We start from the raw sequence: 57,671 nt of genomic DNA on the forward strand, positions 1-57,671 counted from the left end.
TTCCCATCCCGAACACGGCAGTTAAGCTCTTTTGCGCCGATGGTAGTTGGGGGATCTCCCCCTGTGAGAGTAGGACGCCGCTGGGCACAGAAAGAAAGGTCGTTACCGCGCAAGCGGTAGCGGCCTTTTTTTATTAATAAATGGAAGTTATAAATGTTTATAAAATCATTTCCCTACTATATTACTATAGAAAAACAAATTACGTAGATGCTTCTCAAATGAATGCCGTCCGTAATCGAGGCAGTTCCTGTTAAAAGCAGAATAATGCAGATTCCCCAGTAAACATAAATCTTTGGAAGACCTTTCGCCCTTGCTTTATAGAGCGGTTTCCACTAATATGTAATTTGATTCTTAAGGGAAAATGAAAGGGTGTACAAATTGGACATAAATCCATGGTTGATGATAATCATCATTTTCTCCATCAATATTGTTTATGTATCATTTTTTACTGTAAGGATGATCATGACATTAAAAGGCTACCGCTATTTAGCGGCGTTAGTCAGTATGGTAGAAACAGTAATATATATAGTAGGGCTTGGATTGGTGCTGGACAACTTGGATCAGATCCAAAACCTGGTAGCCTATGCAATCGGATATGGTTCAGGAGTTATTGTCGGTTCTAAAATAGAAGAGAAGATGGCTCTGGGTTATATTACGGTGAACGTTATCACAAGTGAACAAAACCAGCAGTTGCCTAATGCGCTGCGCGAAAAAGGTTATGGTGTTACTGATTGGGCAGCCAATGGCCGGGACGGAGACCGTCAGTCTATGCAGATATTGACGCCGAGAAAAATGGAATTGAAACTATATACCACTATTAAGGAAATTGATCCTAAAGCGTTTATCATTGCTTATGAACCAAAATCGATACATGGAGGTTTCTGGGTTAAGCAGGTTAGGAAAGGGAATCTTTTTAAATGAATAAAAAAACAGTATGGTTTGAAGTGGCTGAGAACGAAACAATGGAAGATTGTTTGAAACGTATGAAAACAGAAGGTTATATGGCTGCCGGCAGAAAAGAAGAACCGTTATTCGAAGAAAAAGATGGTGTACCGGTACCTGTAAGGCAAATAATAAAATTTAAAGGGTTAAAAATAGAAGAATAATTTGTTAAAAGAGTAAAATCCGAACTATAATATATTCTGAAAAATTATTGTTCGGATTTAATTATTGACTAGTAAATAATGAGTTGTTATGATTGATTAGGAAACCCCATATATGCAGAAGAATTGGCTTCTGCGTCTCTACCAAGACACCGGAATGTCTGGACTATGCGGGAAAGCAACTTATGGAAATGACGCGAGGGATGTGCATGTATGCCATCAGTCTCTATTTCGTTGATTTTGAAGTCCTTAAGTAAACTGCTTTTCACGTAAAAGTGAGCAGTTTATTTGAGGGCTTTTTACTTTTTAAAAGGAGAGATACGATGAATCCGAAAATCGGTGTGATTATGGGAAGTTCGAGTGATTGGGAAACGATGAAAAATACCTGTGAGATTCTGGATGAGCTTGATATTGCTTATGAAAAGAAAGTCATTTCCGCTCATCGGACGCCTGAATTGATGTTCAGCTATGCAGAAGATGCCAGAAACAGCGGGCTCAAGGTAATTATTGCCGGCGCAGGTGGGGCGGCGCACCTTCCTGGGATGGTAGCAGCAAAGACCACTTTGCCGGTCATTGGAGTTCCTGTGCAATCCAAAGCGCTGAATGGATTGGATTCATTATTATCGATTGTACAAATGCCTGGAGGAGTGCCGGTAGCTACTGTCGCAATTGGTAAAGCGGGTGCTGTAAATGCCGGTCTTTTGGCTGCCCAAATTCTAAGTACCTCTGATGAACGTGTGGCAGAAGCGCTGCAGAAGCGCAGAGATCATACAAAAGCTGAAGTTTTAAAAAGTACGGAGGATCTAATATGATGAAAAAGATCTTACCGGGTCAAACTATCGGAATCATCGGTGGCGGTCAATTAGGACGCATGATGGCCATGGCAGCGAAAGAGGCTGGTTTTAAAATAGCGGTTTTAGATCCTTCAATGGATTCCCCGACGGGCCAGATTGCTGATATGCAATTGATTGCACCGTATGATGATTTGGAAGCGTTGGAAGAATTGGCTTCGGTCAGTGATGTAATCACTTATGAGTTCGAAAATATTGATGTTGAAGGATTAGCGCATTTAAGTAAAATTGCATATGTTCCACAGGGCTCTGAACTTATCCGCATCACACAAAATCGCGTTTTTGAAAAAGAAGAAATAGCTAAAGCTGGAGTTCCTGTAGCGAAGTATATCGTAGCCGAAAATTTTTCGGATTTATTGGAACAAAAAGCAACTATCGATTATCCGTTTATAGTAAAGACCGCAAAAGGCGGTTATGACGGAAAAGGGCAGCAGACCATTCAATCAGAAAAAGAGTTGGAGCTGGCAAAGCCGCTTTTTGATAACGGAATCTGTGTTGCTGAGGAATTTGTAGGCTTCACGAAAGAAATTTCGGTTATCATCCAACGCAACGGCAACGGCGAAACTGTTTTATTGCCGATAGGGGAAAATATCCATAAAAATCATATTTTGCACGAAACGATTGTTCCAGCCCGAGTGGGTGAGGCGACGATTGCAAAAGCGACCGAGGCCGCCAAAAAAATTGCAGAGCATCTCGGGATGATTGGGACATTGGCGGTTGAAATGTTCGTTTTGGAAAATGGCGATATAATGGTGAATGAACTGGCACCGAGACCACATAATTCGGGGCATTATTCAATTGAAGCGACAAGCAGTTCGCAGTTTCACCAACATATCCGGGCTGTATGCGGATGGCCGCTGCGTCAGTCGGAGTTATGGTCGGATACGGTGATGGTCAATGTATTGGGGCAGCATGTAGCTCCATTGGCCTCGAAAATCGCACAATATCCAAATTGGTCGATTCATCTGTATGGAAAAGAAGAAGCAAAACATGACCGAAAAATGGGGCATGTGACCATACTGACAGACGATTTGGAAGCAACATTAAAAGAAATAGACGAATCTGGCATTTGGTCGGATAAACTGGAGGAAAAATAATGATCGCACGTTACACAAGACCCGAAATGGGCGCAATCTGGACAGAAGAAAATAAATACAATGCTTGGCTTGAAGTGGAAATTCTGGCTTGTGAAGCTTGGGCAGAGATTGGGGATATCCCGAAGGAAGATGTAGCTTTAATCAGAAAAAACGCTTCATTTTCGGTGGATCGCATTCTTGAAATTGAAGAAGAGACGCGCCATGATGTGGTGGCATTCACGCGTGCGGTATCTGAAACGCTTGGAGAAGAGCGTAAATGGGTGCATTACGGCCTGACCTCTACGGATGTTGTGGATACAGCGTTGTCTTACCTATTAAAACAGGCAAACGAGATTATCCACAAAGATTTGACAAATTTTATTGAGATTTTAGCAAATAAAGCCAAAGAGCATAAGATGACTGTCATGATGGGCCGTACGCACGGCGTACATGCTGAGCCGACGACTTTCGGTTTGAAACTCGCTTTATGGCACGAAGAAATGAAACGCAACCTGGAACGTTTTGAAGCAGCGGCTAAATCGATTGAAACCGGCAAAATGTCGGGAGCGGTCGGGACTTATGCCAATATCGATCCGTTTGTTGAAGAGTATGTGTGTAAGGAGCTTGGCCTTGCAGCTTCTCCGATTTCGACACAGACTTTGCAGCGTGACCGCCACGCGCAGTATTTGAGTGTGCTGGCTTTGATCGGCTCATCCATAGAGAAATTTGCGACGGAAATCCGCGGCCTCCAGAAATCGGAAACGCGTGAAGTGGAAGAGTTTTTCGCCAAAGGCCAAAAAGGTTCATCGGCGATGCCGCATAAACGCAATCCGATCGGTTCAGAGAACATGACTGGGCTGGCGCGTTTGATCCGTGGGTATATGCTGACGGCTTACGAGAACGTCTCACTTTGGCATGAACGCGATATTTCGCATTCATCTGCAGAGCGTGTGATTCTGCCGGATGCAACGATTGCTTTGAATTATATGCTGAACCGCTTCGGCAATATCGTGAAGAATTTGACGGTATTCCCGGAAAATATGAAGCGCAATATGGATTCGACACTTGGCCTGATTTATTCGCAGCGGGTATTGCTGGCATTGATCGATAAAGGGATGGCCCGTGAAGCGGCGTACGATACGGTGCAGCCATGTGCTATGGAAGCGTGGGAGAACCAGACGCATTTCCGCAAAATTGTGGAAGCGAACGAGACGATCACTTCGCAGCTGACAAAAGAAGAATTGGATGGTTGCTTCGACTACAACCATCACTTGCAGCAAGTGGACATGATTTTCAACCGACTTGGATTAAACTAAACGGAGGTCTCCCTACATGGAAAAAGGTCAGCTATTGTACGAAGGCAAAGCCAAACGCTTATATGCAACGGACGAACAGGATATTTTATGGGTGGAATACAAAGATTCAGCGACAGCTTTCAACGGTGAAAAGAAAGCGGAAATCACCGGAAAAGGCATGTTGAACAATAAGATCACATCATTGATTTTCGAAAAATTGCAGGAAGCGGGGATTGCTTCGCATTTTGTGGAACAATTGTCTGACCATGAACAGCTGGTCCGACAGGTTACAATCATTCCTGTCGAAGTTGTGGTAAGGAATATTGTAGCCGGCAGCATGGCCAAACGCCTTGGTTTGGAAGAAGGAACGGTTTTGAAACAATCGATTGTCGAATTCTATTATAAGGATGATGCACTGGGTGATCCGATCATCACAGAAGATCATATTGAGATGCTGGAACTGGCATCGACAGAAGAGATTAAACAGCTGCGCACGAAGGCACTCGAAGTCAATGAAGTTCTATTCGGCTTTTTCAAGGAAGTTGGCGTAGATCTTGTCGACTTCAAGATTGAATTTGGCCGTGACAATGACGGTCAGATCTTACTGGCGGACGAAATTTCGCCGGATACGTGCCGTCTTTGGGATGCAAAAACAAAACAAAAACTCGATAAAGATGTATTTCGTCGGGATCTCGGCAATTTAACGCAAGCATATGAACTCATTTTAGCTAAACTGGGAGGACAACATTCATGAGAAAAGTTAAAATCTACGTCACTTTGCGCGAAAGCGTACTTGATCCACAAGGATCCGCGGTAATGGGTTCACTTCATAAAATGGGTTACGGGGATGTTGAAGATGTACGGATCGGCAAATACCTTGAATTGATGATTTCCGATGACGCAAATGATGTTGATGCACTTGTAAATGAAATGTGCCAGAAGTTATTGACGAATACGGTGATTGAAGATTACCGTTTCGAAATCGAGGAGGCTGTCTCGCAATGAAATTCGCAGTAATCGTATTTCCTGGATCCAATTGTGATTTGGATATGTACCATGCGGTCAAGGATGAACTTGGTGAAGAAGCAGAATATGTTTGGCATGATTCAACTGATTTAAGCGGCTATGACGGAATTTTATTGCCGGGAGGCTTTTCATATGGCGATTACTTGCGCTGCGGTGCGATAGCCCAGTCTTCACCGGTGATGGATGAAGTGAAGAAAGCGGCGGAAGCGGGCAAACCGGTACTTGGCATCTGCAACGGATTCCAGATTCTTACCGAAGCAGGACTACTTCCGGGAATTCTGCTTCGCAATAAAAACCTCAAATTCATGTGCCGTACGGTCGGCTTGAAAGTTGAAAACGCCAATACCTTATTCACGAATGAATACATGGCCGGGCAGGAGATTCAAATTCCAATAGCACACGGTGAAGGAAATTATTACTGCGATGACGCGACTTATGATCAGTTGAAGAACAATAACCAGATCGTGTTCTCTTATGCAGATGACTTTAACGGCAGCCGCAATAATATTGCAGGAATCGTCAATGAACGCGGCAATGTCCTTGGCATGATGCCGCATCCGGAACGTGCCGTTTCCGATTTGATCGGCGGCAGCGATGGACTTTCTTTATTCAAATCAATCGTTAAACAGTGGAGGGAAGCAAATGTCAGTCACGCTTGAGCCAAATACTGAGCAGATCAAAGAACAAAAAGTCTATCAGCAGATGGGATTATCCGATGCAGAGTTCGCCATGGTGGAAAAGATTCTAGGAAGAACGCCGAATTACACGGAAACCGGCTTGTTTTCGGTTATGTGGTCGGAACATTGCTCTTATAAGAATTCAAAACCTGTATTGGCGAAATTCCCGACGAAGGCGCCCCGGGTTCTTCAGGGACCAGGGGAAGGGGCAGGAATTGTCGATATCGGCGACGGCCAGGCAGTGGTATTCAAAATGGAATCGCATAACCATCCTTCAGCAATTGAACCTTACCAAGGAGCAGCGACTGGTGTAGGCGGTATCATCCGTGATGTGTTCTCAATGGGTGCCCGGCCAATCGCGCTTTTGAATTCGCTGCGCTTTGGCGAACTTACTACCCCTCGCGTGAAATATTTATTCGAAGAAGTGGTTGCCGGCATCGCTGGATACGGCAATTGCATCGGCATCCCGACAGTCGGCGGCGAAGTGCAGTTTGATGCTTCGTATGACGGCAATCCACTGGTTAACGCTATGTGCGTCGGTTTGATCGACCATAAAGATATTCAAAAAGGAATCGCTTCCGGTGTCGGCAATCCGGTGATGTATGTCGGAGCCAAAACAGGCCGTGATGGAATACACGGAGCCACTTTCGCTTCGGAAGAATTGACGGAATCCTCGGGCGACAATCGCCCGGCGGTTCAAGTGGGAGATCCATTTATGGAGAAGCTATTGCTTGAGGCCTGCCTTGAACTGGTAAAATCCGACGCGTTGATCGGTATCCAGGATATGGGAGCTGCAGGTCTGACTTCTTCTTCAGCTGAAATGGCGTCAAAAGCCGGTTCAGGAATTGAAATGGACCTGGATCACATCCCGCAGCGTGAAACTGGCATGACAGCTTACGAGATGATGTTGTCGGAATCGCAGGAACGCATGTTGATTGTAGTGAAAAAAGGTCGTGAACCTGAGATCGTCGAGTTATTCGAGAAATACGGGCTGGATGCGGTAACGGTCGGAAAAGTGACGGATGATTCCACTTTGCGTCTCGTCCATAAAGGTGAAATCGTAGCGGAAGTGCCGGTCGATGCACTTGCGGAAGATGCACCGGTCTACCACAAGCCTTCGAGCGTGCCAGCTTATTATAAGGAGTATCAGCAGATGGACAACGTTGAACCGGAAGTTGAAAATTACGGTGAGACGCTGAAGGCTTTATTGCAGCAGCCGACCATCGCTTCGAAAGAATGGGTTTACGATCAATACGATCATCAGGTCCGCACGAGCACTGTGGTCAGTCCTGGATCAGATGCAGCGGTTATCCGTGTTCGCGGTACGAATAAAGGACTGGCGATGACGACGGATTGCAATTCGCGCTATATTTATCTCGATCCTGAAGTGGGCGGGAAAATTGCGGTGGCGGAAGCGGCACGCAATGTCGTGGTATCAGGTGCGAAGCCGCTCGCAATCACGGATTGCCTGAACTTCGGGAATCCTGAAAAACCGGAGATTTTCTGGCAGCTTGAGAAAGCGGCTGATGGCATGTCTGAAGCCTGCACAATCCTTGATGCACCGGTTATTGGCGGAAATGTCTCTCTATACAATGAAACAAACGGAACGGCGATTTATCCGACACCGACAATCGGTTTGGTTGGCCTGGTTGAAGATTTATCGCATGTAACAACACAAGACGCCAAAAATGCCGGCGATGTGGTCTATATGATCGGTGAAAGCTTTACGGAATTCGGCGGCAGCGAACTGCAGAAAATGGTGGAAGGACGCATTTTCGGCAAAGCGCCGTCCATCGATTTAACTGTTGAAGCACAGCGTCAGCAGCAAATTCTTGAAGCCATTCAAAAGGGACTGGTGGCATCCGCCCATGACGTGGCGGAAGGCGGCGTTGCGGTGGCTCTTGCGGAGAAGGCTTTCGGCAACGGCTTAGGAATGGATATCACACTAACAGGTTCACCAACGACAGCTCTTTTCAGTGAATCGCAATCACGGTTCATCGTATCCGTTTCTCCGGAACATGCTTCACAATTCGAACAGATCGTTCAAGATGCCAAGGAAATTGGGACAGTCACAGACTCTGGAGAATTAACGATCAAGAGTGAAGACGGCAGCGTCTGGGTCAACGATTCGGTCGACGCGCTTCGCGCATCTTGGAAAGGGGCAATACCATGCTTGCTGAAATCAGAAGCTTAAACGAAGAATGTGGTGTCTTTGGAATCTGGGGACATGAAAATGCCGCGCAGATCACCTATTATGGGCTTCATGCCTTGCAGCACCGCGGCCAGGAAGGTGCGGGTATCGTAACGACTGATGGCCAAAAGCTGAAACCGGTCAAAGGTGAAGGTTTGGTCAATGAAGTGTTCACTCCTGAAAAACTTGCGAAAATGGCAGGCAATGGAGCTATTGGGCACGTCCGATATGCAACAGCCGGAGGCAGCGGCATCGAAAATGTCCAGCCCCTTCTGTTCAATTCAACGACAGGCGGCCTTGCCATATCGCATAACGGTAATTTGGTGAATGCCAATCATCTGAGAGAACATCTCGAACGGCAGGGCAGTATATTCCAGACTACATCCGATACTGAAGTTTTAGCGCATCTGATTAAACGGAGCGGCTATGAAAGCTTCGAAGAAAAGATAAAAAATGCGTTGTCATTATTGAAAGGCGCATTCGCCTGTGCAATCCTGACAGAAGAAGCGATGTATATCGCGCTTGATCCCCATGGCCTTCGCCCGTTTTCCATCGGCAGACTTGGTGATGCCTGGCTAGTCGCTTCGGAAACTTGCGCCTTTGACATCGTCGGTGCGGAATTCATCCGATCTGTCGAACCCGGAGAATTTATTGTCATAGATAAAGAAGGGATGCGGGCTGAACGCTTTGCTTACCCGAATGAACGCTCGATCTGTACAATGGAATATGTCTATTTTTCACGTCCGGATTCAGACATCGACGGCATCAATGTGCATTCAGCGCGTAAACGCCTAGGCAAGCAACTTGCGAAAGAAATTCAAATCGATGCAGATGTAGTTACAGGCGTACCAGATTCAAGTATATCTGCCGCTATCGGCTATTCAGAAGAAAGCGGAATTCCTTATGAACTGGGGTTGATTAAAAACCGCTATGTTGGGCGAACATTCATCCAGCCATCCCAGGATCTACGGGAACAGGGAGTGAAGATGAAATTGTCTCCTGTTCGCCAGGTTGTTGATGGCAAGCGTGTCATCATGGTCGATGATTCCATCGTCCGCGGCACCACTTCCCGTCGGATCGTCACTTTGTTGAAAGAGGCGGGGGCTACGGAAGTGCATGTGGTCATCAGTTCACCGCCAATTAAAAATCCGTGTTTCTATGGAATCGATACAAGCACTTCAGGTGAATTGATCGCTGCCAACAATACAGTGGAAGAAATGCGCGAACAGATTGGCGCGGATTCACTTACATTTCTGTCAGTGGACGGTATGGTCCAAAATATCGGACGCACCGATCCTGGTTCTAAATGCGGCCATTGCCTGGCTTGTTTTACAGGGGACTACCCTACGGATATATATCCGGATACCGTTTTACCTCATGAAAAAGAAGTCAGCCAATAGGAGGAACCGATTTGTCTAAAGCATATGAACAAGCAGGTGTGAATATCGAAGCCGGCTACGAAGCGGTCAACAGAATGAAATCCCATGTTGAACGAACTGCAAGAAAAGGGTTGATGGGTGCATTCGGCGGCTTTGGCGGCATGTTTGATTTGACTGAATTGGATTTAAAGGAACCGGTCCTTGTATCAGGCACTGATGGTGTCGGCACGAAACTGAAATTGGCTTTTCTCGCCGACAGACATGACACAATCGGCATCGATTGCGTCGCCATGTGTGTCAACGACATCGTTGCTCAAGGAGCGGAACCGCTTTTCTTCCTCGATTACATCGCGGTCGGCAAAGCTGTTCCCGAGAAAATAGAGAGCATCGTGAAAGGTGTGGCGGACGGCTGCGTTGAAGCCGGAGCAGCGCTGATTGGAGGGGAAACGGCGGAAATGCCGGGGCTTTATGAAGAAGATGAGTATGACATTGCAGGATTTGCAGTCGGTGCGGCTGAAAAATCAAAAATTGTCACTGGTGAAAAAATCAGTGCAGGAGACGTATTAATCGGCCTTGCTTCCAGCGGCATCCACTCGAACGGCTATTCGCTGGTGCGCAATATCGTTTTTGAACAGAACCATTTTCAACTTGATCAAATTATTGAAGGCTACGAAGATCTCGGGCCGCTTGGCAATGAACTCCTGACCCCGACGAAAATATATGCAAAAACAGTGGCTGCAATCGCTGAAAAAACTGAAATCCATGGCATGGCGCATATCACTGGCGGCGGATTTATCGAGAACCTGCCACGAATGATGCCTGTTGGATCGGGTGCAGAAATCGAGCTTGGAAGCTGGCCGGTATTGCGGGTTTTTGAAATGCTGAAGGAAAAAGGTTCATTGTCAGACAGGGACTTATTTTCTGTTTTCAACGCCGGCATCGGTTTTGTTCTTGCGGTTGCCGCTGAAGATGTTGAACAGGTATTGGCATCAGCTGAAGCGAGCGGCGAACAGGCCTATGTAATTGGCCGTGTTTCTGAAGTGGAAGGCGTCCAATTCAAAGGTGAACAGGATGGAACACTCAATGAAGAATAAGATTAAAATTGCCGTTTTCGCTTCTGGAAACGGCTCTAATTTTCAGGCGATCGCAAATGCAGTGAAAGCAGGCACTCTGGAAGCGGAAATTGTCCTGGTTGTAACAGACCGTCCGAATGCCTATGTCGTCGAACGGGCTAAACAAGCCGGTATCCCATCTTTCGCTTTTATGCCATCCGACTATGATTCCAAACAATTATATGAAGAGATGCTGAAAGAAAAGCTTGATAGTCTGCAAGTGGAATGGATTGTACTTGCCGGCTTTATGCGATTGATCGGGCCCGTACTTTTAGGGGCTTATGAAAACCGCATCGTCAATATTCATCCGTCAGTGCTGCCGGCTTTTCCGGGGAAAGACGCAATTGGCCAGACAATGGCGGCAGGAGCGGAATCAGCAGGAGTTACCGTACATTTTGTGGATGCTGGAATGGACACGGGCAATATCATTGCCCAGGAGTCTTTCAAAGTGAACGGCCGCAGCCGGGAAGCTGTTGAGAAAGAAATCCATGCAATCGAACATAAACTCTATCCTGCAGCTTTGCAGCGATTATTCAATCTAAATAATATGCATTAAAGAATCAGTATATATATACCGCTTCGGCGCTTTGGACATAGCTCCCACAATAAGCCGAGAAGAACACTCGTCTTATTGCTCCGCTAAGTCCTGTGCCGCGCCGGCGCTAGAGGAATCTCTAGAGATATGGAGCAAAACAACGGAGACTCCCAGAGGAGTAGAAGCGGAGTTGGTTTTCCAACTCCGGTTCGAGCGAAGTGCTGAGATCCACTCGGGCGAAGTGAAACGAGGCCGAGTTAGCTCAGCGCAAGCCCCCAGGAAAGCGGAGTTGTTTTGCGGAATATCGGCTACTATATTTTATTAATACAACTTATATAGAATAAAACATCTGCATTATTCAAAGGAGGATTCGATTTGAAAAAGAGAGCGTTGTTAAGTGTATCGGATAAATCAGGCATATTGGAATTTGCGCAAGAACTGGAAAAAATGGACTATCAAATTCTGTCAACAGGCGGCACTAAGCGTTTTTTGGAAGAAAACGGTGTCGCGATTACCGCGGTTGATGAAATAACGAAATTCCCCGAAATTCTTGGCGGACGCGTAAAAACTCTCCATCCACTGGTCCACGGCGGCCTTTTGGCTAAACATGATGATCCCCAGCACCAAAGTGAAATGGCTGAAAACGGCATTTCTCCTATCGAAATCGTCTGCGTTAATTTGTACCCTTTCCGCGAAACGATTGCAAAGCCGGAAGTGACAGTCGACGACGCTATTGAAAACATCGATATCGGCGGTCCGACGATGCTCCGTTCCGCAGCTAAAAACCACGCCCATGTTACTGTCATCGTCGATTCAGAAGATTACGCAAATGTCCTGGAAGAATTGCATGGCGCTGGAGCAGCGACCAGCCCTGAAACCAGAAGACGTCTGGCGGCGAAAGTATTCCGCCATACAGCGGCTTATGACTCGTATATCTCGAATTATTTGACTGACCTGACGGGAGAAGAATATCCGGAAGCATTGACGCTTACATATGAATTGCAGCAATCACTTCGCTATGGCGAAAATCCGCATCAAAAAGCGGCGTTCTACCGCAGTCCTCTGGGATCCGATTTCTCGATTGCCGCCGCTGAACAACTGCACGGCAAGGAAATGTCGTATAATAATATTCAAGATGCGAATGCCGCTCTCCAGATCATCAAGGAATTCAAAATGCCTGCCGCCGTTGCAGTTAAACATATGAATCCATGTGGAGTGGGTACCGGTGATACTATTGCCGATGCATTCAATAAAGCTTATGAAGCGGACTCAACTTCCATTTTTGGCGGTATTGTTGCGTTGAACCGCGAAGTGGATGTTGAAACTGCAGAAAAATTATCCGGCATATTTCTGGAAATCGTTATAGCACCAAAATTTTCAGCAGATGCGTTGGCAGTTTTGACACAAAAGAAAAACATCCGCTTGCTGACCATTCCTTTTGATGGAACAAAACAGGATAAGTGGAATACAGTCACTGTTGAGGGTGGTTTGCTCGTTCAACAGCCTGATGCTTTCGGCTTTGATGATGCGGATATCCGTGTTGCGACAGAAAGACAGCCGACTGAACAGGAACTGGAAGCGCTGAAACTCGGATGGAGCGTAGTCAAACATGTGAAGTCCAATGCCATCGTCGTCTGTGATTCAGCTATGACGCTCGGTGTCGGAGCCGGCCAGATGAACCGTGTCGGTGCTGCGAAAATTGCATTGGAGCAGGCAGGTGTTCGTGCGGAAGGAGCGGTTCTGGCTTCAGATGCATTTTTCCCGATGTCTGATACAGTTGAAGCAGCGGCCAAGGCCGGAATAAAAGCCATCATCCAACCGGGTGGTTCAAAGAAAGATCAGGATTCCATCGATAAAGCCAACGAATATGGCATTGCTATGGTCTTTACGGGAATTCGTCACTTTAAACATTAATGTGAGAGGGGCAGAAGCATGAAAGTCATGGTTATTGGGAGGGGCGGACGTGAGCATGCAATCGTCCGCCAGTTTGCAAGATCTGCTTCTATAGAAAAAGTATACGCTGCGCCAGGAAATGATGGTATGCGCCTTGAATCAGAGCTTGTGCCGATTGATGAAATGGATTTTGCCGCACTGGCTGATTTTGCAAAAGAGCAACAAATAGACTGTACTTTTGTGGGGCCGGAACAACCGCTGACAGCGGGCATTGTTGATTTCTTCGAAGGTCAGGGACTGAGGGTTTTCGGACCTTCGAAAGCGGCTGCACAAATTGAAGGAAGTAAAACTTTCGCTAAGGAATTGATGGCGAAATATGATATTCCGACTGCTGAATACAAAACATTTTCAGAAATTTCGTCTGCCATCGACTATATCCGCCAGATGGGAGCTCCGATTGTCATCAAAGCGGATGGCTTGGCAGCCGGCAAGGGCGTCGTTGTAGCGAAAACCGAAGAAGATGCAATTGCCGCAGTGCATGATATGCTGGAAGATCAGAAATTCGGTGAATCCGGTTCACGGGTTGTCATCGAAGAGTTTTTGGATGGTGAAGAATTTTCGTTCATGTCATTCGTCTATGATGGCGCGATTTACCCAATGGTGATTTCCCAGGACCATAAACGCACATTTGATGGAGACAGAGGACCGAATACAGGAGGGATGGGCGCCTATTCACCAGTGCCTCAAATTTCTTCTGAAACGGTTGAAACAACCTATAGCACAATTGTCAGACCAGCGGTTGAAGCCATGGCTGCCGAAGGGGCTCCCTTTAACGGCATCTTGTATGCCGGCATTATTTTGACGCCGCAAGGGCCAAAAGTGATTGAGTTCAATGCGCGTTTCGGCGATCCTGAAACCCAGGTGGTGCTGCCGCGGATGAAATCGGACTTCGGTGATTTCATGAATGCTTTGCTTGAAGGCGAACCTTATCAGTTGGAATGGCAGGAACGTTCTGTGCTTGGTGTAGTGATAGCGGCGGAAGGTTATCCTGAAAAACCGGTGAAAGGGCAAACCCTGCCGAATCTCGCAGGCCTCGCCGGAGTCGACATTTTCCATTCCGGGACAAAGGCAACCAGCAAAGGATTTGCGGCAAATGGCGGCAGAGTGCTGTTCATCTCTTCGGAAGGCGATTCCATCAAGGAAGCTCAGGAAAAAGTATATGCACAAGTCAATGCTCTGTCCTGGTCCGGTTTCATGTACAGAACGGACATCGGATGGCGTGCATTAGGCTAAATTACATGGTATAATAATCAATGACACAAATTCGACAAGAACTGTGTCATTTTTTCTTTCGTTTTTCTTATCTGGAATAGAAAGAAAAAGTTGAGGATTTTCAACAGCCCACGTTTACCTCTATTTAAACTCCAGAATCAAGACCCATCGTTACCCCGACAACAAAATCAGCAGGGCATCCAAATTTGAAAGGAGCAATAATTATGAATTGGTATGAAAAATTGAACCAGTATTTCCCGATTGTAGAAATGAAGTCTAAAGAGCACATGGATACGTTATTGAAGGAAAAAGGCAGCGTCTATTATAAGGACGAAGGTCCTTATCATGTATTGATGTATGCGGAATTTCCGAATTTCACTTTTGTGGATTATCTGTTTGTGGCTAAGGAATCCCGCGGTATGGGGATTGGCAGCAAAACGCTTCAAATGCTGAAAGACAAGAAAAAACCGATCATCCTTGAAGTGGAACCGGTGAATTATGAAGATACAGATACAGAAAAACGTCTCCGTTTCTATTCACGAGAAGGCTTTGAACATGCTTCATCAATCGGCTATAACAGACGCTCGATTGCAACCGGCGAGGAGAATTCGATGGAAATCCTTTACTGGGCGCCTAACAACGAAACAGAAGAGGAAATCTTTGAAGGCATGAAGAAAATGTATGAAGATATACACACCTATAAAGATGAACATTTCTACGGTGAGTCATATGAGCCTGTTGAAGATGTTCTGACATTCAAAGAAAATGACAAAAAAGACGTTCTGAAACAATTCAGCAACCCGATCAATAACTAAACGGCTAAAATTGTCAGGTCAGGGAAGAACGAAAGCGCAGCTTTCGTCTTTCCTGGCTTTTTTCATTGCACCGTTAAAAGAGGCAGATATAACTGCTATTGCTCCTATCAGAATGTCACCTTTAATCCCCAGTTGCACTGTATTTAAATGCATTACTATGCTAGTATATAAAGTACTAGTTATGCATCGGAAAGGAGCGGGCTCATGGATAATCCACTTTGGAAAAACATTGAAATACGCAATCAATTGAAAATTATCGGGAAAGAACAGTCACCGGATCTGGTTCTGACCAACGCTTATTATCTGCATGGAATCTATAAAAAATGGATGACCGGAAATATTTGGATCCATGACGACCGTATTGTATATGCCGGGCAGGAAATGCCGAAAATCGGTGATGAGACGGAAGTTGCTGATATGACGGGGAAATTTATCGTACCAGGCTATATCGAACCTCATGTACATCCATTTCAGCTTTACAACCCTCAATCGTTCGCGGATTATTCAGCACAATTGGGAACAACCACATTCATATCCGATAACCTGACCTTATTTTTGTCGATGGAAAACGAGAAAGCGTTTTCAATTCTGGATCAGCTGAATGAATTGCCTTTCACATTCTATTGGTGGACACGTTTCGATTCGCAGACAGAGCTGGCGGCTGAAGACATGCTCTTCACATCCAAATCTGTCGGTGAATGGCTTGATCGCCCGGAAGTATTGCTTGGCGGTGAGCTGACAGGCTGGCCAAAACTGATGGCTGGCGATGATCAGATGCTTTATTGGATTCAAAAAGCGAAAATGACCCGCAAGAAGATAGAAGGGCATTTCCCGGGGGCTTCCGAAAAGACGCTTGCGCGCATGAAATTGCTTGGTGCTGATGGAGATCATGAAGCGATGACAATCGATGAAGTGGAGATGCGCCTGCTGCATGGCTATGGCGTGACGCTCCGGCATTCGTCGATCCGCCCGGATTTGCCGAGTCTCTTGAAAGGCGTCGTGGACCGCGAACTGAATGTCTATGAAAAATTGATGATGACAACTGACGGGTCTACGCCTTCATTCCATAAAGACGGTGTCATGGATCTTTGCATACGGATTGCTCTGGAAGCTGGCGTTCCGGCGATTGAAGCGTATATGATGTCATCCTATAATGTAGCCAGATATTACAATATGACAGCGATGCACGGACTGATAGCAACTGGCCGTTACGCAAACCTCAATATATTGGATTCAATCGACAATCCGGTACCATCAAGTGTCATTTCAAAAGGCAAATGGCTGAAGCGGGATGGTGAAAAAGTGCTGGCGCTTCCTGAAATAAACTGGGATGTGCTGCCGGACCTGAATATGGATTTCGAACTTACTGAAGATGATTTCCAGTTTTCAATGCCGTTCGGGCTTGATATGGTTAACGATGTCATCATTAAACCTTATTCGGTCAATATTGACACACACGACGGGACTTTATCGAAAGACCATGATGAAAGTTTTCTCATGCTCATCGATAAGCACGGTAAATGGCGTGTGAATACACTGATCAAAGGCTTCACCAATGCGGTTGAAGGATTTGCCTCTTCTTACTCGAACACAGGTGATATCATTCTGATCGGCAAAAACCGCAGACAGATGTGGCTCGCTTTTGATAAATTAAAAGAAATGAACGGCGGCATCGTTCTGATGGAAAGTGATGAGATGATCTGCCACATACCGCTTCCTCTTGGAGGCGGCATGTCCGAACTTCCGATGGAACAGATTATGGAACAGGAAACCGTCCTGAAGCAGGCATTGAAAGAGCGGGGCTATAAGCACGGCGACGCTATTTACACCTTGCTGTTCCTGCAGGCGACCCATCTGCCTTATGTGCGTGTGACGCAAAAAGGGATCTATGACGTCATGAATAAAAAAATACTGTTTCCGGCTTTCATGAGATAGTTTTCACGGAATCGGAGGAGTCTAGAGCTAAGTGGTTTATTTGTTAGTAAAGGAAATGCTAAGCTGACAACAGCGAGATTTCCTTTTTCCCGCAATGGACAGCAAGGAAAGGACGGTAAAGCTGAATGCAAGTTGACAAAATCAGAGGTCCACAAACTGATCAATTAATCGATGCAATATTGGCATTGAAAGACCGGGAAGAAGCTTACCGCTTTTTCGATGATCTTGCCACGATCAGTGAAATCCAATCGTTATCCCAGCGCTTTGAAGTCGCGCGCATGCTGCGGCTGAAAAAAACATATGAAAAGATCAAAAATGAAACCGGTGCAAGCACAGCAACGATTTCCCGTGTGCGCCGCTGCCTGAATTACGGCAATGACGGCTACGATGAAATGCTCGGGCGTCTGTATCCGGATGAAAAACCGTTCCAGTTGCCGAAAGAATAAAAGCATGGCGGAGCGGTAAACAGGATGGAATCTCACAAATATCCACAGCGGAATTGAAAGGCTGTCCATTAAGTCAGTAATCGGGCTTAGTGGATAGCCTTTTTGCTTTGTTTGAACTTTATCATTGTTAGGACACGAGCGGCGCTTACGCTTTTCTTTTGTTATAATAAATAGATGAAAATGATATGAAGTCAGGTGAAGCGAAATGGATTATCAATCGTGGCGGCATGTATTCAAATTGGATCCCGCCAAGGAAATTTCCGATGGACATTTGGAACGAATTTGTGAATCCGGGACTGATGCCATCTTGATTGGCGGCAGCGATGATGTCACACTCGAAAATGTACTGGATTTAATGGCGCGGGTGCGCCCTTATTCTATTCCGGCCGTTATGGAAATTTCAACAATTGAATCAGTGGCGCCCGGGTTTGATTTTTATTTCATCCCGACTGTACTGAACAGCCAGGATCCGAAATGGATCAAAGGCCTTCACCATGAAGCGATTCGGGAATACGGCGATCTGATGGACTGGGAAGAGCTGGTTCCGGAAGGCTATTGCATCCTGAATCCGGATTGCAAAGCGGCACGATTAACCGATGCCGACTGTGTGCTTGACGAGGATGATGTTGTGGCATATGCCCGGCTGGCTGAGCATTTTTTCAAATTGCCGATTTTTTACCTGGAATACAGCGGTATTTACGGCGATCCCAAATTAGTTGAAACGGTTAAAAGACATTTATCGGATACCCGCCTGTTTTATGGCGGCGGCATCGATTCGGCGGAAAAAGCGCGGGAAATGGCGCGATTCGCGGATACTGTCGTTGTGGGAAATGTCATTTATACAGATATTGAACAAGCGATTAGAACCGTTGCGGCGGTTGCGGAAACTATAGATCAATCGTTATAATAAGAACAAACGTTCGAGGTGGTGCACAATGGAATTAATAACGAAGAATCTGTTAAAGGGAATGAACCCGGAACAGGAAGAAGCGGTCAAAACGACTGAAGGCCCATTGCTGATCATGGCTGGTGCCGGGTCAGGAAAAACGAGGGTGCTGACACACCGGATTGCGTATCTCGTGCTGGAGAAGCAGGTTTACCCTTCCAACATACTGGCGATTACATTTACGAATAAAGCGGCGCGCGAAATGCGCAACCGGATTGATGAGCTGCTGGGGCACGGCACAGGTGAGCGTATGTGGGTTTCCACATTCCACTCGATGTGCGTCCGTATCCTTCGCCGTGACATCGATAAATTAGGATTTTCAAGAAATTTTTCCATCCTTGATTCGACCGACCAATTGTCGGTTATTAAAAATGTCTTGAAACAGCAGAACCTCGATCCAAAAAAATATGAACCGAGAACGATTTTAAACGCCATTTCTTCGGCAAAAAACGAGTGCATCACAGCCTCGGAATTTTCAGGCAACGCAAATCCGCATAACCCTTACGAGAAGACGATTGCGGATGTTTATGAGGGCTATGAAAAACGCCTTCAAAAAAATCAGTCGCTCGATTTTGATGATCTGATCATGACGACGCTGACTTTATTCAATAAAGAACCGGATGTCCTGGAATTTTACCAGAATAAATTCCAATATATCCATGTGGATGAATATCAGGATACGAATAATGCGCAATATCAGCTGGTCCAGAAACTGGCGAGCAAGTTTAAGAATATTTGTGTGGTCGGAGATTCGGACCAGTCGATTTACCGCTGGCGCGGAGCCGACATCACCAATATCCTGTCATTCGAAAAAGACTATCCGAATGCCAAAGTGATTATGCTTGAACAGAATTACCGGTCAACGAAGCGGATTCTGCAGGCGGCGAATGATGTGATCAAGCGGAATACAAGCCGCTATCCGAAAGAATTGCGCACCGATAATGACGAAGGTCCGGCTATTACATTGCACAAAGCGAGTGATGAGCGGCAGGAAGCGCAATTTGTCGTCCAGACCATCCAAAAGTTGATGGATGAGGAGAATTACAAGACTTCCGATTTTGCAATTCTTTACCGCACCAATGCCCAGTCGCGGATCATGGAGGAAATGTTCGTGAAATCGAATATGAACTACACGATTGTCGGCGGAACGAAGTTCTATGACCGGAAGGAAATCAAGGATCTTCTTGCTTATCTTCGGCTGATCGCCAATAACGATGACGATCTGTCGCTGGCGCGGATCATCAACGAACCGAAGCGCGGCATCGGCGCGACTTCCTTTGAACGGATGGCAGGATTCGCCATTGAACAGGACCGTACCATCATGGATGCTTTGCAGGAAGTCGACTTCATGGGCGTGTCTCCGAAAATTGCCCAGACGGCGCTTGAATTCCGCAATATGATTGCCGGGTTCACCGAAATGCAGGAATACTTGTCAGTAACTGAATTGGTCGAGGAAGTCCTGAAGAAATCCGGTTATCGCCAGATGCTCCAGAATGATAAGACCATCGAAGGCGAAAGCCGGCTTGAGAACTTGAATGAGTTCCTATCGGTTACTCAGGCATTCGAAAAACAAAGCGACGATAAATCACTTGTTGCATTCCTGACCGATCTTGCATTGATTTCCGATATCGATTCTTTGGATGATGAAGAAGAAACAGATGGACCGATTATCCTGATGACGATGCACGCAGCCAAAGGGCTGGAATTTCCGGTCGTCTTCATCATCGGGCTGGAAGAGAATGTGTTCCCGCATTCCCGATCCAATAATGATGAAGAAGAAATGGAAGAAGAACGGCGCCTGGCTTATGTGGGGATTACAAGAGCAGAAAAAAGGTTATATTTAACACATGCGTCTTCCCGTACTTTATTCGGCAAGAGCAATTGGAATATGCCGTCCCGGTTCATCAATGAAATCTCTGAAGAGTTGATCGAGCAGACGCTTGCGCATCATCGCGCCGGCGCGGCGACGAGCTACAAGCAGGCACCGAAACGCGCTGCTGTGACGCGCCCTGCCTATCAGCAATCTGGCGGCGACAAGCTCGGCTGGAAGCCTGGCGATAAAGCGACCCATAAAAAATGGGGCACCGGCACTGTAGTGGGTGTCAAAGGGGACGGGGAACAGACAGAACTGGATATCGCATTCCCGAGCCCCGTCGGCATCAAGCGGCTATTGGCCAAGTTTGCGCCGATTGAAAAAGAATAAGCGGGAGGTATATTATGGACCGTATCAAAGCGGAACAACGGGTGAGTGAATTGAATGAATTGCTCGGCACCTACGGACACGCCTATTATGTGCTGGATAATCCGCAGGTTCCCGACGCTGTTTATGATCAATTGCTCAATGAATTGATCGAGCTGGAAACCTTATATCCGGATCTGGTATTCCCGGATTCACCGACTCAAAGAGTCGGCGGGGCACCGATCTCAAATTTTGAAAAAGTGACGCACGACCGTCCGATGCTGAGCTTATCGAATGTTTTCGGGGAAGATGACCTGCGGGAATTCGATAAGCGCGTCAGAAATGGAGCGGGCGAAAAAATAGAGTATGTCTGTGAGCTGAAGATTGACGGGCTCGCTGTTTCACTTATATATGAAGACGGCAAGTTTGTCCGCGGGGCAACGCGCGGCGACGGCCGTGTCGGAGAAGACATTACAGTCAACCTTCGGACCATCCGTTCAATTCCACTGAAGTTGAAGGAACCGGTATCTCTTGAGGTGCGCGGTGAAGTTTTCATGCCTAAAAAATCCTTCCATCAATTGAATGAGCAGCGCGGCGAAAAAGGTGAAGAAGTTTTTGCCAATCCGCGCAATGCGGCTGCCGGTTCACTTCGGCAGCTTGACCCCAAAATAGCAGCAAACCGCAATTTGGATGTCTTCATTTATGGCATCGGCGGGGATGCCGAAAACTATGGTTTGAATGAACATGATGAGTCGCTGGATTTCCTCCAGAAACTTGGCTTCAAGACGAACGGGGAACGAAAAGTCTGCCACAGCGTCGAAGAAGTGTTGGCATATATCGAAACATGGACAGAAAAGCGCAATAACCTGTCGTATGAAATCGATGGAATCGTCATCAAAGTCAATCGTTTTCTGCAGCAGCAGGAACTCGGATTTACGGCGAAAAGCCCGAAATGGGCGACAGCCTATAAATTCCCCGCTGAAGAAGTGATAACCAGTCTCATCGATATCGAACTAAGCGTCGGCCGTACAGGCGCTGTTACGCCGACCGCCATCCTGGAACCTGTATCAGTGGCAGGCACGACCGTCCAGCGGGCATCTTTGCATAATGAAGATCTGATCAAAGAAAAGGATATACGCATCGGCGATCAAGTGATCATCCGCAAAGCGGGTGACATTATTCCTGAGGTTGTCCGTGCTTTGATTGAACTTCGTTCGGGTGAAGAAGAACCTTTCCATATGCCTGAAAATTGTCCTGCATGTGACGCAGAGCTGGTTCGGATCGAGGGAGAAGTCGTGTTACGATGCGTCAATCCGAAATGCCCGGCTCAAATCACGGAAGGATTGATCCATTTCGTATCACGTAATGCGATGAATATCGACGGACTTGGTGAAAAAGTCATCGAACAGCTTTACCAGGAGCAATTGATCGCGGATATTGCCGATATTTATAAATTGACGAAAGATCAATTGATGGAACTCGACAGGATGGGTGATAAATCGGCATCCAACTTGATTGCAGCAATTGATGCTTCACGCAGCAATTCCATGGAACGTTTGTTGTTCGGCCTTGGTATACGCCATGTCGGCGAAAAAGCCGCGCGCATTCTTTCAGAGCATTTTGGTTCAATGGAAAAATTGATGGATGCCACGCTTGAAGAATTGACAGCCATCCATGAAATCGGCGATAAAATGGCTGATGCCATTGTCACTTATTTCGACAGTGAAGAAGTCCGCGCTTTGGTGGAACGTTTAGCTTCTGAAAACGTCAATTTAAGTTATACGGGTAAACGGGTGCAGGTGGAAGCTGGCGCAAACGCATTTGCCGGCAAGAAAATCGTGCTGACCGGCAAGCTGGAACAGCTGACCCGCTCGGAAGCTACAGAACGCATCGAAGCGATGGGCGGTAAATTATCCGGCAGTGTCAGCAAGAAAACGGATTTGCTGATTGCCGGAGAAGATGCAGGCTCTAAACTCGACAAAGCCTTGGACTTGAAGGTTGAAGTCTGGAATGAGCAGCAATTGATAGAAGAATTGAACAAATGAGGAGATATTTAAAATGAAACGCTTTTGGTGGATCCCTGCCAGCATCTTGCTGCTAACCGCCTGTGTGCCGACACAAACGAATGAAACAGAAGTGGTTGGCACAGAGGAAGTGGAAACGGCAATTATTCCAAGCATGCAATTGGATGATCAGTTTTATCGGACCCTTTTGCCATACAAACAAAGTGCCACCCGAGGAAAAATCGTCAACCGCCTGAATTCCCGCTATGACATAGAAGAAGCGGAAAAAGGGCTGTTGCGCTTGTCACAAAACCAATTTTCCCCTGACGACTATTATTTTCAGGAAGGTCAGAAGATAACGGATGAAGAAGTTTCCGCTTGGCTGCGCCGTTACCATCCGGAAGATAATCCGACAGGGTTGAATGCGGAAGACAAACGCCCGCCTTTATCTGAGGAAGAATTGGCATCTGGCGAGACGCGTGACAATCCGTCACCGGAAATCCTTGCCCATATTATCGAACAGAACTACTTGGTGAAAACCAATGAAGACACGATCCGGCTTGGCGGTGTTTCTGTAGGACTTGCCTTGAATTCAATTTATTACAGTGAAAACGACCAGGGCGTATCTTATGAAGAAACGATTTCGCAGGAACAATTGGAGTCGGAAGGCAAGCGGATGGCAGATGAAATTGTCAACAGACTTCGCCAAAAAGAAGGAATGGCGGATATACCGATCACCGTCGGCCTCTTCAAGCAGAAAAGCCGGAGTACAATCACCGCTGGCACTTATTTCACATATGGAGTCGCTCCGGGTGGTGAAAATTCAGTAGCCAAATGGAATCCGATCAATGAAGAATTCGTGATTTTCCCTTCGAGCAATCCTGAGGAGAAATATCGTGAAGTGGATACGGCATTCAAAAATTTCAAGCAGGATGTCGAAGAGTACTTCTCCAACTTCACCAGTGTCATCGGAACTGGCTTCTATCAAGGGGATTCCATCCGTAAGCTTCAGATTGAAATTCCAATCCAGTTTTACGGTTCCTCTGAAGTCATCGGTTTCACACAATATTTGACGGGTCTGGTCATGAAGCATTTTCCAGAAAATATCCAAGTGGAGATTGATTTGAACTCTGTCAATGGAGCGGAAGCGCTGATATTAAGAAAAGCCAATGAAACTGAACCAATCGTCCATATTTATGAATAAAAAAAGTCTGCCCCTGATTTAAGGGATGGATTAAGGGGCAGCCAGCGCGGCTGTCTCTATTCTTTTGAGTCAAGGAATGGTATGATATAGCGTATGTTTACTGATTTCGGAGGTGTAAGGAAATGGCGAAAATGACGAAAGAAGAAGTGATCGAGGTTGCCCATTTGGCGCGTTTGGCGATTACTGATGAAGAAGCGATCCATTTTGCAGAACAATTGGAAGCCATCACAAATGCGATGGAGCTTTTAAATGAATTGGATACAGACAACGTTGAACCGACAACACACGTATTGCCGATGGTCAATGTATTGCGTGAAGATAAAGCGGAGGCAGGATTGCCGCGCGAAACGGTTTTGAAAAATGTTAAAGAACATGAAGCCGGACAAGTGAAAGTTCCGACCATTCTGGAGTAATAGCGAGGAGGGAAACCATGAAATTCTATGATAAGACAGCTGCTGAATTACAGGAAATGATACATAGTAATGAAGCGACGATTTCAGAAATAACAAAGCAGACAATTGAACGGATCAACGAACTTGACCCGAAAGTCGATGCTTTTTTGGCAATGAATGAAGAACAGGCGATGGCCGATGCAAGTGAAATGGATAAAGCACCAATGGAACAGCGGGGGCCTTTATTCGGTTTGCCGATCGGTGTGAAAGACAACATCATGACAGAAGGTTTGGTAACGACCGCTTCAAGCCGTATCCTGGAAGGTTTCAATCCTATTTATAACGCGACTGTAGTCGAAAAACTGCGCGCTGCAGGAATGGTGATTGTCGGGAAGTTGAATATGGATGAATTCGCAATGGGCTCATCGAACGAAAACTCCTATTATAAAAAGACAAGAAACCCTTGGAACCTTGATTATGTGCCAGGCGGTTCTTCGGGCGGCTCAACTGCTGCAGTGGCTGCAGGCGAAGTGCCGTTCACACTTGGTTCCGACACTGGCGGTTCTATCCGCCAGCCGGCTGCATTCTGCGGCGTTGTCGGCATGAAGCCGACATATGGCCGTGTATCACGTTTCGGTCTGATTGCATTTGCTTCTTCACTGGACCAAATCGGTCCTGTAACACGCAATGTAAAAGACAACGCATTGTTATTGCAGGCGATTGCCGGACATGACGAAAAGGATTCCACTTCAGCGGATGTTGAAGTGCCTGATTTTGCGGCAGCGTTGACTGGCGATATCAACGGTCTCCGTATTGGCGTACCTAAAGAGTACTTTGCGGAAGGTGTCAGCGAATCCGCTAAAAAGGCGGTGTACGATGCACTGGATGTGTTGAAGGAAAAAGGGGCGACCGTAGAAGAGATTTCATTGCCTCATTCAAAATATGCGTTGGCGACATATTATCTGCTGGCTTCTTCGGAAGCATCTTCGAACCTGTCCCGATTTGACGGAATCCGTTACGGTTACCGCACGAATAAAGCGAGCAGCCTATTGGATTTCTATATGAATACACGGGCAGAAGGCTTCGGTGATGAAGTGAAACGCCGGATCATGCTTGGAACATATGCGTTAAGTTCCGGTTATTATGATGCTTATTATAAAAAAGCGCAGAAAGTGCGTACATTGATCAAAAAAGATTTTGACGATGCATTTGAAAACTATGATGTCATCATCGCACCGACAACACCGACACCGGCATTTAAAATTGGTGAAATCATTGATGATCCACTCACGATGTATGCAAATGATATCCTGACAATTCCTGTAAACCTTGCGGGCGTTCCAGCGATTTCGGTGCCATGCGGATTTGAAGGCGATATGCCGCTTGGCCTGCAGATCATCGGCAATTATTTCGATGAGGAAACGGTTTATCGTGTAGCCGATGTGTTTGAGAAGGCGACAGATTTCCATAAAATAACTCCTCAATTATGGGAGGGAGCAGCACAATGAATTTTGAAACAATCATCGGACTTGAAGTGCACGTAGAATTGAAAACCGATTCCAAAATGTTTTCACCGTCTCCTGCACATTTCGGAGCAGAACCGAACACGAACACAAACGCCATCGACCTTGGTTATCCCGGCGTTCTTCCGGTAGTCAATAAAACTGCGGTGGACTGGGCGATGAAAGCGGCGCTTGCGTTAAACTGCGAGATTACACGCCACACGAAATTCGACCGGAAAAACTATTTCTATCCGGACAATCCGAAGGCTTACCAAATTTCCCAATTTGATCAGCCGATCGGCGAACATGGCTGGATTGAAATCGAAGTGAACGGCGAGAAAAAACGCATCGGCATCACGCGCCTTCATATGGAAGAAGACGCGGGTAAACTGACGCACACCGATAAAGGCTATTCGCTGGTCGATTATAACCGCCAGGGAACTCCGCTGATCGAAATCGTTTCTGAACCGGATATCCGTACAGCTGACGAAGCATATGCATACCTGGAGAAAATCAAAGCGATCATCCAATACACAGGCGTTTCCGATGTCCGCATGGAAGAAGGCTCACTTCGCTGCGACGCGAATATTTCCCTCCGTCCGTATGGTCAGGAGCAATTCGGTACGAAAACGGAATTGAAAAACCTGAACTCGTTCAACTATGTTCGTAAAGGAATTGAACATGAACAGATTCGGCAGGAGCAGGTATTGCTGTCAGGCGGTGTCATTCCGCAGGAAACCCGCCGCTATGACGAATCCACTGGTAAAACAGTATTGATGCGTATTAAAGAAGGGTCTGACGATTACCGTTATTTCCCGGAACCGGACCTTGTGGATATTGTTATCGATGATGCCTGGATTGAACGCGTCCGTGCAGAAATTCCGGAACTTCCGGATGCGCGTAAAGCACGCTACATTTCCGAACTTGGCATGTCTTCGTATGATGCGATGGTATTGACGCTTGCGAAACCGATTTCCGACTTTTTCGAGGCGACAGTCGAAGCCGGAGCAGACGCGAAACTGGTTTCCAACTGGCTGATGGGGGAAGTTTCCGCTTACCTGAATGCCGAACAAAAAGAGCTGGGCGATACGGCATTGACTCCGGAAGGCCTGGCAGGAATGATCAAGTTGATTGCCGATGGAACCATTTCGTCTAAAATCGCTAAGAAAGTGTTCCGTGAATTGATTGAAAAAGGCGGCGACGCCAATGATATCGTGAAGGCGAAAGGGCTTGTCCAAATTTCGGATGAAGGCGTTCTGCGTGAATTTGTAACGAATACATTGGATGCCAACCCGCAGTCGATCGAAGATTTCAAAAATGGTAAAGACCGTGCGATCGGCTTCCTGGTCGGCCAAATTATGAAAGCGACCAAAGGGCAGGCGAATCCGCCATTATTGAATAAGATCCTTTTGGAAGAAATCAGCAAACGATAAAATGATGGGTGGCCCTTTTATGGGCCATCTTTTTTTAGGATGATATAATTTGATGGTTTTGAAAAAGACAAGTAAACTGGATTTAAAGGAGATGTGATACCATGACACTGGAGCAGAACTATTTTGACAATGCGATTACGCTTGAAAATTATATGTCCCAAATGGAATCGAACCAGGAAAAATCATATTCGATCTATGAAAAATTCACCCTGCCGGAAGATAAGGAATTCATCTCTTTATTGAAAGAGAAGAATCCTCATATCCTCGTCATCACGGAGGACTGGTGCGGCGATGCCATGATGAATAATGCGATTCTCCGTAAAATCGCGGATGCGGGAGACGTTGAGGTCCGGTGCGTGTACCGGGATGAAAACCTGGATTTGATGGATCGCTATTTAACGAATGGCGGACGTTCCATTCCAAAATACATCATTTTATCGCAGGACGGCGAAGTGCTGGGGGACTGGGGTCCGAGATCTGAGAAGGTCCAGGAATTCGTGGATGATTTGAAAGCGAAATTGCCCGAGAAAGAAGATCCGCAATACGACCTGCATTTTAAGACTGTGATCGGCGAGATATCAGACGGCTTTGTCTACAAAAGCGAGTTTTGGGACAGCGTTTATCAGGAATTAAAAGCAGTTTTGACCAAATCACTGGCTTAAAGAAAAAACTTGCAAAAAAGGAACTTTAATCTTTTTTTATTGTCTTATTTTCTAGAGTAAGTGGAGAAAGGCTGAAATCTTATGAAACGAGCACGCATTATTTACAACCCGACATCCGGCAGGGAGTTGTTCCGCAAGCATCTGCCGGAAGTGCTGGAAAAAATGGAAATCGCAGGATACGAAACATCCTGCCACGCTACGACCTGTGAAGGTGATGCTACGGCTGCTGCCATAACGGCTGTCGAAAGGAAATTTGATCTGATTGTCGCAGTTGGCGGCGATGGAACATTGAATGAAGTCGTATCCGGCGTTTCCACATTTGAAGAACGGCCGAAAATAGGATTGATACCGATGGGGACGACAAATGACTTCGCCCGTGCCGTACATATTCCCCGCGACATCAACAAGGCTGTCGATATCATTATTCAAGGGGATTCGGTTCCGGTGGATGTCGGCATGATGAACGATCGCTATTTCATCAATATCGCCGGCGGCGGAAGAATGACTGAGCTGACCTATGAAGTGCCAAGCAAACTGAAAACGGTCCTTGGGCAGATGGCTTATTATCTGAAAGGGATTGAGATGCTGCCGTCCATCCGCTCGTCCAATGTCCGCATCGAGTATGATGGAGAAGTTTTTGATGACAAGGCGATGATGTTCCTGATCGGCTTGACTAATTCAGTAGGCGGCTTCGAAAAACTGGCTCCAGACGCCAGCATCAACGATGGCAAGTTCACGCTGCTGATTTTAAAAGAAGTGAATATGGCAGAATTTATCCGATTGGCTTCACTGGCGCTTCGCGGGGAGCATCTGTCAAACCCCCACGTCATCTATGCAAAAGCCAGCAGAATTTCGGTGTCATCCGAAGAGCGTGTCATGCTGAACCTTGATGGAGAGTTTGGAGGAGTGCTTCCGGCAGTATTCCAAAACCTTGAAAAACATATTGAAGTGCTGGTGCCGATCCAGTCACTGAACGAAAAAGACATAAAATGAAAGAAGCCCAGCAGTCTCAAGACTGCTGGGCTTCTTTCATTATTTCTTATAAAAGTTCGATTGCCGTGTCCTGTTCCATTGCGAGCTTAGGCAAATTGTCCACGGGTTCCCACCGGAACAACAGTGTCAAACCGTTATCGCGGCCATCGCTCTTGATGGTATGTTCCCACTGGTCGACCTTTTCACCCGTATATTCGAAGTGGAAAATATTGCGTTCGTATACTTTGTCACGATGTTCAGGATAATAATTATATTTATGGATTTTTCCTGCAAAATCCAAAACGTTGCTTGGCAGTCCGGTTTCTTCCTGGACTTCACGATAAAGTGCATCGATAAGCATTTCTCCATCAGCGATGGAACCACCAGGGACCTGGACACCGACTTCCGGTTCACCTTTGTATTCGAAAACCAGCAATTCACGGTTTTCATCAGGGCCTCTTGTGATGTAGGCGAATACTTTTCTGCTTGTTTCCATATGAATCACCCTTTTTTTATGTTCTTAATAGAATACTAAAAATTCTAAAAAATATCAAGCGCTTAATTCAGCTATTGTCACAGCTTATTCAAAGTTTAGCGTAAATCTGTGGTTTTTAAATTCGCTCCAGAAGATTCAGCCGGCCTCCTTAGGGTACAATAAATGTAGAACTTACGGAGAAGTATATTCCATGGGAGGGGTAAGGAAATGGGATTTGAAGATACAGCTTTATTAAGCCGTATCCTGACAACGATGACTCTTTCATTTCACATTTTGTATGCAACAATCGGAGTCGGTGTACCACTGATGATTTTGATCGCCCAGTGGGTCGGGATCAAAAAGAAAGATGATCATTATATTTTGCTCGCCAGAAGATGGGCGAGAGGATTTGTAATAACTGTAGCGGTCGGAGTTGTGACAGGGACCGCAATCGGTTTGCAATTGTCGCTGCTTTGGCCGAACTTCATGCAAATGGCAGGTAATGTAATCGCTTTGCCATTGTTCATGGAAGTATTTGCATTTTTCTTTGAAGCTATTTTTCTGGGCATCTATTTGTATACTTGGGACCGTTTCGAAGATCAGCGAAAACACTTACTGCTGTTGATTCCTGTTGCACTGGGAGCGGCCGCATCCTCGGTTTTCATCACGATGGTCAACTCATTCATGAACGCACCGCAGGGCTTCGATCTGGTGAATGGTGAATTGATCAACATCAGCCCATTGCTGGCGATGTTGAGTCCAGCTGTTCCGACGAAAGTGGCGCACGTCATGTCCACTGCTTTCATGACCAGCGCGTTCGTGCTCGCATCTATCGCAGCGCTGCGCATTGTTCAGGGATCGACGCATGTCTATCATAAAAAAGCATTGCTGATGACCATGAAACTCGGATTTGTCTTTTCAATCGCCACAGCATTGATCGGCGACTTTTCCGGTAAATACCTTGCCGAATACCAGCCGGAGAAATTGGCCGCAGCTGAATGGCATTTCGAAACAGAAGATGAAGCAAGATTAATTCTTTTCGGTGTGCTTGATGGACAGGAACCGAAGTATGCGATTGAAATTCCATACGCACTAAGTATACTGGCTCACGGTGTGCCGAGTGCTGAAGTGACCGGGCTGAATGAATTTCCCGAAGACGAAATTCCTCCGCTCTGGATCCACTATCTCTTTGATACGATGGTCTCCATCGGCATGTGGCTCGCTTTCTTCTCATTCGTGTATGTCGTAGCGGCATGGCGCAAATGGCCAATTATCACTAAAAAATGGTTCCGCTGGCTGACTGTGGCGGCCGGACCATTGGCATTGATCGCTATCGAAGCCGGATGGTGGTTCACTGAAGTCGGCCGTCAGCCATGGATTCTGCGGGGTTACATGAAGACAAGCGAAGCCGCCACTACAAGCGGGCAGGTTGACTTGATGATCATTTTATTCGCAGGATTGTATTTTATCCTGGGCATCGGTACAATCGTTGTATTATCACGGATGTACAAACGGAACCCAGTAGAGAAAGAACTTGCCCAAAGACAAAAAGCTGATAAAGGCGGTGATCCGGAATGACACTTGAAATAATCGGAGTTTCGGTTTTATGGCTGTTTCTGTTTCTGTATGTAATCGTGGCGTCCATCGATTTCGGTGCCGGATTTTTCAACGCCTACAGTGCGTTTACAGATAAACAGCACATCCTGACCAATATTATCCAGCGTTACCTGTCGCCGGTGTGGGAAGTCACCAACGTTTTCTTTGTGTTCTTCTTTGTGGGAATCATCGGTTTCTTTCCGCAAACCGCTTTCTATTACGGAACGACCTTGCTCGTTCCTGCCAGTCTGGCGCTGATCTTGCTCGCCATCCGCGGCTCTTATTATGCCTTTGCGACATACGGGGCTAAAATCAATCACCGCGGTTATATATACATGTATGGGTTATCCGGTCTGCTGCTGCCGGCGTCATTGTCACCGGTACTCGCTATGTCGGAAGGCGGCTTCATCAAGATGAAGGGTGATCAGCCCTATCTCGATTACTGGGCGCTGTTTACAAGTCCGTTGATGTGGAGCATCGTTGTACTGAGCATCACTGCTGTACTTTATATCTCTGCCGTATTCCTGACCTGGTATGCCAATAAAGCGGGAGACGTCAAGGCGACCGATCTGATGCGCAAATACGCGCTTGTGTGGGCGGGACCTGCCATCGTTACAGCAACAGGGATCATATTCGAATTGCGCGGCCACAATCCTGAGCATTACAGCCGGATCCTGGATCTCTGGTGGGTCTTCGCAATCTCGTTCCTGTTGTTCATCGGTACCGTTTATCTGATTTGGAAAAAGAAAAATTACGGCCTGGCGTTCGTTCTGCTGGTCGGTCAGTTCTTTACCGCTTTCTTTGCATATGGCGTTTCCCATTATCCATATCTGCTGTATCCGTATTTGACCATCTACGACAGTTTTACGAACGAAGCAATGGCGATTGCCTTAATCATCGCTTTCATTGCAGGTCTTGGTTTACTGCTTCCGTCACTGTATCTTTTGTTCCGGCTGTTCTTGTTCGATAAAGACTATGTCAAAGGCAAATCGGATTACCATGCATAAAAGGGGGAAGTTTCCATGCAGGATTTCTTGATATTCTATGCACCATTTCTCGTATTGCTCGCTTCATTGATCTTCGGTTTCTGGTTCGCGCTGAAAGACGGGCCGATATCGAAAGACCATGACTGACTGACGCGCCCAGGCTTTGCCGGGCGCGTATTTTTATTGCCTGAAACCTGCCGTCCAGATGGTCGCCTGAGCTTTTCTATAGTACAATAAACCAATGTGAAATGGAGTGAACGAATTGAAACCTGTAAACAAAAACGACCGGCTGCTGGTCCATGTGGAAGACTTGACCCACGACGGAGCAGGAGTCGCAAAAGTAGACGGATATCCTCTATTCATCCACGGCGCGCTGCCGGGAGAAGATGTCCACATCCATGTCTTGAAGACATTGAAATCCTATGGTTTTGCAAAATTGCTCGAAATTGAAAATGCTTCGCCGTTCCGGGTGGAGGCCCCTTGTCCGGTCTTTGATACATGCGGCGGCTGCCAGATCCAGCACCTGTCATATGAAGGACAGATGACATTCAAGCGCAAGCTTGTGCGCGATGCCATCACACGCATCGGGAAGTTACCGGATGTTCCGGTCCACGCTGTTAAAGGCATGGGAAATCCATGGCGCTACCGCAATAAATCACAGATTCCTTTCGGCATGGAAGATGGGCGTGTGGTCGCCGGGTTCTACCAGCCGCGCTCACATCGGATCGCGGATACCGATATTTGTCTCATCCAGACGCCGGAAGCGGACAGCATCATGGCCGGCATCAAACAGAAGCTGACAGAAATAGGTATTGAACCATACGAAGAAGAGACGCACCGCGGACAGCTCCGCCATGTCATCGTCCGGAAAGCTCGTGCCACCGGTGAAATCATGGTCGTGCTGGTTACCAAGAAAAAGAAATTTCAGCAGGCGGCACAGGCCATCGAACTGATCCAGTCACTTGTCCCTGAAACGGTGTCGATTGTCCAGAACATCAATCCTCAAAAGACCAATGTCATATTTGGCGATGAGACGATTACACTTTGGGGCAAAGATGTCATCGAAGACCGGATCGGTGATGTGCGCTTTGAAATTTCAGCGCGTTCTTTCTACCAGATCAATCCGGAGCAGACAGAAGTGCTGTACGGTCAGGCGCTCGAATATGCCAACCTGACCGGCAATGAAACCGTCATCGACGCTTATTGCGGCATCGGAACGATTTCCCTGTTCCTCGCACAGCGTGCGAAATTTGTGATGGGTGTGGAGATCGTTCCACCTGCCATCGAAGACGCGAAACGCAATGCGGAACTGAACGGACTCAGCAATACATTGTTCGAGGCTGGTCCCGCAGAGCAGGTGATTCCGCGCTGGTATAAAGAAGGCAGAAAAGCGGATGTCCTTGTTGTTGATCCGCCAAGAAAAGGCTGCGATGAACAATTGCTGCACACTATCTTGAAGCAGCGGCCGGAACGCGTTGTCTACGTTTCCTGCAATCCGGCGACACTCGCCAGAGATCTGCGCATACTTGAAGACGGCGGCTATCGTACGCAGGAAGTGCAGCCTGTGGACATGTTCCCGCAATCGACACATTGTGAGGCAGTCGCGTGGCTGCAGCTTGCAGAGTAAATTTTCAGGAAACTAACCGGATGCAATTCGCATCCGGTTTTTCTTTTTTTATTTCACAGAAACGTTTCATGAATGGTCTCAAATGGGTAAAGACAAAGGAATACTTCACAAGGAGAGAACGAACATCATGGAACAGATACCCGAATCGAAATTCGAAGATAAACGCTCGAACGTCATCGAGGAACTGGTGGCGCAAAATGTTTTTAAAATCAATGGACGGCAATTATATGAGTTGAGTTTATATGAATTGATGAAAGAATATACGCAGAAAAGCCTTAGCTCGTAAGCTGCGGCTTTTTTATTTTCATGAGTAAAATTCTTATAATGGATAAAATGCTTATGGGAGGGAATGCCATGCATCAGAAAAAGCTGGAAGATTACCGCGCCAAGCATCTGGACGAAATGACAATAGCCCAAATGCAGGAAGAAATGCAGGCGGGGAATATAACTTCTGAAGATTTGGTTTTGATGTATAAGGAGAATATCTCATTGCGAGATAAAAACATTCACGCGATTATTGAAATCAATCCGGATGCTTTGCAAATCGCACAAGCACTGGATTTTGAACGCCAACGGAAAGGTGCGCGCGGTCCTATGCACGGGATTCCGATTGTTGTGAAGGACAATATGGATACCGGTGATAAGATGCATACCAGTGCCGGTTCCCTGGCGCTTGAAAACCATTATGCCCAGAAAGATGCATTTCTGATTGAAAAACTGCGTAAAGCAGGCGCAGTGATTATCGGCAAGACAAACATGACTGAGTGGGCAAACTTCATGTCGGACAAAATGACAAATGGCTACAGCTCCCGGGGTGGCCAGGTGAATAATCCTTACGGCGCTTTTGATGTCGGCGGCTCGAGTTCCGGTTCTGCCGCTGCAGTGGCTGCGAACCTTGCAGCAATAGGAGTCGGGACGGAAACTTCCGGCTCCATTATAAATCCTGCTGCCCAGAACAGCATCGTCGGATTAAAGCCGACTGTCGGAATGATCAGCCGGCGGGGCATTATTCCTTTGTCACATACTCAGGACACGGCGGGCACATTAGGCCGGACAGTTGAAGATGCCGTCAATGCTTTTTCAGTTCTGATCGGCTACGATCCCGAAGATCCCATCACCCGTATGTCAGCTGACTTTGAGACATATGAATGGAATGTCCATTTGAAAAAAGACGGCTTGAAAGGTGTAAAGCTGGCAGTCACACCTGAATTGTTCAAGGAGATAACCGATGAACAGCTGGAGCTGTTTGAGCAGGCGAAGAAGAAACTGAAAGAATGCGGTGCCGAAATTATCGAAGACGTGGACCTCGGTTCCAATCAGGAAGACCTTGGCTTTGCGGTCCTGCTGCATGAATTCAAAGCGGACCTGAATGCCTATCTGGCAAAAACTGATCCGATGAATCCGATCAGAACGATGGATGATGTGATAGCATTCAATAGTGAACACTCGGATAAAATGCTGAAGTTCGGCCAGAATCTTCTGGAGCAGGCAAATAATCTGACAGGGATGCTGACGGAAAAGGAATACGTGGAAGCCCTCGAGCGGAATCGCTTCCTCGCTGCAGAACAAGGCATCGATGCAACTTTGAAGGAAATCGGAGCTGACGCCATCATCCTTCCACAGGATTTCGGCTGTAATGTTGGAGCAGCTGCAGGTTTCCCGTCTATTACAGTGCCTTATGGCTTTACCGGTACCAGTGAACCATTCGGCCTGACCTTTTACGGTATCGCTTTCAGCGAACCCCGATTAATCGAATATGCTTTTGCATTTGAACAAGCTTCAAAAGGCAGAAGAAAACCATAGAATAAGGACGGCCCGATTTAAGGGCTGTCCTTTTTCTATGGCTATTTACAGCTTGGCAAGTTTTTTCCAAACCTGTTCAAGTAAAATCATGAGATCCGACTCATGTTCCGGCTGTTTGGCGAGTGTGCCCAAAACGCTTTCCACTAATGCTTTGCGTGGCGCTTGCTCCCTCAATTCTTCCGCAAGGAACAGGACCAGTTGACGTGAACCATGTTCTTCCTCAAAAGCTTGGCTGCAGGTTTCGAGCTGCTGTGCCAGTTCTTCAATTGAAAGGTTATCCGATGTTTTTTCAGTATAGACGGTTGGCGCCGATATAAATCGTTCACCGGATTTTATTTGATCCGAAATGGTGATTTGCAATCGGTTGATGACGAAGGCGGCTAACTTCTTCGTTGGAAGATCCTCATCCGTAGTCAATTGCCAGATATTGACGAGCTGCTGGATCGACCCGTGTACAGCGGCGGCATTATCCAATGCATAGGGAGCGGCTTTAACGCCATGGACATCAATAATGCGCGAGGTGATCCAATCCAGTTCTTTCCGGTAAGTGTTCTTAGCGAAATCTTTCAGCTCTTTGTCCTGGGAATAGAAAATGCTTTCATATAATGAAAAAAGATTTTTCTCGCGGTTCATTTGAATTCTCACACACAGCTGCTCCGCCAATACTTCCGGATCATCCACCGGCTTTCCGGCAGCGGCTTCCATCCGTTTCTGCCTTATTTCATTGGCGACAGATTCCATGATGGCAATCAGACATTCCGTTTTGGAAGTGAAATAATTATAGAATGTTCCCTTGGATATGCCGGCTTCATCAAGAATATCCTGAATGGAAGTGGAATTATAGCCCTGCTGGATGAAAAGGGAGTATGCGGCGTCCAGTATATTTTGTTTTTTTCGATTCATTTTACTCACCTTTATACTCATAGTCTATGTTTAGAATACCTGTACCTGGCTGATTAAGCAATGAAAATAAACAGCCGGTATATTTTTGTTGATAAATATATACTACAGGTATAGAATAATGAAATGGAGATTGAGGAAAACAAATTCAGCATGAAATATATGGAGGAAGAAAGAAAATGACCGAACAGAAAAAACCGCCTTACGGCATAATCGCAATATTATTTACAGGGGCATTTGTAGCGATTTTCAACCAGACATTATTGAATATCGCATTGCCTGAAATCATGGCGGATTTTGGCATAAAAGCAGCTACCGCCCAGTGGCTGGTCACTGGATATATGCTGGTCAACGGGATATTGATACCGGCCAGCGCCTATTTTATCCAGCGCTTTTCAAATCGCTCGATCTTTATCGTTGCAATGTCGTTGTTCTCACTGGGGACATTGATCGCTGCGCTGGCACCGACTTTTGCTTTCCTTTTGGCCGGACGCCTTTTGCAGGCTTCCGGTGCTGCATTGATGATGCCGCTTTTGATGAACGTTATGCTCGCTGCATTTCCTGTTGAAAAACGTGGGACAGCAATGGGATACTTCGGGCTGGTCATGGTTGTCGCACCAGCAATCGGTCCGACCTTATCAGGGTATATCGTTCAAAATTATGACTGGCGGGTGCTTTTTTTCATCGTATTGCCGGTTGCGTTGATTCCTTTACTGCTTGGGATTTTCAAATTAAAGAACTTAACCTTCCAGAACCGGGAAATTTCACTCGATAAATTTTCACTGGTTTTATCAAGCTTAGGTTTTGGCGGCATTTTGTACGGCTTCAGTTCGGCTGGCACAATGGGCTGGTCCGACCCTGTCGTCTACCTGACAATTGCCGTCGGTCTGGCATCATTGGTGCTCTTCGCGCTGCGCCAGTTGAAATTGGAAGAGCCGCTGCTCGAGATCCGCATCTATAAATATCCGATGTTCGCATTGTCGTCAGTCATTTCAATTGTCTTGTCGATGTCGATGTTCTCTGCGATGATCCTGATGCCGATTTATATTCAGACCATCAAAGGGATTTCACCGATCAACTCAGGATTATTGATGCTGCCCGGTGCCTTGATCATGGGAATGATGTCTCCGATCACCGGCCGACTGTTTGATAAATGGGGAGCTAAAGTCTTGGCGATTCCGGGTTTGTCACTTGTCGTCATCACAACATATCTGTTCAGCCAGTTATCATTGGATACAAGCTATTGGCAGATCATGATCATCTATTCCATCCGGATGCTCGGCATTTCATTGGTCATGATGCCGGTCATGACCAATGGCTTGAATACGTTGCCGATGAAAGCATATCCACACGGGACGGCCATCAATAATACACTGCAGCAGGTGTCAGGAGCAATCGGCTCCGCATTCCTGATCACGTTGATGAATACACGCACCGAGTCAGCCGCAGCCGATTTGATGGCGAATGGAACAGCACCGGAAAGCATTGTGAACATGGCGATGCTGGAAGGGATCAATTTTTCATTTTTTGTTTCTACATTCATCGCATTAACTGCATTGCTTTTGGCGCTGTTTATCAAAAAGCCGCAGCGTCCCGTAACCGAACAGGAAAAGGACATTGTCTATACCCGCCAGGAAGCAACAGAATCCTGATTTTCAAACCGCTCCGACAGTTGGAGCGGTTTTGTTTATTTTACAGGAATCAAGCAAGTCCAATTCAGCAAAAAAAGGCGTTAGACCGCCAAATATGGTACACTGTAAGCATTGAAGAGAAGGTGGAATTAAAATGACATTTATAGAAGAATTAAAGCCAGTGTGGCAGGAAAAATGGAAAAAAACAGGTTTTGAATCAATTATGCCGATCCAGGAGCAGATGATTCCAGAGATGCTGGCCGGCAATGATATCCTGGCGCAATCACCGACAGGGTCAGGTAAAACATTGGCGTACTTACTGCCGATTTTAGAACGGGTCAATCCCGAAAAAGCAGCGACACAGGCCATGATCATCGCCCCTTCCCAGGAGTTGTCGATGCAGATCGTCAATGTGCTGAGAGAGTGGACAGAAGGTACAGATGTCACCGTTGCCCAATTGATCGGCGGAGCCAATATGCAGCGCCAACTGGAAAAATTGAAGAAGAAACCGATTATTGTGGTGGGTACACCGGGCCGCTTGAATGAGCTTGTCAAAAGCAAGAAGCTGAAAATGCATGAAATCCGTATTCTGGTCCTGGATGAAGGGGATCAATTGATGGCGCGCGAGCATCGTAATGTGATGAAAGCGCTGATTGAAAAAACACAGACTGAAAGACAGCTCGTTCTGGTATCCGCAACAATAACCGAAGAAGTGGAGCTGGTCGCCGACCGTCTGATGCAACACCCTACACGCCTTCAAGTCACAGCTGCGGATATGCCGATGCAGGGCAAAGTGACGCATTCATTCATCAAAGTGGACGAACGCGATAAGACGGATCTATTGCGCCGTATTTCGCACATCGACAATGTCAAAGCGCTGGCATTCGTCAATAATCTCGATCAGCTGCTGATGAAGGAAAATAAATTGAAATTCCGTGACACTAAAATAGTGACCTTGCATTCTGAAATGAATAAAGAAGAACGAAAAGGGGCACTGGACGCATTCCGCAAAGGGGAAGTTTCGGTTCTTATCGCGACAGAGGTCGCCGCACGCGGACTCGATATCGATTCTGTGACACATGTTATCCATGTGGATGTGCCCAAAACAATCGACCAGTATCTTCATCGGTCAGGACGGACAGGGAGAGCCGGAAAAGACGGTGAAGTATTGACGCTATTAGCTTATCAGGATGAAAGACACTATAAAAAATTCACGAAGGACTTGCCATCGAAGCCTGTTCAGAAAATCATGCATGGCGGAGAATTGATTGAAGGGTCAAGCAAGACTGTGAACACAAAGGGGAAAAAATAATGGATTTTCAGAAGAAAATGGAGCAGTATGCGGAGTTGACCGTATACGTTGGACTTAATGTCCAAAAGGATCAGCACGTTCTAATCAACACCACGACAGACACAATCGATTTCACACGTCTGGTTGTAAAGAAAGCCTATGAAGCCGGTGCGAAAAATGTACACGTAAATTATTCCGATCCAGTACAGACACGCACCCATTATGAACTTGCGCCTGATGAGGCATTTACGGAATATCCGGAATGGTCGGTCTTGCAGCGGGACGAAATTATTGAAAAAGGCGGTTCATTCTTGTGGATCGATGCGGAAGATCCGGATTTATTGACCGGTATCCCAGCCAAACGTTTATCGAACTCACAAAAAGCAGCAGGCAAGGCATTGGCCAGATACCGCCAGGCAGTCGGTTCCGATAAAATCGCCTGGTCGATTGTGGCAATCCCCTCAGAAAAATGGGCTGCCAAAGTCTATCCGGATCTAGCACCTGAACAGCAGATTGAAGCTCTTTGGGAAGCAATATTCAAAACCGTGCGAATCGGGGGCGGAGACGCTGTAGCATTGTGGAAGGAACATATCGATTTTCTTGAGAAACGCGCTGCCCAATTAAATGATCATCGTTTTGTAAAACTGCAGTATTCCGCTCCTGGCACTGATCTTACAATCGAGTTGCCAGACAAGCATATCTGGATGTCTGGCGCTTCCAAAACGCCGCAAGGCAATCCGTTCATCGCGAATATGCCGACAGAGGAAGTTTATACAGTTCCATTAAAAAATGGAGTCAACGGTTTTGTCCGTAATACAAAGCCATTTGTTTATCAAGGCAACATCATCGATGGATTCACACTGACCTTCGAAAATGGCAAAATCGTTAAAGCTGAAGCTGAAACAGGTGAAGAGCTGTTAAATGAAATGATCAGTTCTGATGAAGGCGCAGCTTATCTCGGCGAAGTGGCATTGGTGCCGCACCAGTCGCCAATTTCAGATTCAGGCCTGTTATTCTTCAATACTTTATTTGATGAAAACGCCTCAAACCACTTGGCAATCGGCGATTCCTATCCGACATGCTACGAGGGCGCACGCGATCTTGAGCGTGAGCAATTGGAAGAGCTGGGATTGAATACGTCCATTGTCCATGAAGACTTTATGATCGGCAGTGCTGAAATGGATATCGATGGCGTCACTGCAGATGGATCGAAGATTCCGGTTTTCCGAAAAGGCAACTGGGCATTCTAAGAGGTGATAATAATGAAAAAGACTGCAGCATTACTGCTGGCTGGGACCTTTGCAATCAGTATGGTGAATACAGCGGCAGCTGAAGTGAAAATTCCGGCTGCCTATATTGCGCTGGGTGATTCGCTCGCTGCCGGGCAGACACCTGACAGCCAGATTGATGCTGGCTATGCTGATTTGATTGCACAGGAGCTGGGCCGGAACCAGCCGGTCGCATTGTTTTCGAAAGATCTCGCTTTCCCCGGATTCACGACAGCAGATGTTCTGGAGCGTGTAGAGGAAGAAGAGACGAAGGAACTTCTGGCATCGGCAAATATCATTACATTGTCAGCAGGAGCCAATGATCTGCTGCGGCTGGTCCAGGCGAATCCTGCTGACGGTTCACTTCAGTTCCAGCGCATCCAATCTGACTTTGCTTTGAATAAAGCCAGAAAAAATATTGCCGATATATTGAATCGGCTAAATGAAGCTGCGCCAAACGCGGATGTATATGTCATGGGATATTATTTTGCCTACCCGCATGCTCGTGAGTCGCAGAAAGAAGGCATAGCTGAACAATTGGAGATCTTAAACAGGATACTCGAAAATGAAGCTGAAAAAGCGGATGCGATTTTTGTGTCAGTGGACGATGCATTCGGTGAAAATGCGACATCAAAAGTGCCGAATCCAGGGGATGTCCATCCGAATTTAGAAGGCTACCAGGCAATGGCCAATGAATTTTTGGCAGAATACCGAAGTGGATGGACGATCGAAAGCAGAGAGCTGCCTCAACCGAACCCTGTAAGTTTTGAAGAAATCCTGCAAGTGCAGGAAGAACAAGCGGATGAGAATCCTCAACCGGCTGCAGAAGGAGAAGAACCTGCAGAAGGTGAAGCCGAACAGACGGCGGATGATCAGTCTGCACAATTGTTTCCAAGTCTTCAATCGGATTATTTGGCTATAAGAACAATCCTTCCAATAGTATAGAACTAAAAAATCCCGCTACCTGAAATTAGGAAGCGGGATTTTTGCTTATCTTTTTGTCTGTTTTGTTTTATACTGGCTGGTGTTTGTTTGAGCGTTGCTTTTGGCTTTCTTTTTATTCATGAATTTACGGATAACCGGATATGCTATAGGACCATATTTGATCGCTGTTCTTAATAATCTTCCTACTGCCATATTTATCGCTCCATTCGTTTTAAAGATACTATTTAAATGCCCTTTTTCGGACTCCCTTAAACATGGCACTTAACTTAAGGCATGAGTCACCAGAATGTCTTTATACTCATGGACACTTGAAATTTCCACGTATTCAGCATTGCCGTGCCAGTCATCGCCACTCGGGCCAAACTCGATCGCCCCTTCGCCTCCATTGACAGCGGCGTAATAGCGGGTATCTGCAGCACCATGCTGGCCGAACAGCACAGGGTCATTTCCGGTATTGCTCCGGATGCTTTCCTGCAAGGTCTGTATATATGGATTATCGGCTGTCGTTGTCAGCGCCGGTGTCGTGGAAGAACTTGATTTATAATCAAAATCGATTCCCAGTGTTTCACCGAGTTCAACCATCTGATTCGTGATTTCTTTCGGATCCTGTCCCGGCATAAAGCGGATATCGTATGACATTTCACAAAGTTCGGGAACCACATTATAGCGCTTGCCGGCATTGATGATGGCCAAGTTGACGGAAGGCTGCTCATAATATTCCGTGGATTCTTTGCGGAAAGGCAGTTCGCCCATCGCCATATGATATTTCATCGCTTGCTCGATGGCATTTACGCCTTCCCACGGCCGGCTGCCATGTGCGGGTTTGCCTTTGAATACCATATCCATATGCAGGATGCCTTTGGACTGGAGGCCAACTTTCAACCCTGTCGGCTCACCGCAAATGACGAAATTGCCGCTGTGTCCTTGGGAGACCAGCCATTCAGAAGTATTATGTCCGCCGATTTCCTCATCAGTGACGATATGGAGATGGACTTCGCGCTCCAACTGATCCGGGTCAAGTTCGATAAATGCCTGCATCATAGCAGCGACGCCAGCTTTCATATCTGCTGAACCGCGGCCATACAAGCGGCCGAGCTCTTCCATCGGCGTAAATTGTTCATCATGACCGGGAACCACATCGACATGTCCATTCCAGACCAATTTTTCTGATCCTTGGCCTTTTTGGGCAGTCAGCATCAAAAACCCTTTGTTGTCGTGGACTTCAACCGCTTCACCATGTTCTTCGAGCCAGCGGGCGCAAAAAAGAAGAGCGTCATTGGCGCCTTCTTTGGTATCACTTTTAATTTTTATCAGCTCTTTCAATAATTCGATCATACGCGTGCAGCAGCAATTTCAGCTGCCTCCACCATCCTTTCTGTAACATTTACTTTCTCAATACCCTAATGGCTCCTGTTGAAACGAACTTGCATACCATCTTTATGTCCGTTACAATACAGATGTTAAGAAAATAACTGTATACACCACAAGGGGAGCTTTTGCTGAGAGTGAACGGAACCGTTCTTACCCTTTGAACCTGTAAGTTAATACTTGCGCAGGGATGTGGATGGAAACCTGCCCTTATGCGGCGTCAGGGTCTATCCTGGCGCCGCTTTTCGTATGGTTTTTATTGGCGGCCCTTCTGGTGATGTGCAAACATTAGGGAGGATATCATGAGAAATAAAAAATTATTATTGATGCTCGAAATCGCGATTTTCGGAGCCCTTGGCTTTGTGCTGGATTTTATCGCGTTCAGTATGCCACAGGGGGGATCGGTCAGTCTGGTGATGATTCCGATTATCCTGATGGCGTTCCGCCGCGGGATGGGTGCCGGTATCCTGACCGGTCTCACAGTTGGCCTGCTGCAGCTTGTTACGGGGCGTGTCTATATTGTGCCTTTATCATTCGGATTCGCTTTTACACAAGTGACACTCGATTACTTGGTCGCTTTCGCGAGCGTAGGGGTGGCAGGAATAATGAGATCCGCTTATCTTAAAAATTTGCGGAATGGCGCGCGGGGAAAAGCCGTCTCATCGATTGTCGCTGGAGCTTTAATCGGTGCATTTCTGCGCTATATCATCCATGTTATTGTAGGGATCTGGTTCTTCAGTGAATTCGCGACGGGCAACGTTTATATCTACTCTTTCGTATACAACGCGACTTATATGGTGCCGGCGTTTCTGCTGACAGCTTTCGTTTGTTCGATTCTGTTCATAGCCGCTCCGAGATTAATTGATGTGAAAGAATAAAATAAGAAGGCTATCTTATGATAGTCTTCTTTTCATTATCCAGACTCCAGCGGCCCCTGTCGCTTTTCTTTTATGTTATAATTTTTGAATAGAAAAGCTTGAAAGAAGGGTATTTGATGATTGCAACCAATGAAAAAGATATTGAAATGTTAAAAAAAGCGGGGCAAATGGTAGCGAAGATCCGTGAGGAAATGAGAGCGGCAACCAAGCCTGGCGTAACTACCAAAGAAATTGATGAGTTGGGCGGACGATTGTTCGAAGAACTCGGCGGCGTTTCCGGTCCGAAATCCGAATATGATTTTCCGGGCTATACGTGCATCAGTGTAAATGAAGAAGTGGCACACGGTATTCCGGGGAAACGTGTCATCAAGGAAGGGGATATCGTCAACATTGATGTTTCCGGTTCTTATGAGGGGTATTTTTCGGATACGGGGATTTCTTTTGTCGTAGGGGATAATCATCCTGAAAAAGAGAAGATTTGTGAAGCGGCTGAAAAAGCATTCGAACGGGCGATGACTAAAGTCAAAGCGGGTTCAAAATTAAACCAGATCGGTAAAGCGGTTGAGCGGGAAGCGAAAGAGCAAGGTTTGTTTGTCATCAAAAACCTGACAGGCCATGGCATTGGAAAATCACTCCATGAAGCTCCTCAGCATATCCTGAATTATTATGATGCCTGGGAAACGACAATCCTTAAAGAAGGAATGGTTCTCGCTGTCGAGCCTTTCATCTCGCAAAAAGCTGAGCATATCATTGAATCTGGGGATGGCTGGACTTTCATTACCCCGGACCAGTCGCTTGTCGCGCAGATTGAACATACAGTGCTGGTGACAAAAGGTGAACCGATTTTATTGACTAAACTAGAAGAATAAAAAAAAGCCTGCATAGCGCAGGCTTTTTTGATGGAAACATTTTCTCTTCTCACAGGGCAACATCACTTTTTCTTGATAAGAAGTATTCCTGTAATGATCACCCCGCTCAGGAATAAGGAAGCTGTTGTAACGAGCATTTCATCCAGTCCATGTTTGACTGCAATACCGATGAATGCCCAGACAAATACTAAAGTGAAAGGAATATCGGAGTGATGGAAACGGACATGCAGTGCAAGAGCTGTAGCAACAGTCAGCATGATGACTGCCCATAATTCATTGCTGAGGCCCCAGCCGCCCCAATTATAATAAGTGAGTACATAACTGATATTTGTAATGGTCGCAATACTGATCCAACCCATATTTACTGAAATCGGCAGCCGTTCGGTAAATTTTCTCTCATTATTATCATATTGGAGATATAACAGAATAAGTGAACCGAGGTAGAGGAGCATCGCTGCTATAGACCAGGCGAAGTATTCATAATGCCATAGGAATAGCCAGGTGATATTGGCCGCAGCGCTTAAGATGAAATACAAACTGATGGCTCGGGAAGGAAGTTCTTTTTCTTTCGTGTAACGGATCCAGAATCCAGCAATCCAGATAGCTAATAATATGTATATGACTGACCAGATCGAAAAGACATAACCGGCAGGGGTGAACAGAACAGGAAGCCTGTTGGAAATTTCTCCTGTGGTTTGACCGTTGATCGGCAGGATATTGGCTAATACGTTAATTGCAATGATGGCCAAAAAGGCGATTGTCATTAATATCAAACGGAACATCTGTGATCCCTCCTCGCTAACAGTATACCGTTCCTTGTTTCTGACAACAATTAACTGTTCGTTGATTTGAATAAAAAGTTCCGGGAAATCGTCAATATTATGTCATCGTGTCCGATCGGCTTTGCCAAATATTCCGTAAACCGAAGAACAATGGTATACTGATAAGTGTTTTTAGAAAATTTAGTTTATCAGGAGGAAAAGCCATGACAGTGAAATTTCCGGAAGTATGGGACTTGGATGTCTTGTTCCCAGGAGGCAGTGAGTCAGAAGAGCTCCGCGTACATATGGATGAAGCAGGACCCAAATTGGAGAAGTTTGAAAAACTTTCCCGTAATTTTTCCGTACCTGAAAAAGCCGCTGATGCCCAGCAAGTGGCAGAGGTGCTTGAAGCTGTAAAAGAAATGATGCTGCACCTCCGCCAGTCAAGCGCGTTTATCGGCTGTTTGCAGGCGCAAAATACAGAAGATAAAAAAGCGTCGCTGCTGCAGAGTGAATCTGCCAGCCTGAGTGCACGCTTCAATTCGGCTCTTCAGAAAATTCAGCAGGACCTGACGAAAACGGATGATGCTGTATGGAATGAGTTGATGGATGACGAAAAACTTCGTGAATTCTCTTTCGTTTTAAATGAATGGCGGGACGAAGCAAAGCAATTGCTATCCGAGAAGGAAGAAAACTTGATCACTGCTTTGAGCATGGACGGTTATCACGGATGGAGCCAGCTCTACGATATGCTTGTGGGTGACATTAAAATCAAAATAACCGTAGATGGTCAGGAAAAAACCATGTCTGTCGGGCAGGCAAACAACTTAAGTTCACACGCGGATCCTCAAGTAAGAAAAGAATCATACGAAAAGCTGGAAGATGCATGGACAGAAAAAGAAGATTTCTTTGCGAAAACGTTAAATTCCATAGCGGGATTCCGTTTGGAAGTATACAAGAAACGCGGATGGGAAAATCCGTTGCAGGAACCGCTGCAGATCAACCGGATGAAACAGCAGACTTTGGATGCTATGTGGAGCGCCATTTCAAAAAATAAACAGCCGTTCGTCGATTACCTTAATCAGAAGGCGGAGCTGCTCGGAAAAGACGGGCTTGACTGGTATGATGTGGACGCTCCGGTAACTGAGAGCACACAAACTTTTTCCTATCAGGAAGGTGCGGAATTCATTCTGGAGCATTTCAAAAAATTCGGTCCGGAACTTGAAAAATTCTCACGCCATGCTTTCGAAAAAGGATGGATTGAAGCGGAAGACCGTCCGAACAAACGGCCAGGTGGTTTTTGTACAGGCCTTCCGTTAACTGAAGAATCGCGTATTTTCATGACTTACAGCGGCTCGATGTCGAACGTTGCAACCTTGGCGCATGAATTGGGACATGCTTTCCATTCGTACGCGCTGCGCCCGGTTCACCAGATCAACCGATCTTACGCAATGAATGTCGCAGAGACAGCTTCTACATTCGCTGAAATGATTGTTGCTGATGCGGCAGTGAAGAACGCATCATCAAATGATGAGAAAATCGCTCTGCTTGAAGATAAAGTTCAGCGCAGTGTCGCTTTCTTCATGAATATCCATTCACGCTTCCTGTTTGAAACGCGATTTTATGAAGAACGCAAAAAAGGAGTCGTACCGGCTTCCCGCCTGAATGAATTGATGGAAGAAGCACAGCATGAAGGATTCGGCGGCGGGTTAAAGTCCACGCATCCGCATTTCTGGGCATCGAAGCTTCATTTCTATATAACTTACGTGCCATTCTATAATTTCCCTTACACATTCGGTTATTTATTCTCGTTGAGTGTTTATGCCAAAGCGCTTGAAGAAGGAGCCGGATTCGAGGAGAAGTATATGGCGTTATTGCGGGATACGGCGATCATGACTGCTGAAGACTTGGCGATGAAGCATCTGGGTGAAGACATTACACAGGAAGCTTTCTGGGAAAAAGGGATTGCTCTATGTGTGAAAGATGCTGAAGAGTTTATTTCGCTGACGTCATCTGCTGAATGATATGAATTTTCTATTGACCGGTAAGTTGTGCTACCTTCGTATTTTGACAGTTGAGGACGCTGAAGAAATGGTGCAATTGCTTGTGCGCAACAAGGAATACTGGGCAATCTTCGAACCGAAACATCGGGACAGTTATTTCACTGCTGCTGTACAACGGGAAAAAATACGTGAATCCATTTATCAGGCCAGGGAAAATCGCGAGTACAGTTTCGGAGTGTTTGAAAATGGAAGCGATAAACTGATTGGCCATATTTCCATGTACAGCATTAAGCGATTGCCGTTTCTCAGTGCGTTGGTCGGTTATTCAGTCGATGAATCATATATTGGGCGAGGGATTGCGACAGAAGCTGTAAAGCTGATTGTGGCTTTCGGCTTTGAAAAAATCCAGCTGCACCGGATAGAGGCGTATGTGTCTCCCCGAAATACAGGTTCCGTTCGTGTGCTTGAAAAAGCAGGATTTGAGAATGAGGGATTATTGAAGGAATTTCTTCATATCAATGGAGTGTGGGAAGACCATTATCACTACGCCATTTTGGAGAAAGATTTTTGAAAGGGCAAGGCCGCCTATAAAAAATGGTGGATCGAAATGAAGAGATGGTTATGGGAATAAAACATTGACAGAAAGCAGGTGCCTTATGTTAAGAGATAAACTGTTTGCCTACCATCAATGGGCCAGCCAGGAGATTCTTTCACATACAGAAGGCCTCGGTGATGCGGTTTTTACCCGGGAAGAGGATAGTTCATTTGCTTCTATCAAAGAAACAGTCAGGCATGTAATCACTGTTGAAAAACTCTGGCTGCTGAGAATGACAGGCATTGAAAAACCTGCAGCTGAACAATTTCACGTGGACACTGCAGCTGAAGCGAAACAGGCTTTTATGCTGCTTCACGCAGAAATGGAATTGTATTTTTCTTCATTGACTGAAGACCAGTGGCAGGAAGTCATGAGATTCACAAATCTTCGCGGCAATTCCTTTGAGGAGACCAGGGAAGAGATGTTATTCACTTTCATTAATCATGCTTCTTATCACCGGGGTCAGATTGTTTCCTTGCTGAGGCAATTCGGCGAGGAAGGGACTGTACTTGATTATATTTATTTTCCAAAGGAAAACCGCTGAGAAGGTTCGACCGAACAGCATTCGGTCGAACCTTTGCGACGAAGCTAGCGAAGCGATGCAGGAGCACAGGTTTTGTACAGCGATGCTGTTTTGTGAAATATTATTTCTAATACTTTTTTATAAAATAGAAAACCGCTGAGAAATTTTTCTCAGCGGTTTTCTTCATCTATTTTCATTTCCGTCCACTACCAAATCCAATTTCCCTGTCTTAGGATCAATTACCAATCCGTGAACCGGAACTTCATTATCCATTAAAGGATGATTGCGTACCATATTGACACTGTGACGGACGCTTTCGGTAACATTATCGAAGCCGCGCAGCCACTCATCGAGATTGACTCCCGAATAGCGCATCATCTCAATAGTTTCTTCCGCAATGCCTCTGGTTTTCATTTTTTCCATTATTTTTTGTGGTTCAATTGCGGACATTCCGCAATCATGATGGCCGATAATATAAACTTCATCGGCATTCAATTCATAAATTGCCACAATCAGACTGCGCATGATTCCACCAAATGGGTGATTGATGACCGCACCTGCAGACTTGACGATTTTTACATCGCCATTTTTCAAATTCATGGACTTTGGCAATAATTCGAATAAGCGAGTATCCATGCAAGTCAAAATGACCATTTTCTTATCAGGAAACTTAGTGGTTATGAATTGTTCGTACTTTTCTTCTTCAACAAAATTTTTGTTGAACTCCAGTATTTCATTCAGCATCGACACATTATCCACTCCTTAAACATTTACTCTCCTATATTTTAATCGAAATTTGAACTGATGACTAATCTCAGTCCGGAAAAATAAAAAATTCCGGAAGCGCAAGGCTTCCGGAACAGGTTTATTTTGAAATTTTATCGAGCTTGTCCATCATGACCAAAGAACGTCCGGTCCCGATAGCCACAGATTCGAGCGGCATCGGTGCCATGTGAACAGGCACTGAAATTTCTTCAGAAAGCCATTGCTGCATGCCTTTCAGCAGAGCGCCGCCGCCAGTGATGACAACTCCCTGGTCGACGATGTCGCCAGACAGTTCGGCAGGGCAATTCTCAAGAGTTGCACGGATGCATTCGAGGATGGCCAACAATGGTTCTTTCAGTGTTTCCTGGATTTCTGTAGATGTTAATGAGACAACTTTCGGCAAGCCAGTCATGATATCCCTGCCGCGAATTTCCATTGTTTCCGCTTTATGTGGAATCAAAGCATAGCCGATTTCTTTTTTGATATTTTCTGCCGTACGTTCACCGATTAGAACATTATAATGTTTACGGACATATTGGATGATATCTTCATCCATGCGGTCACCCGCAATTTTTACTGTGTTGGAAGAAACAACGCCTCCAAATGAAATGATGCCGACTTCAGTAGTGCCACCACCGATATCCACAATAACGCTTGCTATCGGTTCGCTGACAGGAAGGTCAGCACCAATCGCGGCAGCCACCGGCTCTTCGATCAAGTGGACGCTTTTAGCGCCGCTTTGTTTAACCGCATCGTGAATCGCACGGCGTTCTACCGATGTTGCACCGGATGGAGTGCAGATCATCACATTCGGCTTACGGTAAGCGCCTCCCAACTGTTTGGCTGCTTTCTGCATGACCATTTTCAATAAATCAGTGGTGACGTCAAAATCTGCGATTACGCCGTCTTTCAGTGGACGCACAACGCGGATGGATGTTGGCGTCTTACCGATCATAGCTTTGGCTTCTTCGCCGATGGCGATCACTTTCCCGCTTTTTGTATCAAGTGCCACTACTGACGGTTCGTTTAAAATTATGCCTTTTGCTTTTGTATAAACAAGAATATTTGCTGTTCCTAAGTCAATTCCAATATCCGATGAAGAAAACATGCCTAAACTCCTCCTAATATAAAACAAGTCCATTTTGAATTTTAACACGCTTAAAATAGCGTCTCTTTTCAATTGCGTCAGACTGCAATATTACGAGGGTCTATTGGCTCTTTGGGCAGATCATTTATAGGACGTTTGATGCCTTATGTAATCGATGTGCAAATGAAATGTTTCTGAATTGTAATCTGTCAGTCATTTAAAACTATTAAAAAAGCAGACCTTTTTAATAAAAAGGTCTGCTTCGAAATTTAATGATCAGAATTTGCGTTCCGGATGCGGATCTACATGTTCTGCGTCATGTGTATGCAACTCTTTCCCCAAAAAATGGAGCAGTGTGAAGAAAAACATGAAGATTACAGCCATAAAACCTAATACTGTGACAATACCAGACAACATGATGATAACTCCCCTCTCGACTATGATTATCATAACTTAGTATACATGATAATAGAAAAAAGATTAAGTGTCGAATTAGTGAGATTTAAAATGCCCAGTTGCCGTTCCTGAAAATCGGCTCGCGTGTGCCGTCTTCCAAAATACCGTCAATATCCATCTTATCAGAACCGACCATGAAATCGACATGGGTAATACTTTGGTTCAAACCGTGCTTAAGCAGTTCTTCGGACGACATCTTCTTGCCGCCTTCCAAACAGAAAGAGTAAGCGCTTCCGATAGCGAAGTGATTTGACGCATTTTCATCGAATAAAGTGTTGTAGAAAAGGATATCGGAAGCGGAAATTGGTGATTCGTGAGGCACTAAAGCAACTTCACCCAGGTAATGGGAGCCTTCGTCCGTATCTACCAATTGCTTCAAAACATCTTCCCCTTGTTTTGCTGTTACATCTGTAATTCGTCCATTTTCAAATGTGACTTTGAACTCATCGATGATATTGCCGCCATAGCTGAGTGGCTTCGTGCTTGAAACGTAACCGTTGACGCCATCTTTTTGCGGCACAGTGAAAACTTCCTCGGTTGGCATATTTGCCATGAAAGCATCGCCTTTTTCATTGATGGAACCAGCGCCGCACCATAAATGCCCTTTAGGAAGAGCGACTTCGAGATCAGTGGAAGGGGAAGTGTAATGTAATTTCGCATATTTTTTGCCGTTCAGATAATCGACTTTTGTATGCAATAATTCGTCGTGCTCTTTCCAAGCTTCGATCGGCTGATCCAAGTCGGCACGGACCGCTTTGAAAATAGCATCCCATAAAGCGTCAACTTGCTGATCTTCCGGAAGCTCCGGGAAAACTTTTGCCGCCCAGGCTTTTGATGGAGCTGCCAGGACTGTCCAGCTGATTTTATCTGATTGGACGTATTGGCGATACTTATTGAGTGCTTGTCCAGTCGCCTTCTGAGAAGCGGCAATTCGTTTCGAATCGATTCCTTTTAAAAGATCCGGGCTTTGAGAAACAATGCTCATGAATGCAGCACCTTGTTCGGCCAATTGCTCACGCTCTTGAACTTTCCAGGAAGGGAACTCAGAGAAAGAATCCTCGGGCGCCATTTCGAAGCGCAATCTTGAGACTTCATCATCATTCCAGTCAACAAAGACTTGTTTAGCTCCAGTCTCGTAGGCTTTTTTTACAATCAGGCGCACAAGCGGTGCAGCCTCCAGTGAAGCTGCTATGTATAATTGTTGGTTTGGCTGTATATTAACGCCGACCTTTACCGCCAATTCTGCATAGCGTGTCAATTTATCATTTAATGATGTCAAATGAATCTCTCCTCTCATCATATATTATAGTATCAATTTTCAGTCATAGTCCGCAATGCCTGCCTGCTAAATATCCAGGTTATTCTAAAAAATATTGGAAAAATATAGTTTCATAGGTCTTAAGTATTGTTTTGGAACTGAAATACTGAAGTTTATTTAATGTATCGCAGTTATGGAGGTTTTTATGCGAGGGGTTTGAGGAATACATTAGAGAGGAGCTGAGTTTGATGAAAACACAAGTCTTTATCAGCGGTGGCGGCATCGGTGGCCTTGCACTGGCCCTTAAACTTGTTCAGCGCAACGTCGATGTGGTGATGGCGGAGCGATTGAAAGCTAAAGCACCGACTTATAAAGGTGAATTGCTTCAGCCTAAAAGTATGCAGATATTCGAAGGACTGGGCCTGTACGACGAAATCACTGCGCGCAGCAACGAAATCAAAATCCTCGATATGCTCGAGCTGTCAAGTTCACTTCAGGTCCGCGACCAGACGTTTATGGATTACAGCGTATTGCCTGGCAAATACAATGCGGCATTTATGGTACATCATGAAGAACTAAAAGATATTCTATTAAAAGCTGCTTCCGAATATAAAAATTTCCGCTATATGCCGGGAACGTCTTGCACAGGGTATACCGACAATAAAGCATTGCTCAAATCAGGAAAGGAAAAATTGGAAGTTGAAGCTGATTTCTTCTTTGGTGCAGAGGGCAGGGCATCTGTTACCAGAAAGCATATGGACATCGAAATCAAACAGACTTCCTATAACCATCATTTCTTAACTGTATCTTTTCCAAGGCCAGAAAATTTCAAAGATGGCCAAATTATTTCTACATATAATCGATTCCTCGGATTATTCCCTTTGCCGGATAATCAGGTGCGTTCCGTTTATCTGATTCCAGAAGGAGATTATAAAGAATTGAAAGAAAAGCCCATCAGCCACTTCCACAAACTATACACAGATCTTGCACCGGCAATGGATGGCTATGTACAACAGTTGACTGACTGGAAAAAAATTCAATTGATGATTCCGGTCATGTTCCATGCCCCATCATATGTCAGGGACAATAAAGCGATTATCGGGGATGCGGCGCATGCCGTACACCCGATGGCCGGGGAAGGCATGAATATGGCGATACAGGACGCTGATGTTTTAGGTGAGCTCACTGCGGACATGGTTGAGATTCATAAACAGAATCCCAAAAATCTGAAATGGTATGAAAAAGTGCGTTATAAGAGGGCGGATCATGTAATCCAACTCAGCCATCTGGCTGCACTTGCGTATTCCTATCCATTTAAACCGGTCAGCTTTCTTCGGCAAAAAACATTCGAGCGGATGGAAGAAGACCCGATTCTTCATTTCAAGCAAATGCTTAATGTCTCAGGGCTTGGCATGTGGAAAGAAAACGTAAGGGACAGATTCATCCAGGGCGGCATCATCCCAGTCCGGCTAAGGGATCTTCCGAAAAAATCAAAAGAGCTGAGATATTATACCAGGGAAGACGACTATCCATGGAAAGATGAGGGATTAATATGATAGATGTGATGAAAATGTTTAAAGCCAGGATGTATATGAAGAGAAACGAACCGTTCCTTTACAGTTGGCATGCCTATGTCGGTTATGAATTGGATCTGTTCAAGGCATTTGAACGGCCGATGGCAAAATCGGATGTAGCAGATGCCTACGGATTAGATGAAAATCTTCTGGAGCAATGGGTGGCGGTAGGCGTGTCGATCGGCCATCTCAAGGAGGCTGGACGAGGACGCCATAAGCTCGCCAATTCCTGGAAACTGCCTAAGCCGAAAGGAGATAATTCCTCAGGGGTATTGCTGAAGGAAATGATGGAGCTTCATATTCCGACACTGCTGAGTTATCCGGAAATGATGCGCAACAGCAACCGGCTTCACTTTGATGAAGAAAGGCATGCCGGCACAGTTGCAGAAACCAGCAGATTGCTCGAAGTGCTCGCGATGCCTAAAATGTCGAAGCGCATCCGAGAATATAATATCCGATCAGTTTTGGATATAGGATGCGGTGAAGCCGGTTACATCAAAAAACTGGCTGGACGATTTTCTGATACTCAATTCACCGGAATTGAAATCAGTGAGGAAGTGACAGAGAAAGCTCAGCAGCTGACAGCAGAAGATGACAATATTAAAATTCAGAATGCGGATTTGTGGGATTATAATCCTGAGCAGCCTTTTGATATGGTCATGATGAATAATGTCCTGCATTATATCGATCTTGAAAAGCGTGAGGCGCTGATTCATGAACTGGCTGATTGGGTAAACCCTGGCGGCATTCTGTCCATTGTCACACCTATTGCAGGCAGCACTGATGATCCTCCTTTTGCGAATGTATTCAACAGCTTCTTTTCTTCCTTCGACAACCTGTACCGCCTTCCCACCCGCGATGAATTGCGTGATTGGGGAGAAGCCGCGGGACTGGATATGCTCGGCATCCATACAGTGATTAAAGAGGGTGGCTGGTATATTGCACAGTACAAGAAACCGGCATAGAAATTAAAGAATAATAAGAAAAGCCTCCGAAATTTTTTTCGGGGGCTTTTTAGCTCATTGTGTAAGGAAGCTGTGAATCCGATATTTTGCAAAACAGCTCCGTTTTTTTCTAAAAAAAAGCGGAAACCCCGGGAAAATCTCAAGGTTTGCCGCTTTTCATTATTTCCGCAATGAGCCAAGTTCCTGGGCGATTGCCTGCATTTCATTTGGTGTGATGTTATCGCGCTTTTTGACCATTTCATACAAATCACGCAAATCTTCATACTGTGAAGCATTGAAATGTTCAGCTTTCATCGCATCGACATTGACCATGCGTAATTTCGCTTTTATTTCCTCGATCATGTAATTGACGTTTTCTGGAGACTGTTTCGATAAGTCCATCATAAGTTCCTGCCTTTCGGTATGGTATGCCTTATCATTTCACTTATCAAAAAAAATGTCAATTTCCTGAACGGGCAAGTTCAGCTTTCTCGTTTTTCTCTTCTTTAGCTTTTGCAACGATTCTCTTCGTTTCGTACACGATTACACCTGACAGACCAAGAAGGCCGATTAAGTTAGGAACTGCCATCAGGCCGTTCATCACGTCTGAGAATGTCCAGACAACGGTAAGTGAAGCAGTTGCTCCAAGGAAGACAGCCGCAACGAAGAGGACGCGGTATACAATCAGCAAACTTGGATTCTTGAAAAGATACTGGAAACATTTCTCACCATAATAAGACCAGCCGATAATTGTCGAAGATGCGAAGAAAATAAGGCCAAACGCGACAATGTAAGGACCTACGCCGCCAAGGTACTGGCCAAATGCTGCACTGGTAAGTGGCGCGCCTTCGAGTCCTTCTTGTGTGTAGAGGCCAGACATGACGATTGTAATTCCTGTAATCGAGCAGACAATCAATGTGTCAAACAGGACCTGCGTCATCGACACTAAAGCCTGGCGGCCAGGCATATCCGTTTTTGCAGCAGCAGCTGCAATCGGTGCTGACCCAAGGCCGGCTTCGTTGGAGAATACCCCACGGGCAACACCATAACGGATTGCGGCACCGATCGCACCGCCGGCAGCAGCTTCACCTGTGAACGCAGCGCTGAAGATTGTGCCAATAGCAGCAGGAATCAAGTCGAAATTCATGACCATGATGACTAATCCTGCAATAACATAAAACAGAACCATAAACGGAACAAAGAATGCAGTAACCTTACCGATAGTTTTGATTCCGCCTAAAATTACCAAACCTGCAAAAGCAGTGAGGATAAGTCCGGTAGCCCAAGGAGCCAAACCGAAAGTCTCATCGACGATTGACGCGACAGAATTGGATTGTGTCATATTGCCGATCCCGAATGCTGCAATTGCGCCAAAGATGGCGAAAAGGACTGCAAGCCATTTCTGTTTCAGACCATGCTCCAGATAATACATCGGACCTCCGGCCATCTGTCCTTTTGAATCGGTAATGCGGTATTTTACAGCTAATACGGCTTCACCGTATTTTGTTGCCATCCCGAAGAATGCGGACAGCCACATCCAGAAGACTGCTCCAGGTCCGCCAAGCACGACAGCGGTTGCAACCCCGACGATATTACCGGTGCCGACTGTTGCCGCCATGGCTGTTGATAGAGCCTGGAAGTGAGATATATCGCCTTCGGAATCTTTATCGACATTTTTGGAGAAAGTTAATTTAAGTGCATAAGGCAATAAGCGAAGCTGAAGGAATCCGAGCCGTACTGTAAGGTAAATTCCTGTACCGACAATCAGGATCAAGAGTGGGACGCCCCATACTAAACCACTGATTTCTCCCAATAATTCTTCAAATCTTTCCATCTAATTTCCCCCTAAGTTATGTAATTCTGTTCTCCTGAAATAATTTTGCACCTCCTGTTGATTTAATATTCCGAAAGTTACGCTCAAGAGTCAAGGGTTTTTTAAATTTTTAGGAGATAAGTTTAAATATGTTGAGATTAGGGAAAAATTCAAAAGACACGTTAGAACAAACTATTCTTTGGGAGGAATTCAGAATGAGCCAAAACAAATTGATGACAGGATTATTAGTGGGGGCAGCGGTGGGTGTGATCATTTCCCTGTTTGACCGCAATACCCGCAACGATGTAATGCAGAAATCGAAAAAGGTCTCTGAGAATGCGAAATACTATGCAAGCAATAAAGACGAATTGAAGTCTGCGGTTCAGCAGCAGGCAAACAAATTCCAGAATCTTTATGAGCGCGTTTCCGAAGACGCATCTTATGTTGGGGAAAAAGTCAATGAATTGAAAGAATTGACTCCTCAGGTAAAAGAGATGGCTATGGATACGAAAGAGGCATTCGTCGACACGAAGGAAGCAGTGGTGGATTCGACTCAGGATGTTAAATCTGCTCTGCAGGAAGATAACCCTTCCGCTTCATCATCGTTGACTGATGATAACAGCAGTTCATCTAACAATAATTCGAACCGCGATGCGGAATATGGGAAAAAGCAGTAATTCACTGAATAAGCCCCATAAGACAGAATCCGATCTTCCACAGGAAGGGACGGAGGCGAAGGGACCGAGTTACGATGTCACCCGCTTCCCGGGGTTTATGAAAGAATTATGGAAAAGAATCAATGATGTGGATGTCACAGGACTTGGAGCGCAATTAGCGTTCTTTTTCCTGTTGTCTATTTTTCCATTGCTTATCTTTTTGATAACGCTGTTGCCTTATTTGAATATTGCTGAAGATCAAATCTATCAATTCATGGCGAATGTTGTGCCTGGCGAAATCTATCTTCTTATCGAAGAGACGCTCAACGAAATTTTGACCCAGGAAAATCGCAGTCTGCTTTCATTCGGACTCATTGCCACCATCTGGTCCGCTAGCCTTGGCATGAATGCACTTATAAAATCATTGAACCGATCTTATAATGTTGAGGAAAACCGTCCGATCCTGATAGCGAGAGGCATGTCCATCATTACCACTGTGTTAATGATTTTTATTTTATTGATTGCATTGGTCCTGCCAATATTCGGACGCCAGATCGGAATTTTCATCTTTTCGTTTTTTGGTTTGGAAGCAGGATTTTTGGAAACCTGGAATACATTGCGTTTTACGATTCCGCCGTTGATCATTTTTGTTGTGGCGGCAGTAATTTATTGGGCAGCCCCTAATGTGAAGCTGGATTTC

56 protein-coding genes, 1 rRNA gene and 2 riboswitches (1 of these 59 running past the window's edge) are annotated in these 57,671 nt (G+C 45.8%); of the genes, 46 read left to right on the forward strand and 11 right to left on the reverse strand.

Annotated features, from left to right (window positions below):
• The 27 genes from rrf to D2910_RS14005 form a co-directional block, all read left to right on the forward strand.
• Positions 1-86: ribosomal RNA gene (gene rrf / locus D2910_RS13875) — 5S ribosomal RNA — on the forward strand; the annotation flags it as partial.
• Positions 87-399: 313 nt separating this feature from the next.
• Positions 400-921, forward strand: a complete 522-nt coding sequence (locus tag D2910_RS13880; RefSeq protein ID WP_084242340.1) for a DUF2179 domain-containing protein — start codon at positions 400-402, stop codon at positions 919-921.
• Complete coding sequence (locus D2910_RS13885; protein WP_084242335.1) at positions 918-1,106, forward strand: NETI motif-containing protein; 189 nt, start codon at positions 918-920, stop codon at positions 1,104-1,106. The genes D2910_RS13880 and D2910_RS13885 overlap by 4 nt, the downstream gene beginning before the upstream one ends.
• A gap of 86 nt (positions 1,107-1,192) precedes the next feature.
• Positions 1,193-1,292, forward strand: a riboswitch (purine riboswitch).
• Positions 1,293-1,426: 134 nt separating this feature from the next.
• Positions 1,427-1,915, forward strand: a complete 489-nt coding sequence (gene purE, locus D2910_RS13890; RefSeq protein WP_084242334.1) for a 5-(carboxyamino)imidazole ribonucleotide mutase — start codon at positions 1,427-1,429, stop codon at positions 1,913-1,915.
• A complete protein-coding gene (gene purK / locus D2910_RS13895; RefSeq protein ID WP_084242333.1) occupies positions 1,912-3,051 on the forward strand; it encodes a 5-(carboxyamino)imidazole ribonucleotide synthase in 1,140 nt (379 codons plus the stop codon). The genes purE and purK overlap by 4 nt, the downstream gene beginning before the upstream one ends.
• Entirely contained in the window at positions 3,051-4,346 is a 1,296-nt protein-coding gene (gene purB / locus D2910_RS13900) for an adenylosuccinate lyase (RefSeq protein ID WP_117313877.1), read from the forward strand. The genes purK and purB overlap by 1 nt, the downstream gene beginning before the upstream one ends.
• A gap of 16 nt (positions 4,347-4,362) precedes the next feature.
• Positions 4,363-5,079 carry a phosphoribosylaminoimidazolesuccinocarboxamide synthase gene (gene purC / locus D2910_RS13905; protein ID WP_117313879.1) on the forward strand — a complete coding sequence of 239 codons (717 nt, stop codon included), beginning with the start codon at positions 4,363-4,365 and terminating at the stop codon, positions 5,077-5,079.
• Positions 5,076-5,330, forward strand: a complete 255-nt coding sequence (gene purS, locus D2910_RS13910) for a phosphoribosylformylglycinamidine synthase subunit PurS (RefSeq protein ID WP_084242330.1) — start codon at positions 5,076-5,078, stop codon at positions 5,328-5,330. Before purC ends, purS begins: the two co-directional genes overlap by 4 nt.
• Entirely contained in the window at positions 5,327-6,010 is a 684-nt protein-coding gene (purQ, locus tag D2910_RS13915; RefSeq protein ID WP_084242329.1) for a phosphoribosylformylglycinamidine synthase subunit PurQ, read from the forward strand. Before purS ends, purQ begins: the two co-directional genes overlap by 4 nt.
• Positions 5,994-8,222, forward strand: a complete 2,229-nt coding sequence (purL, locus tag D2910_RS13920; RefSeq protein WP_117313881.1) for a phosphoribosylformylglycinamidine synthase subunit PurL — start codon at positions 5,994-5,996, stop codon at positions 8,220-8,222. Before purQ ends, purL begins: the two co-directional genes overlap by 17 nt.
• Positions 8,198-9,619, forward strand: coding sequence for an amidophosphoribosyltransferase (gene purF, locus D2910_RS13925; RefSeq protein ID WP_084242327.1), 1,422 nt, complete (start codon positions 8,198-8,200; stop codon positions 9,617-9,619). Before purL ends, purF begins: the two co-directional genes overlap by 25 nt.
• A gap of 11 nt (positions 9,620-9,630) precedes the next feature.
• The gene (purM, locus tag D2910_RS13930; protein ID WP_117313882.1) at positions 9,631-10,692 is read left to right on the forward strand and encodes a phosphoribosylformylglycinamidine cyclo-ligase; all 1,062 of its coding nucleotides are present in this window, start codon (positions 9,631-9,633) and stop codon (positions 10,690-10,692) included.
• Positions 10,682-11,266: a phosphoribosylglycinamide formyltransferase gene (purN, locus tag D2910_RS13935; protein ID WP_117313884.1), complete on the forward strand. Its 585-nt coding sequence runs from the start codon at positions 10,682-10,684 to the stop codon at positions 11,264-11,266. The genes purM and purN overlap by 11 nt, the downstream gene beginning before the upstream one ends.
• Positions 11,267-11,620: 354 nt before the next feature.
• The gene (gene purH / locus D2910_RS13940; protein ID WP_117313885.1) at positions 11,621-13,159 is read left to right on the forward strand and encodes a bifunctional phosphoribosylaminoimidazolecarboxamide formyltransferase/IMP cyclohydrolase; all 1,539 of its coding nucleotides are present in this window, start codon (positions 11,621-11,623) and stop codon (positions 13,157-13,159) included.
• A gap of 18 nt (positions 13,160-13,177) precedes the next feature.
• Positions 13,178-14,431, forward strand: coding sequence for a phosphoribosylamine--glycine ligase (gene purD, locus D2910_RS13945; RefSeq protein ID WP_117313888.1), 1,254 nt, complete (start codon positions 13,178-13,180; stop codon positions 14,429-14,431).
• Between the two features lie 203 nt (positions 14,432-14,634).
• Positions 14,635-15,225 carry a GNAT family N-acetyltransferase gene (locus tag D2910_RS13950; protein ID WP_084242322.1) on the forward strand — a complete coding sequence of 197 codons (591 nt, stop codon included), beginning with the start codon at positions 14,635-14,637 and terminating at the stop codon, positions 15,223-15,225.
• A 204-nt stretch (positions 15,226-15,429) separates the two neighbouring features.
• Positions 15,430-17,160, forward strand: a complete 1,731-nt coding sequence (locus tag D2910_RS13955; protein WP_101803367.1) for an adenine deaminase C-terminal domain-containing protein — start codon at positions 15,430-15,432, stop codon at positions 17,158-17,160.
• A gap of 125 nt (positions 17,161-17,285) precedes the next feature.
• Positions 17,286-17,606: a YerC/YecD family TrpR-related protein gene (locus D2910_RS13960; protein WP_101803366.1), complete on the forward strand. Its 321-nt coding sequence runs from the start codon at positions 17,286-17,288 to the stop codon at positions 17,604-17,606.
• Between the two features lie 205 nt (positions 17,607-17,811).
• Positions 17,812-18,513 (forward strand): heptaprenylglyceryl phosphate synthase, encoded by a 702-nt coding sequence (pcrB, locus tag D2910_RS13965; protein ID WP_117313890.1) that lies wholly within the window; start codon positions 17,812-17,814, stop codon positions 18,511-18,513.
• Between the two features lie 28 nt (positions 18,514-18,541).
• Positions 18,542-20,755 carry a DNA helicase PcrA gene (gene pcrA, locus D2910_RS13970; RefSeq protein WP_117313891.1) on the forward strand — a complete coding sequence of 738 codons (2,214 nt, stop codon included), beginning with the start codon at positions 18,542-18,544 and terminating at the stop codon, positions 20,753-20,755.
• A 14-nt stretch (positions 20,756-20,769) separates the two neighbouring features.
• The gene (gene ligA / locus D2910_RS13975) at positions 20,770-22,776 is read left to right on the forward strand and encodes an NAD-dependent DNA ligase LigA (protein ID WP_117313893.1); all 2,007 of its coding nucleotides are present in this window, start codon (positions 20,770-20,772) and stop codon (positions 22,774-22,776) included.
• 13 nt (positions 22,777-22,789) lie between these two features.
• Positions 22,790-23,938, forward strand: a complete 1,149-nt coding sequence (locus tag D2910_RS13980) for a CamS family sex pheromone protein (protein WP_117313895.1) — start codon at positions 22,790-22,792, stop codon at positions 23,936-23,938.
• Positions 23,939-24,060: 122 nt separating this feature from the next.
• Positions 24,061-24,351 carry an Asp-tRNA(Asn)/Glu-tRNA(Gln) amidotransferase subunit GatC gene (gene gatC, locus D2910_RS13985; RefSeq protein ID WP_084242314.1) on the forward strand — a complete coding sequence of 97 codons (291 nt, stop codon included), beginning with the start codon at positions 24,061-24,063 and terminating at the stop codon, positions 24,349-24,351.
• A gap of 17 nt (positions 24,352-24,368) precedes the next feature.
• Positions 24,369-25,838, forward strand: a complete 1,470-nt coding sequence (gene gatA, locus D2910_RS13990) for an Asp-tRNA(Asn)/Glu-tRNA(Gln) amidotransferase subunit GatA (protein WP_117313896.1) — start codon at positions 24,369-24,371, stop codon at positions 25,836-25,838.
• Positions 25,835-27,265 carry an Asp-tRNA(Asn)/Glu-tRNA(Gln) amidotransferase subunit GatB gene (gene gatB, locus D2910_RS13995; protein WP_117313898.1) on the forward strand — a complete coding sequence of 477 codons (1,431 nt, stop codon included), beginning with the start codon at positions 25,835-25,837 and terminating at the stop codon, positions 27,263-27,265. The genes gatA and gatB overlap by 4 nt, the downstream gene beginning before the upstream one ends.
• A gap of 101 nt (positions 27,266-27,366) precedes the next feature.
• Positions 27,367-27,927, forward strand: a complete 561-nt coding sequence (locus D2910_RS14000; protein ID WP_084242311.1) for a thioredoxin family protein — start codon at positions 27,367-27,369, stop codon at positions 27,925-27,927.
• An 81-nt stretch (positions 27,928-28,008) separates the two neighbouring features.
• Complete coding sequence (locus D2910_RS14005; protein ID WP_084242310.1) at positions 28,009-28,920, forward strand: diacylglycerol kinase; 912 nt, start codon at positions 28,009-28,011, stop codon at positions 28,918-28,920.
• Between the two features lie 46 nt (positions 28,921-28,966).
• On the opposite strand, the gene D2910_RS14010 is transcribed toward D2910_RS14005, so the two are convergent.
• Positions 28,967-29,395: an NUDIX hydrolase gene (locus tag D2910_RS14010; protein ID WP_084242309.1), complete on the reverse strand. Its 429-nt coding sequence runs from the start codon at positions 29,393-29,395 to the stop codon at positions 28,967-28,969.
• A 207-nt stretch (positions 29,396-29,602) separates the two neighbouring features.
• On the opposite strand from D2910_RS14010, the gene D2910_RS14015 reads away from it, so the two are divergent.
• From D2910_RS14015 to D2910_RS14035, 6 genes are all read left to right on the forward strand, one after another.
• Positions 29,603-30,952 (forward strand): cytochrome ubiquinol oxidase subunit I, encoded by a 1,350-nt coding sequence (locus tag D2910_RS14015; RefSeq protein ID WP_084242308.1) that lies wholly within the window; start codon positions 29,603-29,605, stop codon positions 30,950-30,952.
• The gene (locus D2910_RS14020; protein ID WP_117313899.1) at positions 30,949-31,977 is read left to right on the forward strand and encodes a cytochrome d ubiquinol oxidase subunit II; all 1,029 of its coding nucleotides are present in this window, start codon (positions 30,949-30,951) and stop codon (positions 31,975-31,977) included. Before D2910_RS14015 ends, D2910_RS14020 begins: the two co-directional genes overlap by 4 nt.
• Before the next feature lie 15 nt (positions 31,978-31,992).
• Positions 31,993-32,103, forward strand: coding sequence for a cytochrome bd oxidase small subunit CydS family protein (gene cydS, locus D2910_RS17115; protein ID WP_372869524.1), 111 nt, complete (start codon positions 31,993-31,995; stop codon positions 32,101-32,103).
• A gap of 115 nt (positions 32,104-32,218) precedes the next feature.
• Positions 32,219-33,583 carry a 23S rRNA (uracil(1939)-C(5))-methyltransferase RlmD gene (gene rlmD / locus D2910_RS14025; RefSeq protein WP_117313901.1) on the forward strand — a complete coding sequence of 455 codons (1,365 nt, stop codon included), beginning with the start codon at positions 32,219-32,221 and terminating at the stop codon, positions 33,581-33,583.
• Positions 33,584-33,710: 127 nt separating this feature from the next.
• A complete protein-coding gene (locus D2910_RS14030) occupies positions 33,711-33,869 on the forward strand; it encodes a Fur-regulated basic protein FbpA (protein ID WP_084242305.1) in 159 nt (52 codons plus the stop codon).
• A 68-nt stretch (positions 33,870-33,937) separates the two neighbouring features.
• Complete coding sequence (locus tag D2910_RS14035; RefSeq protein ID WP_117313903.1) at positions 33,938-35,386, forward strand: amidase family protein; 1,449 nt, start codon at positions 33,938-33,940, stop codon at positions 35,384-35,386.
• Positions 35,387-35,431: 45 nt separating this feature from the next.
• Here D2910_RS14035 and D2910_RS14040 read toward each other — a convergent pair whose 3' ends face one another.
• Positions 35,432-36,289, reverse strand: a complete 858-nt coding sequence (locus tag D2910_RS14040) for a TetR/AcrR family transcriptional regulator (RefSeq protein WP_117313904.1) — start codon at positions 36,287-36,289, stop codon at positions 35,432-35,434.
• 176 nt (positions 36,290-36,465) lie between these two features.
• Between D2910_RS14040 and D2910_RS14045 the strand changes: the two genes are divergently transcribed.
• From D2910_RS14045 to D2910_RS14060, 4 genes are all read left to right on the forward strand, one after another.
• Entirely contained in the window at positions 36,466-37,938 is a 1,473-nt protein-coding gene (locus D2910_RS14045; protein WP_101803356.1) for a DHA2 family efflux MFS transporter permease subunit, read from the forward strand.
• Between the two features lie 133 nt (positions 37,939-38,071).
• Positions 38,072-39,229, forward strand: a complete 1,158-nt coding sequence (locus D2910_RS14050) for a DEAD/DEAH box helicase (protein WP_117313906.1) — start codon at positions 38,072-38,074, stop codon at positions 39,227-39,229.
• Complete coding sequence (locus tag D2910_RS14055) at positions 39,229-40,458, forward strand: aminopeptidase (protein ID WP_117313908.1); 1,230 nt, start codon at positions 39,229-39,231, stop codon at positions 40,456-40,458. Before D2910_RS14050 ends, D2910_RS14055 begins: the two co-directional genes overlap by 1 nt.
• Positions 40,459-40,470: 12 nt before the next feature.
• Positions 40,471-41,421 carry an SGNH/GDSL hydrolase family protein gene (locus tag D2910_RS14060; protein ID WP_117313910.1) on the forward strand — a complete coding sequence of 317 codons (951 nt, stop codon included), beginning with the start codon at positions 40,471-40,473 and terminating at the stop codon, positions 41,419-41,421.
• A 45-nt stretch (positions 41,422-41,466) separates the two neighbouring features.
• On the opposite strand, the gene D2910_RS16955 is transcribed toward D2910_RS14060, so the two are convergent.
• Together D2910_RS16955 and D2910_RS14065 are read right to left on the reverse strand one after the other, a co-directional pair.
• A complete protein-coding gene (locus tag D2910_RS16955; protein ID WP_165850189.1) occupies positions 41,467-41,613 on the reverse strand; it encodes a hypothetical protein in 147 nt (48 codons plus the stop codon).
• Between the two features lie 69 nt (positions 41,614-41,682).
• Positions 41,683-42,756: a M20 family metallopeptidase gene (locus tag D2910_RS14065; RefSeq protein ID WP_117313912.1), complete on the reverse strand. Its 1,074-nt coding sequence runs from the start codon at positions 42,754-42,756 to the stop codon at positions 41,683-41,685.
• A 141-nt stretch (positions 42,757-42,897) separates the two neighbouring features.
• Positions 42,898-42,997: riboswitch (TPP riboswitch) on the forward strand.
• A 94-nt stretch (positions 42,998-43,091) separates the two neighbouring features.
• Between D2910_RS14065 and thiT the strand changes: the two genes are divergently transcribed.
• Together thiT and map are read left to right on the forward strand one after the other, a co-directional pair.
• Positions 43,092-43,667, forward strand: coding sequence for an energy-coupled thiamine transporter ThiT (gene thiT, locus D2910_RS14070; protein ID WP_117313914.1), 576 nt, complete (start codon positions 43,092-43,094; stop codon positions 43,665-43,667).
• 116 nt (positions 43,668-43,783) lie between these two features.
• The gene (gene map / locus D2910_RS14075; RefSeq protein ID WP_084242296.1) at positions 43,784-44,536 is read left to right on the forward strand and encodes a type I methionyl aminopeptidase; all 753 of its coding nucleotides are present in this window, start codon (positions 43,784-43,786) and stop codon (positions 44,534-44,536) included.
• A gap of 62 nt (positions 44,537-44,598) precedes the next feature.
• Here map and D2910_RS14080 read toward each other — a convergent pair whose 3' ends face one another.
• Positions 44,599-45,318, reverse strand: coding sequence for a tryptophan-rich sensory protein (locus D2910_RS14080; protein WP_117313916.1), 720 nt, complete (start codon positions 45,316-45,318; stop codon positions 44,599-44,601).
• Between the two features lie 203 nt (positions 45,319-45,521).
• Between D2910_RS14080 and D2910_RS14085 the strand changes: the two genes are divergently transcribed.
• The 3 genes from D2910_RS14085 to D2910_RS14095 all read left to right on the forward strand — a co-directional run bounded on the left by D2910_RS14085 (position 45,522) and on the right by D2910_RS14095 (position 48,439).
• On the forward strand, positions 45,522-47,321 hold the full coding sequence (locus D2910_RS14085) for a M3 family oligoendopeptidase (protein WP_117313918.1): 1,800 nt from the start codon (positions 45,522-45,524) through the stop codon (positions 47,319-47,321).
• A 1-nt stretch (position 47,322) separates the two neighbouring features.
• A complete protein-coding gene (locus tag D2910_RS14090) occupies positions 47,323-47,871 on the forward strand; it encodes a GNAT family N-acetyltransferase (protein WP_101803348.1) in 549 nt (182 codons plus the stop codon).
• An 85-nt stretch (positions 47,872-47,956) separates the two neighbouring features.
• Positions 47,957-48,439, forward strand: coding sequence for a DinB family protein (locus tag D2910_RS14095; RefSeq protein WP_117313919.1), 483 nt, complete (start codon positions 47,957-47,959; stop codon positions 48,437-48,439).
• 162 nt (positions 48,440-48,601) lie between these two features.
• Here D2910_RS14095 and D2910_RS14100 read toward each other — a convergent pair whose 3' ends face one another.
• The 4 genes from D2910_RS14100 to D2910_RS14110 form a co-directional block, all read right to left on the reverse strand.
• Positions 48,602-49,168, reverse strand: coding sequence for a beta-class carbonic anhydrase (locus D2910_RS14100; protein ID WP_084242291.1), 567 nt, complete (start codon positions 49,166-49,168; stop codon positions 48,602-48,604).
• A gap of 115 nt (positions 49,169-49,283) precedes the next feature.
• On the reverse strand, positions 49,284-50,291 hold the full coding sequence (gene mreBH / locus D2910_RS14105) for a rod-share determining protein MreBH (protein WP_084242290.1): 1,008 nt from the start codon (positions 50,289-50,291) through the stop codon (positions 49,284-49,286).
• A gap of 255 nt (positions 50,292-50,546) precedes the next feature.
• Positions 50,547-50,687 (reverse strand): hypothetical protein, encoded by a 141-nt coding sequence (locus D2910_RS16960; protein WP_165850190.1) that lies wholly within the window; start codon positions 50,685-50,687, stop codon positions 50,547-50,549.
• 85 nt (positions 50,688-50,772) lie between these two features.
• Entirely contained in the window at positions 50,773-52,005 is a 1,233-nt protein-coding gene (locus tag D2910_RS14110; RefSeq protein WP_117313921.1) for an aminopeptidase, read from the reverse strand.
• A 227-nt stretch (positions 52,006-52,232) separates the two neighbouring features.
• Between D2910_RS14110 and D2910_RS14115 the strand changes: the two genes are divergently transcribed.
• Both D2910_RS14115 and D2910_RS14120 read left to right on the forward strand, forming a co-directional pair.
• Positions 52,233-53,540, forward strand: coding sequence for an FAD-dependent oxidoreductase (locus tag D2910_RS14115; protein ID WP_117313923.1), 1,308 nt, complete (start codon positions 52,233-52,235; stop codon positions 53,538-53,540).
• Positions 53,537-54,523 carry a class I SAM-dependent methyltransferase gene (locus D2910_RS14120; RefSeq protein ID WP_117313925.1) on the forward strand — a complete coding sequence of 329 codons (987 nt, stop codon included), beginning with the start codon at positions 53,537-53,539 and terminating at the stop codon, positions 54,521-54,523. The genes D2910_RS14115 and D2910_RS14120 overlap by 4 nt, the downstream gene beginning before the upstream one ends.
• A 159-nt stretch (positions 54,524-54,682) precedes the next feature.
• Here the strand turns inward: D2910_RS14120 and D2910_RS14125 are convergent, their stop codons facing one another.
• Positions 54,683-54,904: a DUF1128 domain-containing protein gene (locus tag D2910_RS14125; RefSeq protein ID WP_084242285.1), complete on the reverse strand. Its 222-nt coding sequence runs from the start codon at positions 54,902-54,904 to the stop codon at positions 54,683-54,685.
• A gap of 58 nt (positions 54,905-54,962) precedes the next feature.
• Entirely contained in the window at positions 54,963-56,336 is a 1,374-nt protein-coding gene (locus D2910_RS14130; RefSeq protein WP_084242284.1) for an alanine/glycine:cation symporter family protein, read from the reverse strand.
• A gap of 194 nt (positions 56,337-56,530) precedes the next feature.
• Between D2910_RS14130 and D2910_RS14135 the strand changes: the two genes are divergently transcribed.
• Both D2910_RS14135 and D2910_RS14140 read left to right on the forward strand, forming a co-directional pair.
• Complete coding sequence (locus D2910_RS14135) at positions 56,531-56,992, forward strand: YtxH domain-containing protein (RefSeq protein WP_084242339.1); 462 nt, start codon at positions 56,531-56,533, stop codon at positions 56,990-56,992.
• On the forward strand, positions 56,976-57,671 hold the 5' portion of the coding sequence (locus D2910_RS14140) for a YihY/virulence factor BrkB family protein (RefSeq protein WP_117313927.1). Its footprint extends 249 nt past the window's final position; the window shows 696 of its 945 coding nt (coding positions 1-696); its start codon is at positions 56,976-56,978; the stop codon falls past the right edge of the window. The genes D2910_RS14135 and D2910_RS14140 overlap by 17 nt, the downstream gene beginning before the upstream one ends.

It is taken from the genome of Planomicrobium okeanokoites, from assembly GCF_003428875.1.
Lineage (GTDB): Bacteria > Bacillota > Bacilli > Bacillales_A > Planococcaceae > Planococcus > Planococcus okeanokoites.

What these genes read in the sequence shown, in the direction of transcription:
- purL (WP_117313881.1), top strand. Translation starts at nt 5,994, where the DNA reads ATGTCAGTCACGCTTGAGCCAAATACTGAGCAGATCAAAGAACAAAAA.
- pcrA (WP_117313891.1), top strand. Translation starts at nt 18,542, where the DNA reads ATGGAATTAATAACGAAGAATCTGTTAAAGGGAATGAACCCGGAACAG.
- D2910_RS14085 (WP_117313918.1), top strand. Translation starts at nt 45,522, where the DNA reads ATGACAGTGAAATTTCCGGAAGTATGGGACTTGGATGTCTTGTTCCCA.
- D2910_RS14030 (WP_084242305.1), top strand. Translation starts at nt 33,711, where the DNA reads ATGGAACAGATACCCGAATCGAAATTCGAAGATAAACGCTCGAACGTC.
- D2910_RS13885 (WP_084242335.1), top strand. Translation starts at nt 918, where the DNA reads ATGAATAAAAAAACAGTATGGTTTGAAGTGGCTGAGAACGAAACAATG.
- purD (WP_117313888.1), top strand. Translation starts at nt 13,178, where the DNA reads ATGAAAGTCATGGTTATTGGGAGGGGCGGACGTGAGCATGCAATCGTC.
- D2910_RS16960 (WP_165850190.1), bottom strand. Translation starts at nt 50,687, where the DNA reads ATGTTGTCTGGTATTGTCACAGTATTAGGTTTTATGGCTGTAATCTTC.
- D2910_RS14090 (WP_101803348.1), top strand. Translation starts at nt 47,323, where the DNA reads ATGAATTTTCTATTGACCGGTAAGTTGTGCTACCTTCGTATTTTGACA.
- D2910_RS14015 (WP_084242308.1), top strand. Translation starts at nt 29,603, where the DNA reads ATGGGATTTGAAGATACAGCTTTATTAAGCCGTATCCTGACAACGATG.
- D2910_RS14115 (WP_117313923.1), top strand. Translation starts at nt 52,233, where the DNA reads ATGAAAACACAAGTCTTTATCAGCGGTGGCGGCATCGGTGGCCTTGCA.
- purE (WP_084242334.1), top strand. Translation starts at nt 1,427, where the DNA reads ATGAATCCGAAAATCGGTGTGATTATGGGAAGTTCGAGTGATTGGGAA.
- gatA (WP_117313896.1), top strand. Translation starts at nt 24,369, where the DNA reads ATGAAATTCTATGATAAGACAGCTGCTGAATTACAGGAAATGATACAT.
- pcrB (WP_117313890.1), top strand. Translation starts at nt 17,812, where the DNA reads ATGGATTATCAATCGTGGCGGCATGTATTCAAATTGGATCCCGCCAAG.
- D2910_RS13950 (WP_084242322.1), top strand. Translation starts at nt 14,635, where the DNA reads ATGAATTGGTATGAAAAATTGAACCAGTATTTCCCGATTGTAGAAATG.
- D2910_RS14020 (WP_117313899.1), top strand. Translation starts at nt 30,949, where the DNA reads ATGACACTTGAAATAATCGGAGTTTCGGTTTTATGGCTGTTTCTGTTT.
- D2910_RS14005 (WP_084242310.1), top strand. Translation starts at nt 28,009, where the DNA reads ATGAAACGAGCACGCATTATTTACAACCCGACATCCGGCAGGGAGTTG.
- D2910_RS14135 (WP_084242339.1), top strand. Translation starts at nt 56,531, where the DNA reads ATGAGCCAAAACAAATTGATGACAGGATTATTAGTGGGGGCAGCGGTG.
- D2910_RS14010 (WP_084242309.1), bottom strand. Translation starts at nt 29,395, where the DNA reads ATGGAAACAAGCAGAAAAGTATTCGCCTACATCACAAGAGGCCCTGAT.
- D2910_RS14050 (WP_117313906.1), top strand. Translation starts at nt 38,072, where the DNA reads ATGACATTTATAGAAGAATTAAAGCCAGTGTGGCAGGAAAAATGGAAA.
- D2910_RS13980 (WP_117313895.1), top strand. Translation starts at nt 22,790, where the DNA reads ATGAAACGCTTTTGGTGGATCCCTGCCAGCATCTTGCTGCTAACCGCC.
- purQ (WP_084242329.1), top strand. Translation starts at nt 5,327, where the DNA reads ATGAAATTCGCAGTAATCGTATTTCCTGGATCCAATTGTGATTTGGAT.
- gatC (WP_084242314.1), top strand. Translation starts at nt 24,061, where the DNA reads ATGGCGAAAATGACGAAAGAAGAAGTGATCGAGGTTGCCCATTTGGCG.
- purN (WP_117313884.1), top strand. Translation starts at nt 10,682, where the DNA reads ATGAAGAATAAGATTAAAATTGCCGTTTTCGCTTCTGGAAACGGCTCT.
- ligA (WP_117313893.1), top strand. Translation starts at nt 20,770, where the DNA reads ATGGACCGTATCAAAGCGGAACAACGGGTGAGTGAATTGAATGAATTG.
- D2910_RS14060 (WP_117313910.1), top strand. Translation starts at nt 40,471, where the DNA reads ATGAAAAAGACTGCAGCATTACTGCTGGCTGGGACCTTTGCAATCAGT.
- purS (WP_084242330.1), top strand. Translation starts at nt 5,076, where the DNA reads ATGAGAAAAGTTAAAATCTACGTCACTTTGCGCGAAAGCGTACTTGAT.
- D2910_RS14080 (WP_117313916.1), bottom strand. Translation starts at nt 45,318, where the DNA reads ATGTTCCGTTTGATATTAATGACAATCGCCTTTTTGGCCATCATTGCA.
- D2910_RS14000 (WP_084242311.1), top strand. Translation starts at nt 27,367, where the DNA reads ATGACACTGGAGCAGAACTATTTTGACAATGCGATTACGCTTGAAAAT.
- purC (WP_117313879.1), top strand. Translation starts at nt 4,363, where the DNA reads ATGGAAAAAGGTCAGCTATTGTACGAAGGCAAAGCCAAACGCTTATAT.
- D2910_RS16955 (WP_165850189.1), bottom strand. Translation starts at nt 41,613, where the DNA reads ATGGCAGTAGGAAGATTATTAAGAACAGCGATCAAATATGGTCCTATA.
- D2910_RS14095 (WP_117313919.1), top strand. Translation starts at nt 47,957, where the DNA reads ATGTTAAGAGATAAACTGTTTGCCTACCATCAATGGGCCAGCCAGGAG.
- D2910_RS14120 (WP_117313925.1), top strand. Translation starts at nt 53,537, where the DNA reads ATGATAGATGTGATGAAAATGTTTAAAGCCAGGATGTATATGAAGAGA.
- D2910_RS14130 (WP_084242284.1), bottom strand. Translation starts at nt 56,336, where the DNA reads ATGGAAAGATTTGAAGAATTATTGGGAGAAATCAGTGGTTTAGTATGG.
- D2910_RS14035 (WP_117313903.1), top strand. Translation starts at nt 33,938, where the DNA reads ATGCATCAGAAAAAGCTGGAAGATTACCGCGCCAAGCATCTGGACGAA.
- map (WP_084242296.1), top strand. Translation starts at nt 43,784, where the DNA reads ATGATTGCAACCAATGAAAAAGATATTGAAATGTTAAAAAAAGCGGGG.
- cydS (WP_372869524.1), top strand. Translation starts at nt 31,993, where the DNA reads ATGCAGGATTTCTTGATATTCTATGCACCATTTCTCGTATTGCTCGCT.
- D2910_RS14055 (WP_117313908.1), top strand. Translation starts at nt 39,229, where the DNA reads ATGGATTTTCAGAAGAAAATGGAGCAGTATGCGGAGTTGACCGTATAC.
- purB (WP_117313877.1), top strand. Translation starts at nt 3,051, where the DNA reads ATGATCGCACGTTACACAAGACCCGAAATGGGCGCAATCTGGACAGAA.
- D2910_RS13960 (WP_101803366.1), top strand. Translation starts at nt 17,286, where the DNA reads ATGCAAGTTGACAAAATCAGAGGTCCACAAACTGATCAATTAATCGAT.
- thiT (WP_117313914.1), top strand. Translation starts at nt 43,092, where the DNA reads ATGAGAAATAAAAAATTATTATTGATGCTCGAAATCGCGATTTTCGGA.
- D2910_RS14125 (WP_084242285.1), bottom strand. Translation starts at nt 54,904, where the DNA reads ATGGACTTATCGAAACAGTCTCCAGAAAACGTCAATTACATGATCGAG.
- D2910_RS14045 (WP_101803356.1), top strand. Translation starts at nt 36,466, where the DNA reads ATGACCGAACAGAAAAAACCGCCTTACGGCATAATCGCAATATTATTT.
- D2910_RS14065 (WP_117313912.1), bottom strand. Translation starts at nt 42,756, where the DNA reads ATGATCGAATTATTGAAAGAGCTGATAAAAATTAAAAGTGATACCAAA.
- D2910_RS13880 (WP_084242340.1), top strand. Translation starts at nt 400, where the DNA reads ATGATAATCATCATTTTCTCCATCAATATTGTTTATGTATCATTTTTT.
- purK (WP_084242333.1), top strand. Translation starts at nt 1,912, where the DNA reads ATGATGAAAAAGATCTTACCGGGTCAAACTATCGGAATCATCGGTGGC.
- D2910_RS13955 (WP_101803367.1), top strand. Translation starts at nt 15,430, where the DNA reads ATGGATAATCCACTTTGGAAAAACATTGAAATACGCAATCAATTGAAA.
- purF (WP_084242327.1), top strand. Translation starts at nt 8,198, where the DNA reads ATGCTTGCTGAAATCAGAAGCTTAAACGAAGAATGTGGTGTCTTTGGA.
- gatB (WP_117313898.1), top strand. Translation starts at nt 25,835, where the DNA reads ATGAATTTTGAAACAATCATCGGACTTGAAGTGCACGTAGAATTGAAA.
- mreBH (WP_084242290.1), bottom strand. Translation starts at nt 50,291, where the DNA reads ATGTTTTCTTCATCGGATATTGGAATTGACTTAGGAACAGCAAATATT.
- D2910_RS14040 (WP_117313904.1), bottom strand. Translation starts at nt 36,289, where the DNA reads ATGAATCGAAAAAAACAAAATATACTGGACGCCGCATACTCCCTTTTC.